This is a genomic window from Staphylococcus auricularis (genome assembly GCF_051172115.1).
GTDB classification, from domain to species: Bacteria; Bacillota; Bacilli; order Staphylococcales; family Staphylococcaceae; genus Staphylococcus; species Staphylococcus auricularis_A.
The window spans coordinates 286960-344630 of sequence record NZ_JBPIZN010000002.1 but is presented as its reverse complement, the minus strand read 5'-3'; the positions used below and the strand labels follow the sequence as shown (position 1 = coordinate 344630).

Below are 57671 nucleotides of genomic sequence, written 5' to 3'. Positions count from 1 at the left end.
CCAGCATACATTAAGAAAAAAGGTAAAAAACTCGCTAAACAAAATCTAAAAGAAGCGAATAAACTCGATAAAAGATTACAAAAATCAATCGACCAACGACATAAAGCAGAAGAAAAAGCACAACAAAAAAATAAAAAACAGCGCCTCTCAGAACTCAAAAAATATGAGAAACATCATGCGAAAAGCGAAAAAGAACAACAAGAAGATTAATTAACTCATGACACGCGTAATTATTGACGGAGATGCTTGTCCGGTAACTCAATCTGTGATTGAATTAACCAAAGGGACAGGCATTTTTACTGTGATTGTCCGGAGTTATAGTCACTATTCTTCTGCTGAACAACCTGAACATGTAACCACGATCTATGTCGATCAAGGCCCAGATGCTGTCGATTATAAGATTGTTCAACTCTGTCAGTCTTCTGATATAGTGATCACCCAAGACTATGGTCTTGCAAGCCTATTAATCAATCGAGCAACGGCTGTGTTACACCATTCAGGTAAAATATATAACACATCAAATATCGATGAACTGTTAAACCAACGTTATCTAGGGGCTAAACATCGACGTAGCGGTGGTCGTACGAAAGGGCCACGCCCCTTCACAGAACAAGATCGAAAGCTTTTTGAAGAAAGATTTTCTGAAATCATTAAACCATATCGCACAATGTAGGAGGAAATAAAGAGATGAAACGAATTGCAGTATATTGCGGTGCAAGTAAAGGGAAAGATCCAGTTTATATGGAAACAGCTTATCAATTAGGTAAATATATGGCTGAACACGGTTATGAACTCGTCTTTGGCGCAGGTTCCGTTGGTATTATGGGATCCATCCAAGATGGTGTGCTAGATGCAGGTGGCCATACGATTGGCGTCATGCCGAAAATGTTAGATGAACGTGAAATCACAAGTGAAAAAGTGAGTGAACTCATTCTTGTTGATTCTATGCATGAACGTAAAAATAAAATGGCAGAACTTGCTGATGCGTTTATTATGGCGCCAGGCGGTGCAGGTTCACTTGAAGAATTTTTCGAAATGTATAGTTGGTCACAAATTGGTATCCATCAAAAACCGATGGCTGTTTACAATATCAACGGTTTTTATGAACCAATGCAAAAAATGCTCGACTATATGATTGAAGAAGGCTTCATCGATGAAAAATATCAACATCTCGCACCACTATGTGATACTAAAGAAGAGATCATTGAAGCGATAGAACATTATAAACCAGCTGGCATCCGAACTTACGACTGATTTCCTACATCAAAGTTAAAATTAAAGCGGGTTTACTCACTTATTGTGAATAAATCCGCTTTTTTGTGTCTTTATTGTGCGCTAATCCTGACGCAGCCTCTCAACTCATTTTATATCGCTTTGTAATATCTGACTTGTCGTTTTAATGGATGATATTTGCTCAATTCAGGTAGCTCAAATTGTTCATCTAACGTCATACCAATATTTGTCATGACCTTTCTAGAAGGTAAGTTTTTCTCAGCTGTCATCGCATAAACTTCCTGAATTCCGTGACGGGCTGCATAATCTAAAACAGCCGTCGCGCCTTCAGTAGCAAGGCCTTGATTCCACACATGTGGCATGAGACGCCATCCAATTTCATAAAATGGTAAGTCATCAAATGGATAGTTGCTTTCAACTGGAGTGTAATTTAAACCGATAAACCCAATCCATTCTTCACTGTCCTTTAACATGGTCGCAAACAAGCCGATGCCTTCGCGTTCAATATTTTGTTGCATGTGCTGCATATCTAATTCGCTCTTGCGATAACTGAGTAATGAGGGAAAATAACGGCGCACTTCTCGATTGGCATTCATCTGCTGAAACGGCAGTAAATCTGTCCCCTGCCAATCTCTCAAAATCAAACGAGACGTTTCAATGTAATTTGTCATATATCCTCCATATGTCACTATCTCATGAGTTCCATCCTTATAGACACGTCATCCACTCGCTATGATGGATGCGCACTAAGCTTTAGAAATATAACTCATCAATTCAATATGTACAGGCACTTGTTTAAGTTGTTCGCGCTCCGTTTTAAGCGCTGTGAATGTCGCATCGATGTAATCTTGTTGATGATCTAAGCGATATGTCACTACAAATGTGTCTGTATCAGATTCAAAATTAGGTAAGTGTGCAATGACACGTTTAATTTCACCTGTCGTATCTGCTACACGTCGACCTGTAATATTTTCGATTTCTTTACCTAACTCTGGTAAAGTCATATCGCGTCCCTCTAATAATCTAAACGCTTGTTCATGCATCTATATCACCTCAGTATAAGTTACTTATTTCATACATTATACATTGTATTTTAAAATTGGCCATCTATAAGCCCCTATTAAATCGCGTATGTGGTTCCATACCCATATCTATTTCAGTTAAAACGAAGACGTTTAATCCGTAGATTCATTTTCAGATACTTCACCTTCGCTATCTTCTTCTGGGGCATCCGTATCTTTATTTTCATCATCTTCGTCATCTTTTACAGAGCCATTATTGATGTCTGATTCTAAATCTTCAGCTTCTTTTTTGAGTTTTTCTTCTTTTTTCTCAAGTTCTTTTTTCTCTTCTTTAAGTTGTTTATTTTGTTCTTCGAGCTGTTTAACATCCTTTTCGAGCGATGCTTTTTCATCACTTTTACCACAAGCAGTGAGTACTAACGTGGAAGCTAATAAAAGTGTCATCCATTTTTTCATAGTGTGCTCCTTTGTCACTGAATCTTTATAGGCCTTATTTTATCATTCTTTATCGTTCGGTTCACTCCCTGAGGTTAAAGATTTTCGCATCACGTACTGATCAATATCATAACCCAAATGCTGATTAAGTCGCACCATCTCTATGTTATGCGCTTTTACAGTACTCGTTATTTCTATGGCGCCTTGTTTCTTAGCCCATTGCTCTAATTGTTGCTTTAACTGCGTCCCGATATGTTGATGCCTATACTCTGGTTCGACGTAGAGGAATTCAATGCATACGGTTTGGTTTTGATCATCATAATGGCCCCATATGACACCTCTCAATTGATCATGAACAATGTCCGCTTCAATATAATCATTTTCATAAAATAATCTCCTATAAATCATTTCCACACGTAATCCAATTGAAAATGACGTCACTTCAGGGACGAACCCTTGTTCATAGTGCTGCGTTTCATGTAACTGCGCGAGGGTCATGATCCATTCATTGTCTTCCGCTTTGATACGTGTCATTTCGATTCCTCCCCTAACGTTGATTTATCAATCATTCTTCGTCATAATGACACTACACGATATCTTATAAAAGGGCTGAATGACTCAATGAAATCTACACAAAAACTCACACGTGAAAATAATGTTAAAGCACTGAGGCTGAACAACACAGATAGAGAGATATTTGAAAACTACATGAACTATGTCCGTGCAGACGTACGGGTTAACCCGCATGATTCTGAAAAAATGTTAAACCGTGTACTCAAACAATTATTATCAGCTGAGGATGAAGGTTTAATGGCACTAGATTTCTTTGATCACGATCCTAAAGCCCATGCCATAAAGGAATTAAAGGCGTTACCAAATGAAACGATACGCAATATTTTTAAATATATCATGAATCATATTTTATTAATACTTGGAATCTTTGCCTTTTTAAAAGGATTTATCGGATTCTTTGTCGGTTTTAACCGTATCTATTTATATACGTTCCCGATCTCACTCATCCTAGGCATTATACTGATTTTCTTATTTATTTGGCTTATTTTTAAAACAATACAGCTCCAATGCTTTAGTCGACCGAGATGGGTGTGGCTATTTACTTACGCTTCAGTCATCATCTTGCTCATCTTATTTTTCTATACATTGTTTATTCCACAGTCCTTTTTAGCTGTGGGTCCAGCCATTTATATAGATAATTGGGTATTCATCATTCTATCGTTTATACTCATTCCTGTCGCATTAATTCTCGATCATTACAATAATAATAAAGAAAATTCAACTTCGCTATTATAGTGCAAGCACAAAAATAGGTGGAGGTTCTTAGGATAAGGACCTCCACCTTTTTAATTGGATAAAAGTGATTATTGTACAACGTGATCATGTTTTTCGACACGCATCGTAATGAGTAAGAAAATCAATCCGATAAATGTTAATACGGGTGCAACGAGACTGAGTGAGCTAACTGGAAGTAAATCGATAACTACACCGCCTACGTAAGCACCTAAAGCATTACCTAAGTTAAAGGCAGATTGATTCAAGGTACTCGCTAACGTAGGTGCATCTTGTGAGACCAAGGTACTTTTGAATTGAAGTGATGGACTCATACTGAATCCGATGAGACCAAATAAGAATACACCTGCGACCATAACTACGCTATTCATTTGGATAAAGTATAGTGCGACGAAGTATAGAATAAATAACACAAAGATAATACGTAAAGCTCTGTTAACGTCCCAGTCTGCGAGTTTACCACCGACCACATTACCTAAAGTGACCCCTATACCAAAGATGATGAGTATATAGGAAATGAGATTTTCAGGTACACCAGAGACATCTGTTAATACTTCAGAAATATAAGAGAAGTAAGCAAACACACTACTGAATCCGAAAAGCGTAATCGCTAACGTAAGCCATAATCGTTTGTCTTTTAATACTTTTAATTCGTTAATGACTGAACTTTGGACTTGTTCTTTTTGTGAAGGTACCAATATGATAATACCAATCAAAGCGATAGTACCAATCACCGCAATCACTGCGAACGTCATTTTCCAACCTAAACCTTGGCCGATTAATGTACCAAAAGGAACGCCTAAGATATTACTCATGCTTAACCCCATGAACATTAATGCCATCGCACTCGCACGTTTCGATGGACTGACCATGCTCGCGGCTAAGATGGAACCTATGCCGAAGAATGAACCATGTGCTAATGAAGTGATAATACGACTTGTCATTAAATAACCATAACTTGGACTAAATGTAGCTGCCAAGTTACCCACAATAAATATCGCCATAAGCAGAATTAACAAGTGTTTACGATTCCATTTAATCGTTAACATGACCAAAATGGGTCCACCAATTGCTACACCAAGTGCATAACCGGTAATTAATTGCCCTGCCTGACTAACCGTTACATCTAAATCTCGCGCTACGTTAGGTAATAATCCCATAATTACAAACTCTGTCATACCAATTGCGAATGCACCAATGGCAAGCATCCAAATTGCTACTGGATATTTCATCTTAAGCCCTCCTTACGTTTTAAAAAATAACACGAGGGAGATTATACAAAATTATTCCCCAGATAAACAACATCTTGCTTATAATTTTTTATATTAAATTTTTGTTTCGTTCAATATTAATTATTGTAAATTTTGTAAAACTTCTTTGTAGTTGCTCAGCATTTGGATTTTTCTACATAAAAAATGTGTCTGTATTACCGCTTAAGCAATACAAACACATATGGGTCTAGTTCACTAGTAAAGCATCTACGAAGAACCATACTATCATCACGATGAGGAGCACCGCTTTTGCGATAGAACTGGTTAGAAAAGCAACAACTGAACCAAAACTTGCTTTTAATGCCTTAGTGATATCTGGTTCATTAATGAGTTCTACGACAAACACCAAGATAAAGGGCACGATGATAATGCCGAATGGTGGGAAGACAAAACAACCGATAATGACACCGATCAATGCCGCATACTCACTTAATTTTGATCCGCCGAATTTGCTGACAAAGTACTTGTTCGTCACAAAATCTGCGACAAACATAAGCACTGTCAAAATGGCCATTGATACGTAGAAGATCCACGATAGATGGCCATTATGAAAGCCGAATTGATAGATTAAAAAACCAATCCAAATCATGAGAACAGATGGAATCACTGGTTTAATCAACCCGACAAATGCGAGGACAAACGCCACGATAATAAGTAACCATAATAGTACTGACATATTTAAAACCTACTCCGTATCTTGTTTCGTGAATTTTTGAGATTTGGTGATGTATATGATTCCTATTCCGATAAAGAGTGATAAAGCAGAAATAAAGAATACATTGCCTAATCCCACCATATCACTCATGTAACCTCCGAGTAAATTACCACCGAGTTGTCCTAACACCATGGCATTCGCAAATAATGTTGAGGCATAACCTGGGAAATCTGGTAAAATATCTTGGAAGTAACTAATACCTAAACCAAGTAATATAGCTAGGAAAAATGCGAGAAAGACTTGGCCGACTAACATCATTGCGACGCTGTTAAAGACGCCGATACTAAAGTAAAATAAACCGCCTGAAATGCCACCTAAGATCAGCAAGTAGCGAGTGCCAATCCGCACTGATAATGCACCAAGCAGAACCATGAAAGGCACCTCTAACCCGGCGCATAAACTCGCTAAATAACCGACATATTTTTCATCTTCTCCTAAATGATTTGTTACGAATAACGGCATATTTAACGTGTACATCCATTGTCCAATATGTAATAAAATAAATGCGATAAACGGTAACAGTAATGTTTTATCCTTCAACATATTCGGTGCTTTCGCTTCGACCTGTACTTGATCTGAAGTAACTTCTCCAGGAGATGTTTTCGGTTCTTTGAAAAAGATGACTTGCATGATTAACGTGATTAAAATAATCGTTACCGTACCACCGAACAGTCCTGCATATCCTTGCCACTCTCTCAGTAAATTACCGATTAATGGACCGAATAAAAAACCAAATGAGAACATAGATCGCAGTACAGCATTTGCAAATTGTGCGCGATCACTCGAAGCAGATTGATTAATTGATTCTCTTGCAGAAGCATACATCTGAGGCATTGCAGGTGCAAACAAACCTTGGAATAATGCATACATGATAATAAACAGCCAGACGTTATGTACATAAAAATAAATAGAAAAACTCACTGCTCCCATGAAAAGTGCTGTCCCAATGAGTAATTTTCTATTGATCCGCTTCGTATCTGAAAAACGAGCAATAATCGAATTGACTGTGAATTGACTGATCGCAGCAAGTGCAAGCAACCATCCAAATTGTGCCGTCGTCATTCCTAGGTCGTTCGTAGCAAAAAGGACTAAGAACGGGACAGTAGTTGCAACCCCTATTCCCAAGAACATCATGTTGAGGAGGAATAGCTTATAGTTTTTAATCTTGAACAATGAGGTAATCATAACGGTGTTCCCTTCTTCTATAGAATGTGCAAGTGATTATTCTGCGTCATTTTGATGCACAAAGTCCATCAATAGTTTGATGAATGAATCGACTTGAGGCAATTGTTGCATGCTTGCGTCATAACTTAAATACGTTGAACGAATAAGCGGCTCCTCATTGATATTCACCCGTTGAAACGCAAAACGGTCACGATCGATATGTTTCATCATGATTTCAGGTAACACAGTCACACCGACCCCATTTAATAACATTTCTTTACACGTTGCCACTTGATCGACTGTAATCATCGCATAGTATTCTTGGTTTAACTGTTGATTGTACCAATTTTTAATTTGATTGATGTATATCGGATCCGCTTGAAACTCGATAAAGGGCTGTTTCGTTATCGCTTCACTTCGATCATTTGGATAAATAAAATAATGTTCATCATTAAATAAATGCGTATTCGTCAAATTCATCATTTTATTGCCTCGAATGATCATCAGGTGATAATCTTGATGGTTCGCTTTGATTTGTTCACTCGAACCCACTTGTACTTGAACTTCTACATTTGGAAATTGTTGCGTGTATAAGTGAAGCACTTCAGGTAGTAGCGTTTGACCGATGAGCGATGAACAACCAATCGAAATTGTACCGTTGACTTCCCCCATATGTGCTTGCATCTTATCCCTAAAAACACGTTCACGATTCAACATATCTTTGGCATGTTCGATAATCATACTACCTTCTGTTGTCGTAATTAATTGCTTTTTCGTACGAATGAAAATATCGACACCAAATGCACTTTCAATCGCTTTTAGACGTTGGGTCACTGCAGGTTGAGAAATATATAGGATTTCTGCCGCCTTTCTTAATGTCTTTGTTTCATCTAACGTTGTTAATAAGCGATAATCTTCAATTTTCATAATGTTCCCCCTGTGCATGTTATGAACTAATTGGAAGCCAAACCTAAAATACCATACTGCCTCGTGATGATATTATTTGATGCCTAAGAGACATCCGTATTAACGGTGATTCATTTGTTTAAAATCTTTGAATGTTTTATTTTGGGTAGCGCGTGTTTTCGTCGTCGTTGCTTGCGCTTTACCGTTTTGTGATTTGACCTTTTCAGCGAAAGGTTTATGGTTCCCTTTAGTTGGTTTCGGATTTTTTCGATGTGGTTGCATTTTCGTACGTTTTTGGTGCTTTGCTTTGATCTTGTGATAGCAGTACATGATTTTATCTTGCATTTGTTTAAAATCTTCATCGATCCGTATCATTAATTGGTGTGCGATGACATAAGCCTCGTGATATTGTTTACGTGTAATCTGCCCTTCTTCTAACACGTGTAATAAATCATCTTCATCGACCAATTCATATTCCCCTGTGGGTAAAACTAAGACATCTAAGCATAAATCAAGCGTGCGTGCGTTCCCTTTTTGCGTGATATTCTTGATATTAATATCAAAATAATATTCCAATGGATTCCCCTGATCGTCCAACATCACGGTGATACTGTACCGTTTATTTTCAGGTAGGATTTGTAGCCATTGGTAGTGGTCATCTGCCACGACAATCTTTTGTCCTACGACTGTTACTTCTAAAGGCTCTTTGACTTTATTCATAGTTACTAGACCTATGATGCCTTTAAATTTATTATTGTTCACTTTCACTTCTGTATATTCTCTATCATTGATACGACGCCAGTGACGTTTATCAATATATTTTACTTTCACTGCCATCAACTCCTTGTTATTAATTATATAGAACTGCTATCTTAATGTCATCTAATCTTTAATAACTCGTTTTTTATATTTAATCATAACCATATTTTACGATTTAGCTTCAAATATATTTATTTGTGGCATCGCATTGATTTTACAGAAGCTAGAAAATGAACTTCATCTTATTTAAAATAGATATTCAAATGTCTGTATCCCTTTCAGCATTCATTATTTCCCACAAACGATACCCTAAAAAACAAAAACAGCGATTCTTATTTTTTTGTAATAAAAACCGCTGTTTATATAAAGATAAAGTTCAAGACAGTGAACTTTACACCGTTTTAAAATGAGTAAATCCAAGATGCTTGCGACGGCACTCCTCAATTTAAGATTGTGATGCGTCTATCTCAGCTTCCGTTAAAGCATATTGAAGCGCTTGTGCTGTTAAATGAGGAAAGTCATGCTGCAATGTTTCTCGTGCAATCATTTCAAACGTTTCAAACTGAAATACTGGCTGACACATACAACCTACGAGCGCATAATGCTCAGGTTGTTCCACAGATGAAGCAAAGATAGTGCCTTTTCGTACAACATATTGCAAGACATCACCCGCTTCGACATTGGGACCCAACGTTACCGTCTCATAATGACCTTCTGGGTCGATTAAATGTAGGGTCAACGTTTGACCGGCATGGAAGTACCATATTTCATCCGCATCGATGCGATGATAATGTGAAATATTGTCGTGCGTTAACAAGAAATAAATGCTTGAATAGCTTTCCCGCTTCAACGTTTCATCATAAGCGCCTCGAATCGTCTCTTTAAAATATCCGCCTTCAGGGTGTGGCATGAGTTCCAATGTATCGATGAGTTGCTGTATAGAATCTTGTGCCATTATTTCAACTCAACATTGTGGAAGACGTTTTGCACATCTTCTAAATCTTCAAGTACGTCGACTAATTTTTCAAATGTTTCTTGATCTTCAGGAGACAGTTCCACTTCTGTTTGTGGTAACATTTCAAACTCTGCTACTTTGAACTCGTCAACGCCAGCAGATTTCAACGCATCTTGGACTTGTGCGAATTGATCCGGTTCTGCATATACCACAACAAGATCATTTTCTTCAAACACGTCGCGCACATCTACTTCTTGTTCCATAAGTGATTCTAGAATGTCATCCACGTCATGACCCTCAAAGGCAAAGACACCAGTGTGGTCAAACATATAAGAAACTGAACCAGATACACCCATGTTACCGCCATTTTTACCAAATGCAGCTCTGACTTCTGATGCAGTACGATTCACATTATTGGCTAGAGCATCAACGATGATCATAGAGCCATTGGGTCCAAACCCTTCGTAGCGTAATTGATCATAGTTTTCTTCGTCGCCACCTTTTGCTTTTTCAATGGCACGGTCGATAATATGTTTCGGTACTGAATATGTTTTCGCTCTTTCTAATGTTAAGCGTAATGTTTGGTTAGCTTCTGGATCAGGTTCACCTGATTGTGCTGCCACATAAATTTCTTTACCAAAGCGCGCATAAATACGACTCGTATTTTTATCCTTTTGCGCTTTTTTCTCTTTTATATTATTCCATTTACGTCCCATGGTTTCATCTCACTTTCTCAAAATCATGTCATAGATAAGTCTATTATACAATAAAAGCGTTGATATACCTAGATGTAAGCTAGAGAGACCGCGATAATCCCATCAAATGATTAAACATTTCGCAGTATATCTCCATTTCGTTGCATCATAACAAAAGGAGATAGAACAACACAATCTTCGTGTCTATTCTATCTCCTCTATTTTTATGGTTCTATTGAAATCAATAAAAAAGAAATAAATTCATTCATTATTTTCTAACGCGATCAGCTAATCTTAATACATCTCTGACGATATTTAGTAAGTTGATGAATAGATTAAAACCGAGTTCACGAGCATTAAAGTTGCCGCGTTTCATACGGTTAAAGTCAAAGATCGTATACATTAGGAATAATAGTAAACCAACAATCGTTGTAATAGTATGGTAAACCGTATTGTTAATGAAGATACCAACAATACCAGCGATAATGAGTGATACGAGGATGACAAATAAGTATCTTCCCATACCAGATGCGTCGTTGATTAAGAAATAACCGATTAAGCCGAATACGATAAATGCACTGATTGCGAGAATGACGTTTTTATAGAAGACTTCTGCGCCTAAATTTTGCAAGTAAATCGTAAATGTTGCAAATGATAACAGCCCAATCGCAAGCGTATAGATGTGAGACATTACAATACCATATTTACGCCCGTGTTTAATAAATAAGTTAGCTAAGACAAGAACCAGTAACACGAGAGATAATGGTTTTCTCCATTCCATTGGTAAGAATTGTCCGAAATAACAACCTACACCAAAGATAAGCCAATAATAAATAAAGAATAGCCAAACTTTACCGTAGGATTTGCTTTCAGATTTCTCTTTTTTCTCTTTCTTTTCCTGTTTCGATGCTGTATCAGCCATGCGATAGGCCCCCTTTTTCTTATTGTAGTACTGTTTACATTCTCACAAATTCAACTACCCTAATCAAGCAATTCAATATATAATCAATTATTACAGGATTGCGTACTTTTTATAAAAGCTATTTTTATGTGATTTTTAATGAATACCGTCGTTGACCTATTTTTAAGACTTTAATTTAAAAAAACAATTATTACTAAATATTACATCTTCATAACAAACCCCCACAGCTGCTTCATTTTTTGTTACGATATGAATTGTCTTATTATCCGAATAAATTTAAATACAAAAAGAATATAAGTCATTACAGACTTAGTTGAATTAAAGGAGGAGTATCGTTGAAAAAGTTAGCTTTTACCCTTACTGCTGCATCAGGGGCTGCAGCGTTCTTAGCTAGTCATGACGCTGAAGCTTCGACTCAGCATACAGTTCAATCCGGTGAATCACTTTGGAGTATTGCACAACAACACAATACTTCAGTAGATGCCATCAAAAAGAACAATAATTTAACTGACAACATGGTGTTCCCAGGTCAAGTTCTTACAATCGGTGGCAGCTCAAACAGCTCTAGCTCTAGTTCAAACCAAAGTTCTAAATCTACACAAGGTACAAGCCAATCATCAGGTAGTACCCATACTGTAAAATCAGGTGAATCATTAAACATGATTGCTAACCAATACGGTGTGTCTGTAGATGCGTTAATGCGTGCAAATAATTTAAATGGTTATTTAATTCATCCAGATCAAACATTAACAATCCCTAATGGATCAACTACATCTGGTGGAGGGAGTGGCAGCAGTGCTACTCAAAATAACACATCACACTCAACGAACTCTCCAGTGTTCAACCATCAAAACTTATATGACTGGGGTCAATGTACTTGGCACGTATTTAATCGTCGTGCCGAAACTGGACAAGGTATCAGCACTTACTGGTGGAACGCTGATCACTGGGCAAGCAATGCAGCTGCAGATGGTTATTTAGTAGATAACAGACCTGAAGCTGGTGCGATCTTACAAACATACGCAGGTGCTGTAGGACACGTTGCTTATGTTGAACAAGTCAACCCAGATGGTAGTCTTTTAATTTCTGAAATGAACTATAATACACCACCAGGCGTTGTAGATTACCGTACAATTCCAGCATCAGAAGTTTCAAGCTATAATTACATTCATTAATTTTAATCATACATTTATTTTACCCTTCGACATTGAACCATCATGGTTGGATATCGAAGGGCTTTTTTTAGGCCTGAAAATATGAACTTATGATATAACGAAAAAGGCATTGGTAAAACCGATTTGGTTAAACCAATGCCTTATTTTATATCATTATGAGAAAATGTTGCCACCTACACGCCACGTGTGATGTCGCAATAATGTTAAAGAAAAATATCAAATACGAAAAAGACCAAGGCTGCGAGTATGGCAGAAATCGGTAACGTAATCACCCATGTAATGACCATACGTTTCGCTGTATTCCATTTCACGCCTTTAATCCGATTTGAAGCACCCACACCTAAGATAGATGACGATACAACATGTGTCGTAGATAATGGGAAGTGTAATGAAGATGCGACAAAGATCGTTAAGGCAGAAGATAAGTCAGCTGCTGCCCCATTTGCTGGGCGGATCTTCATGATGTTACCGCCAACGGTTTTAATGATCTTCCAACCCCCTACTGCAGTACCTAGACCCATGGCTGTCGCACAGGCCACTTTAACCCAGAACTGGGGTTCCACACTACCGCCATTTTGTAATCCTGCGACGATTAACGCTAATGTAATAATCCCCATTGATTTTTGCGCGTCATTCGTTCCGTGAGAAAATGACTGCAATGACGCAGTAAAGATTTGAAAGTATCTAAAGTTGCGGTTGGTTTTTGTTAAGTTTGCATTTTTGAATACGATTTTCACAACGCTGTAAATACAAAATCCGACGCAAAATGCAATTAAAGGAGACAATAACAGCACGATGATGATTTTTGAAAAACCTTGATAGTGTAACACATTAAAGGAATGCTGAGACGCAATCGCTGCCCCTGCTATCGCACCAATTAACGCGTGGGAGGAGGAACTTGGTATCCCGTACACCCATGTGATTAAATTCCATGCAATTGCTGCGATGATAGCAGCAAGCACAACGACTAATCCATTTTGTAGTTTGAATGGGTCAACGATATCGCTTGTTATCGTTCCAGCAACCCCTGTGAACGTCAATGCCCCGATAAAGTTCATAATTGCAGCTAGGAAAATAGCAACCTTTGGCGTCAATGCTCTCGTCGATACGGCTGTTGCTACCGCATTGGCAGTATCATGGAAGCCATTGATGAAGTCAAAAATCAAACTGAAAATAACAATCGCAATCGTAATGACAAGTATATAATCCATTGTGAAGTCTCCTTAGCTATTTTTCATGATAATAGTTTCAAAATTATTTGCTACAGCTTGACACTTATCGGATATTTCTTCCATACTTTCATAGATTTCTTTAATTTTGATTAACGTGACTGGATCTGTTTCACTGTTGAAAATATGTTTAATAGACTGTCTTAGAATGCCATCACAGTTGGTTTCGAATTCTTTAATGTTAATAGAATGAATGCGCATGTGAGATAATTTTTTCTCAACGAGTAATCCCACTGCGAGTTTCATTTCAGCGACGGCTTTTTGAATGTTATCTACGAATTTAGCCATGTAATCGTCTGTATATTCAATTGAATACATTTCAAACATTGCTGATGTTTCTTCCATCGCATCTAACACATCATCAATCGCATTACACAATGATAAGATATCTTCACGTTCGATTGGTGTAATAAACGTTTGGTTCAAGTCAGATATCACTTGATGCATGAGTTCATCACCGTGTGATTCATAAGTTTTAATGTTATCTGAGTAAGCTTTAAGATCTAGGTGGGTATTAAAATCCATCTTGCCAAACTCTATTGCTGCACGATCTAGATTATAGACCATCTCTTCTAGTTGAATCATAAACTTATCTTTTTTCTTATTAAACATTTAATAATCCTCCGATTGGGGCCAAAACATAAATACATTTGTACCTCCATTACATTTATGTTTGCTCCGCTTCAATAAATTTATTTAATCCCTTTCGACACAAAGACTGATAAGATACGCATCCGACACAAAATAGCCCCCATGCTATTTCATCTCGATCGACCATAATGGTGGCATATTCTCATAAATCAAAAATGTCTTAACTTGAAAATAGCACAAAATTTACAAACTCACAATTAAATTTACAAATTCTTAACATTCGAAATGCCGTTTACCTTTCTTACTTTAAAATTTCCACAAATTCCCTCATTGTGTTACTCTATGTAGTGCAACTCAATCGAAAGGATTCGCATTAAGTACACCAACCATTCAAGGAGATCAATCAACTTTCCGATGAGAAACACAAAATGTTTTGTTTTTGTTAATATTTTTAAACGTTAAAAAATTTCTTCTAAATTTAAGTCTTTGATTAAATTTTATACTATAATAGTATTTAGATATCTACGAATTGAGGTGAAATGATATGTCGCATATGATTCGAGAAATCAGTATTAAAGATGTAGATGAATTTGTCTCTCTAGTAAGTAAAATATATGATGAATCTGATTATATGGTATATAACCAAGGTGAGTATGCGCCCTCAAAAACAGATGCCATCGATCACCTTGAATACTTTATTACCTCACCCGCAAACGCCATCTTCGTAGCAGAACATAATGGAGAACTTGTCGGCTATACGATTGTAACGACTGAAAGTTTAGAACGAACGAAACATGAAGCGAAAGTGACATTAGGTGTGATACGTCATTATCGCGAACGTGGATTAGGTCGCGCACTTATTAACTCCGTCGAAGCCTGGTGCACTAATCATCAAATTCGTCGTATTGAAGTATCGGTCGTCCCTGAAAATACCGCCGCTGTTGATATGTTCAAAGATGCCGGCTTCAAAATCGAAGGTGAACTACGTGATAAACTGTATATTGACGACCGCTATTATAATAAATACGTCATGGCAAAATTATTAATTTAATACCGCCCAGCTTCAAACAATGACACAAGCAATCTAAAAACGCCCATCAAAGTATTACGCACTAGTGTAAACTTTGACGGACGTATTTTTTTACACATTTTTAAAATTAATATGGATCTAGTGTAACGCCTTCATCAGAGTCTGAAGGTTGATTGAATGTTGATGATGACGTGTTACGACTGAGAAACTTCAATGTTTCTTCAATATTCCGCTTAGATTCAGGTAATTCTAAATGGAATTGATATTGATGTTTCAAATGGTGTGAGCCATCATAAAAGAATGTCGAAACTGGGATGTTTTTTGCATTTAACGCTTCATTAAATGACTTATTTTGACTGACGAATGGATCTGCATCACCAACAGATAGAAACGTCGCCGGGTAGTCCTCAGTTATATGGTTAATCGTAGACATTTGGGACAGATTTTTAAATTGTTTATCCCACGCATGCTCTCCGGTATAACTTTCCATAAATAATTGAATCCGCGGGAACTCAGTTGCTTTCACCGTCTTCATGTCATAGAACCCACCATAAAAGATTGCGGCTTTGATTGCATCTGGCTGAAACTGTTGTTCAAAGTGCATATCCTCACGCAACTGCTGATTTGTTTGCATCGCTGTATACTGACTTGCCATTTGTGCACCTGCAGAATCTCCACCAATAACAACTTGATTAAAATCAATTGGTAACTTGTGTGTATTACGTTTCATAAATCGTACAGCTGCGTCCATTTGTTGTAATTGGGTTGGATAACGATATTCCGGTGCCAATGCATAATCTATATTCACGATGATATATCCTTGTTCCGCGATTTCTGCGAGTAAAGGATTTTTATATTGCTTATCTCCTGCAATATAGCCTCCCCCGTGGAGCCAAAAGATGATTGGGAGTTTATTGTCTCGATCTAGATTCCGTGGCGTAATAATGTCAAGTCGACTATTCGGAATAGCTTCACTGTATGTAATGTCGATAAATGAATTCACTTTTTTATTGTTGATTTGTACTTTTTGTTTGGTACCTTCATTCTTATGTACTTCATCATAGTGATATTTTAAGCGTAACCCTGTCAGTAAAGCCACGGCTAAAATGACACATATCGTAATGATCAGCCATTTACGTCTCTGCTGCATATAAACCTTTCCTTTCGAAAGCATTGTATCACAATTTATTTTACGTTGATATGGTTAACGCAACACATATGTCTAGTCTATGTGACTTTAAGCTGATATTCAAAAATTTTTACAAAACAATATGCACGTGTGAGTTTCAGGTAACATAAAAAAGCCCAAAGCGTAATCTCTTACACTTTGAGCTTTCTACTTATGATGCATCTTATCTCAATATTGCTTGAACATTAAGCAATGAAGTTTTTGTTTTTACGTTTACGTAGGTAATATTTGATAAGCACGCCGATAACAACGATTAAGCCTACATAACCCATGATTGGGTATAATTTATCGACAAGTCCATCGAATCCTACGAAGCTTAGAACGTATGCCGCTAATACCATGACAATAATGAAGATATGGTATTTTTTAGAATACGGTTCTGTAAATCTTGAAGCAAATGAGTACATTAGTCCAAGAATTGTGTTGTACATAACTGCCAACATGATGACAGATAAAACAATTGCAATCCAAGGATGGATGCTATTCGCTAATGACAATGTAGGAATAGATGCGTCTTTGATTGCTGGATATTCAGATTGTAATGCAAAGTTGATAAGTGCGAGTAATACCATGTATACCACACCACCGAATAATGCACCAGCACCTGAAACAAGTTTACCAGATGCGTCACCGCCGATTGCTACGACAGTACTGAATCCAACTGCGAATGCTAAACCACCATAGTTAATACCATAGAGGATAGCTAACCAAGGACTGTCATTTTCAACTACATCGTTAACTTGGTTTAATCCAATATCGCCGTTGAGTAAATAATAAGCTGCGATAATCACAACTAAGATGATTAAGAATGGTGTAACAACACCTAATGCACGGACGATTTTTTCAAAGTCCATTAATAATGTGATATAAATGATACCTACCATGATTAATGAACCTAACCATGTTGGAATGTTAAAACTTTCTTCAAATGTTGATCCTGCTCCGGCTATCATTGTTACTGAAATACCGAATAGGAAGAAAACTAATAGATAGTCTACAACTTTACCTAAACCATTACCGAATAAATAAGTTAATGTAGACTCATGATTGGTAGCATCGAATGCTGAACCAATTTTAGCAACTTGTCGGCCAATAAATCCGAGAATTAATCCGGAAAGGATAACACCGACATAAGCCCATAGTCCATATTGTGAGAAGAATTGCATGACTTCTTGCCCGGTAGAGAATCCGGCGCCGACTACAATCCCCACATAAGCAAAACCAATTTTTATTGCTTCTTTATTAAAGCCCATGTATTTTTTTACCTCCTCATAGTCAACACATTAAAATATTATAACGTACTAACAACATAATGCAATGCTAACAAGTGTATTTTTACATAATTGCACTTAGCGAAGTTTACAAAATACATTAAAATTTAATTTTAAATAATCTCTTCCAAGTAATAAAAATAAGCTCAAAATATTACGGATTACCTTAATAGAGGTAACGAGACGTTTATGCTTTTTATAACTATACATTATATCGAATAATTAATAGGATGTTTGAGAAAATTCACACATTTTCTAAAGTGTAAAATTTCCGCATTAAAAATTTCATTTTCATCCGACTTTGGACCTATTTGTCCACTTCTTTTTACAATTTCAGCTATGATGCTTGCCGCGTGAACGTGATACATTTTAATTAAAAATGTCATTTGATAGCCATACACATTAAAATAACGCCCTAATCATTAACCGCAGTGGTTAACGTCGAGGGCGTTTCATCCTTTATGTTGTTTAAAATTTCATTTTTCTCAAAAGGAGGCGCTCATAGACACCATTAGTCCGTATTTTTGAACTGGGCTAACTCATTAAAGTCAACCACAACTTGATCAAGACGTTTAGCAGTGTCTTTCACTACATTACGTGCGACATTGTTTGATGGATCTAATTTTAAAATTTGTCGTGCGACTTCTAACGCATGTTTATCAGAAATCACTGGTTCTGGTACTGCGTGAAGTAACAACATTTGGAGTAAACTTTTAACTTCTTTACCGTCAGTTAACTGGATAGAAGACTCTGCATGATAGTAAGCTGAATCTAAAGCACCTTTAAATTCACTTAACGGATACACGAGAAGTAAGAATGCTAAATCGTGTAATTCAGCCGTTTCTTCTTCTTTCATCATATCTAATACGCATGTGTAATACATCGTACTTTCTACTTCATGTGCACTAGAAATAAATGCTTCTTCAAAATCCATAAAATCTGTTTCGGACATTAAGCGCTTTACAGACTCAAATTCGCCGTTTAAGACATGTTTTTTTATTAAATCTTTCATGGCTCTTTGTCCTCCTACTTTTCATTTCTCTTACAATCAATCTACATTCTATCATATTTTGCTATATTAATCATTTGTTAACTGAATGATTCTTAAATTTTTTGTTTCTAAAATTGTTTTATAACATCATATAACTTATTGATCGCTTATAGGGAAATGCTTGTCTAATTCATCGAGGACTTCATCAATAGTTGCTCCGAGTGATAACTTCACTGCAGCTGTAAAACTCCCTTCCACAATAGGAGCTTCTGCTTTTACAATGCGTTGTGAACCTTGATAAAGTTCAAGTGCCATATCTAAATTCATGCCTGCTGAACCGATGTCGTAAAAGCAAATCGCGTCATCAGTTAAGCCATCAATCATTCGTTGAATCGCTTCATACGATGTTCCAATCTCACCTTGATGACCACCTTGGCACGCTACTTCTACATTGGAAACCATTTGTTGTAATATTGCTTTCGTACCTTGAGCCACTTGCTCACTATGGCTCACCAATACAATACTTGTCATATTACTCATCTCCTATTAATGCGTTTAATATATAAACACTACTTTGTGCCCCTGGATCGACATGTCCTAAAGATTCCTCTTTAAAATAAGCTGCTCTACCTTTTGTGGCTTCAATATCTTTTGTATCGTCAGCAAAAGATTGAAGTGTAGAGAGAGATACAGTTTGGTTATCTGCCACCGCTTGTCGTGCACGTTCAATGACATCAAACATCGTTTTTTCATTTAATGAAACTTTACCACGTTGTGCGACAGCATCTGAAAATGCCTTTAATACCTCTTTCAAATTGTCTCTATCGATCTCATCGTTGACGACTTGAGCCATTTTCACAAAGCTAAAGCCATACAATGGTCCGGAAGCCCCACCTACTTGAGACATGAGCGTCATACCTATTGATTTAAATAACTCAGACATTGAACTGTCGTTGAGCTTTGGAGGGAGTGCTTGAAATCCTCTCAACATGTTCACACCATGGTCTCCGTCGCCGATAGCACGATCTAGTTCAGTTAAGAGAGATTCTTGATTTTCAAATACTTCAACTAATTGAATAAAGTGATCTTTCATTTCATATACATCCATGTATAACTCTCCTTATTTAAAATATTGACTCTCTGATTGTGCGGTTAATGCGGTTAACTGATCATCTGTTACAGGAGCAAGTGTGAGCGATACGCCTTGCATATCGAGTGAGGTCATATAATCTCCAACAAACCAATATTGCACCTTGATCTCGTGTTGGTCTAATAATTCAGCAGTATATTTCGTTACGATATTAAGTTCAGACAGTGGTATAGCGCCCATACCGTTGACCATTACAACGACTTCCTTAGCATCGACTTCTTTTAATACTGTATCGAGGAGACGTTTAACGACCTCGTCGACTGCTTGCATCGGTTCTTTAGAAATGCCTCTTTCCCCATGAATACCGATGCCTAATTCCATCTCGTCTTCAGCGATATCAAATCCATACTGCCCTGTTGTCGGTACGTAAGGTGCAGTGAGTGCCATACCTATCGATTTGATACCTTCATTAAATGCAGTAACTCGATCTTTGATGTCTGGTAAACTTAGACCTTGTTCAGCTAAATAACCAGCATATTTGTGCACGAGGATCGTACCTGCGACACCTCTACGTTGTTCTACATTGCTCACAGCGACATCATCTCGGACAACGACCATTTCAACGGAGATGTCTTCCATTTCCGCCATTTCTTGAGCCATTTCAAAGTTCATGACGTCCCCAGCATAGTTTTTCACAATCAGTAATACCCCGTCACCAGTATTGACGGATTTGATTGCACTTAATATTTTATCTGGAGTCGGCGAAGTAAAAATCTCACCACATACAGCCGCATCTAACATGCCTTCCGCTACATAACCAGCGTGTGCGGGTTCATGACCGCTTCCTCCTCCTGAAACGATAGCGACACCTGATTGCTTTTGTTGTGCTCTTACGACGACTGTATCTTCTATCACTGTTACTGTATCATCTTGTATATCTAATCCTGCTAACATATCTTGAATCATTTGTTCACGTGCTTTGATTAATTTTTTCATACTCCTAACCTCCTCCAATCTAAGTTGCTTATAGTATACCTCAATTATAGTACTTCATGCGAATTTCACTGTGACCGCTTTCTTAAACATACTTCTATTTAAATGGCTTCATTTTCCAACCAAATGAAAAAAGCGATTGAGACACTCTAAGAAATGGTCTCAACCGCTATATATCATTAAACTGATCTAGTTTTATACATTAAATATAAGAAGTAAGGGGCCCCGATTACAGCAACCACAATACCTGCAGGCACGCCTGAAGGTTGTAAAATCACTTTACCTACTGTATCTGCAAAAACTAACAGACAAGCACCCACTAAAATACAAATCGGTAGAAATAATTGGTGACGTGGTCCGACGATGGACTTCGCAATGTGCGGTCCCATCAATCCAATGAAGCCGATTGAACCTGCTACTGAAACAGCAGCTGATGATAATACGACGGCTGTGATTAACAACACAAAGCGCTCTATACTCACACGAACGCCGACACCTTGTGCTACAAATTCATGTGTGTTTAATAAGTTTAAGACGTTGGATTTCGCAAATAAAAATGGAACGATAATCAATACCCATGGTAAAAATACAATGACAAATGCCCACTCATCTCCCCATATATTACCTGCGAACCAAGTTGCTATAAATTCGGCCTGATCCTCATCAAACTTAGCCATCAATGTCAAGGAAGCGCCGGTTAATCCTGTTGCTAACCCGACACCAATCAACACCATGCTAGAAGGGGTGATCCCTTTACCTTGGTTATAACTTAAACCAAATATAATAAGCGATGTAACCACACCACCGATTAAGCTCACTAAAGGTAATACATAAACAAAAGTGCTCGGATCGATATGGCCAATTGTAATAAATAATGCGATGGCGAAACCACTACCCGCATTGATACCGAGAATCCCTGGTTCAGCTAACGGATTACGTGTGATACTTTGAATAATCGCACCACTCATTGCGAGGGCAGCACCTACGAGTAATGTGATGAGCATTCTCGGCATTCTGAAATCGAGTAAAATTAAATTCTCAGTGTACTCTCCTTGTCCGAGGATCGTATGTAAAATCTGTTGAAACGACAACTTGTATTCCCCTGAGGTCATACTCCAAATCACGGCTGCAATCAAGAGTACAATTAGGATTGCAATCGTTATGCGTTGTTTTGTCTTAATCTTAGGATCAATCATGCTGCGCGACCCCCTTTCTTAACAAGATATAAGAAGTAAGGGACGCCGATAAATGAAATGATTGCGCCCATAGGTGCTTCACCCAACATTCGTGCAACCGTATCTGCGACAAGGACGAGTAACGCGCCTAGTAATGCGGTCATCGGAATGACACGACTGTAGTCCGTGCCAACTATGTAACGTACAGTGTGAGGCACGATCAACCCTACAAATGCGACCTGACCTACCATCGCTACTGCGATACCCGCTAGTATCATAGACAATACGAGCGATACGCCACGAATAAGTGAAACATTTTGACCTAAGCCTTTCGCAAGCGATTCACCTAGGTTTAAAATCGTTAATTGTTTACTCATTACGAGAATACATATCAGTGCAATCAGAATAAACGGTGTGGACCAGAAAAGCTGATTCCAATTCGTACCTGACACACCACCTGCTGTCCAGAAGGTAAGATCTTGGTTAATTCTAAATGCTAAAGCTATCCCTTGGCTTAGTGCGGTTAACATCGCACTGACAGCAGCCCCGGCTAAGATGATACGCATCGGGTTAAAGCCATCACTGCGTGCACGACCCATCATGAGTACAATCGTACCACCAAGCATCGCACCTAAAAATCCTGCGAACATGAGCACAAGAAATGGCGCTGCAGGGTAAAATCCTAACGTCAGCGCCAACATGAAAAGCGCACCTGAATTTAATCCAATCAATCCTGGGTCTGCTAAACTGTTTTTCGTTACGCCTTGAATGACTGCCCCAGCTGTGGCGAGTGATACGCCGACTAACAGTGCGCCTATATCTCGAGGGATACGAATTTCACTAATAATGTTATGCTGTTGATTTGTTGAATCATAATTGAATATTGCATCAATAATTGTTGAAATATGGATATCTGCTGCGCCATAAGTAATAGAAAAAATTAATGCCACAACCAACAGTATCGCTGTTACAATCAATGTTGTTATAAAATGAAAATTTCCTTTATTGTTCGTCTGCATTTCATCGTGTCCTTATACTTTGGAATATCTTTTGCGGCATAAATCATAAGTCATTAACATCGGTTTACTGTTACGTGGATCAATGCTAATCTCAACATCTATATCAAATACTTGTTCTAAGATTTCTTTCGTCAACACTTGTTCTGTGCTGCCTTCTGCCACAATTCTACCATCTTTCATTGTAATTAAGTGATCTGAAAAACGAATGGCTTGGTTAATATCGTGTAAAACCATCACGATGGTACAGCCTTGTTCTTGATTAAGCTGAGTCACCAATTCTAAGATTTCTAATTGGTGTGCAATATCTAGGTAAGTGGTTGGTTCGTCTAAGAAGATAATATCTGTACCTTGAGCGATAGCCATCGCAATCCAAACACGTTGGCGTTGACCACCACTCAAATCATTAATGGAACGATAACGGAATTCATCTGTCCCAGTAACAGACATCGCCCAATCAATTTGTTGTTTATCTTCGGCGGTTAAGCGACCAAATCCTTTTTGGTGTGGGAAACGACCGTAAGAGACTAACTCTCCTACTGTTAAACCATCTGCGACTTCTGGTGATTGCGGTAAGATTGCAATTTTTTTCGCCACTTCTTTTGTAGATTGACGATTGATGTCTTCACCATCTAAGACTACTTCACCTTTTTTCGGTGCGAGTAAACGAGAAAGTGCTTTTAGTAATGTAGATTTCCCGCAACCGTTTGGCCCAATGATAGAAGTAATTTTACCATCAGGAATCTCTACATCTAAATTATCGACTATGATGTTGTCGCCATAACCTATTGTAACCTCTCTACCATTTAAACGAGTCATACTCATCTTTCCTCCCAAAGCAATTGAATTCTAAGCTGTGATAAAGGTAACATTCCTATTCTTCTATACCTTCTTAAGGTTATAGGTTGATCTTTGCTTATATATAAAATTTGAACTGTGTGCCAAATTACATTTTTAAAATATTCATCATTGTTCTGTTAATGGTTTCTAACAGCAACTGATAATCATTATCATAGAAAGTATTATAGCATCTTTTAATCCTATTGGCTAATCTAAAATTCAAATTTTATGGGTCTAATATGGTATAAAGTTTGAAACGATGTTTGCGCTTACATATTGATTATGCTCCGATTTTAAAACATTTGGTTATGGCGGATCGCTTGTCGTATAAGGCGTAAGCCTGGATCGATTTGATCTTCGGCGATACGAGTTGTATTGAGTTTTAAAAATTTATCTTTCTCAGGATACCCTGTTATATAATTTTTTCGATAATCATCCACCCGAATGCCAAATTGCTCAAAATCCCGATACAACCCAGTCATATTGATCCGTTTGGGTAACTTAATGACCGTGTGCAATTTATTGTTGTCGTTATACTGATAATGATAAAAATAGCGCTTTAAAGCATATTGCAGTATTTTCACTTTTTGGCGGTGTTTCGTGATAATGTTATTTTTATGTGCATCATAGAGTCCGCTTCGTATAAACGTCTGCATCATCAATTGACTTAATGTATTGGTTTGGATGTCTGCAATTTCTTTCATCTTGATAAATGATTCACCTAATTTCTCAGGTAATACAGCAAATCCTAATCTTTGCCCAGGAAACATGATTTTCGAAAAGCTTTTTAAATAAATGACGTGTTGTTGATCATCTAATTCGTAGAGAGATTTGTATGCATTATGATGTTCAAAATCACCGAGATAATCATCTTCTATTATATAAAAATGATATCTGTAAGCGAGTCGAATGAGTTTAACCTTATCCGTCTCAGTGATTGTCGTGCCGAGTGGATTGTGTAAACGCGGCATTAAATACACATAATCAGGCTGAGCGCGTTGGACGACCGCTTCAAAAACGTCAATATCAAATTCATCTAAATGTCTTCCGAATGTCGCATAATTCAAATCCAACCGTTCGATGAGATTCACCATCTGATGATATGTGGGCTGCTCAATCAATATTTTGTCATGGTTGGTCTTCATCATGAGCGCTAAGAGATGTAGCGCTTGTTGTGTGCCACTCGTAATCACAATTTGATCTGTTTTCGCGAAGATATGCTGATCAGCTAACAATGTTTGAAACGAATATTTTAACGCTGTCTGGCCTGTTACATCTCCATACGTAAATAAATCTTCTTTTTCATTGTTAAATGCAATATCTAAACAGTGGACGTAATGCGCCATGGGAAAATCAGTCCACGACGTTGACGCTGTAGAAAAATCATAAATTAACTCAGATTCACTTTGTTCAACGCGGGTGGGTATAATAAAGTAACCTGCATTCGGTTTGTTATAAACTTTGTTTGCTTGAACCAATAATTGTAACGCTTGCTTAATTGTAGACTGACTCGCATGAAACATCGTCATCAATGATCTAATCGTAGGAAGACGATCTCGATAACGCCCTTCATCTATCAATTGGGACAATTCACTCGCAATCATTTGATATTTGTGCATGGCGGGCCTCCTTTTTTCAATTTAACAGAGTGTGGATAAATAGATACACAACAATAGTAATTTGTATCGATACATTTGATTCATTTCATTCCCTCAATAGTGACTTATTCTATTATGTTATATCTATAGGAGGGTTTCGCATGAAAGATCATAAAGCACTCATTGTTGCTTTTGTATTTTCAGTTATTATCGGTTTATCCTTTATGTTTGTGAAAATATCAATCGAGTTCGAAAGCCAAATCTTAATTTTGGCGCAACGGTTTACCTTTGCCTTTATCGGTGTGCTCGTATTCTTTATCTTTAAACCATTATCTTTAAAATTAAATATTAAAGAACTTATGCTAGTCATTGTGATTTCTATTTTTTATCCTATTATTTTCTTTAGTAGCCAAATCTATGGGCTCAGTCAGTCTACAGTGACTGAAGCTGGTATTATCCAAGCTGTGGCCCCCGCAATCACGGTATTGTTAGGTATTTTATTTTTAAAAGAAGCCGTGAGAAAGGCACAATTGGTTGGCATTCTTCTCAGCATTGCTGGGGTCATATTTCTCCAACTGATGAATGTTCAAGATGTCAACGAACTGCATTTTATAGGTAACTTGTTCATTTTACTTTCAGTCTTTGCAACAGCAATTTGGCAAGTGTTATCCCGGCATGTTTCACAACAGATTGCTCCCATTAAAATAACGATTTATATCATGTTGATTGGTTTCATATTTTTTAATGTCGTTTATTTCTTCAGTGGCGGCACATTCTCAAATTACGGTCAGTCATTGACTCAAATTCCCTATCTCGCTTCATTGATTTTTCTCGGTGTGCTCTCAACATTTGGTACGTCATTACTGTCTATATACGCCGTCTCTCAATTGCCAGTCATACAAGTGACGGTATTTAATAACTTAGCTACACTCATCACAATCCTATCTGGCATATTATTATTGAATGAACCGTTCCATCTTTATCATATCGTAGGTGCTGTAATCATAATAATAGGAGTGGTATTTGTTAATATGCCTAAACAACACCACTCCTGAACTGTTCGTATTCCGTTTTAAAATAAGTTAATGTTCCTCGACTAAGAAACCATTACCATAGACATCACGTACATCATGGATCACAATAAACGCATTGTTATCGATTTTCTTAATAATGCGTTTCGCTTTTGTGATTTGTGTTTTAGTAATAACCACATAGAGGACATCTTTTTCTTCTTTTGTATAATAACCACGGCCGTTTAGCAATGTAAGTCCACGTCCAACTTGTTCATCTATCGCTTTAGCTACTGCGTCTGGACGACTAGATATAATCGTAAGCGCCTTTTTCGTATTTAAACCTTCGATTACGTATTCCATCACTTTCGTACCGATATATAATGAAATAACTGTCACGAGTGCACTTGAAATTGGAATGACAGTTATAGAAATTAACACGACGATCAAGTCAAAGAATAGCAACGCATACGGTGTACTAATATCTAAATATTTCGTCGCGATACGTGCTAAAATCGTCGTACCTGCTGTGGTGCCCCCTGCAAGTACAATGATTCCAATCCCAAGACCGACACAACTTCCGCCGAACACTGCATTCACGATGACATTACCTGTTTCAATGTGCCATCCTTCTGTTAAACTCAAAAAGACTGATATTAATACCGTGGCAACAATCGTCAAATACATACTACGTTTACTTAAAAATTTATAGCCTACCACTATTAATATCGCATTTAACACAAAGTTGGTAATCCCTGTTGAAAGTCCAAAAGCATAATAAAGTACGATCGCTAATCCTGTGACCCCGCCTTCACCGAGGTTACCAGAAATAATAAACAAATTAACCCCCGCTGAAAAAACAAACGAGCCAAGCACGACGAGGATGATATCGCGTACTAATTTTTTCATGTTCGACGTCCCCCTTTTAAATTATATTAATCAATTGAATATTAGCAAAAATTAGTAAAAACCACAATAGCGCCCATTTAACGCTGTTCTATGATAAAGACGAATGCCTAAATTTATTTTGCTAAATTTCTGAATTTTCCGTTTACGTATTGTAAGAGATTTGCTATAATAAATTTTAACTTCTTGCTGAGCATGTTAAGCAAGGAGCCATCTCCTTTGTGTTGTTTATAGTAACAAACAAATTTTTGCTCAACGTATGTAAATGTGACCTAGTCCTTCGCGTTTACATACCATTAATTCATTTCCCGTAAAGCCAAGTAATGATGAACGTGTCTCCTCACTTCATTGTCTTGGCTTTAATTTTTTGTCCAAATGAATGACATATTAAAAGACCATTAAGGTGTTAACGAACGTCCTTAATGGCCTTTTATTTTTTATGTCTATTCAGTTCTTACCAAGAAAACAATCCTACAAAGCCGGCAGTCATGAGTGATACGAGGATACCTGATAACAATAGCATTGGAACATATTTCGCAATGAAATCGGATGCTTTTTTATCAACAATACCTTTTAACGTACCTACAATCATACCGATTGTTGAGAAGTTCGCGAATGAAATTAAGAATGTTGTTAAGACAGCTTTTCTATGTGGTGAATAACTATCGATAACATCTTTGATTTCTTGCATAACTACAAATTCGTTGGTTACGATTTTTTTCGCCATTTGTTGAGCAACCATCCACGCTTCGTCCCAAGGTAAACCTAGGAGTAACGCAAATGGATACATGAATACACCAAGAATTTGGTCTAAACCAAAGCCTTTTTCGAAACCTAAACCATTAGCTACAAGACCTGTAAGTAATTGAATCACACGGTCTAGTAAATCTGATAAGGCTACGAAACTGATGAGGAATGCGATGATAATTAAGATCAATTTACCAGCACCCAGTACTGAATCTCCTAGGAATGAGAAGAACGGTTGGCGTTCTACTTCTTCATTTTCAATACTGTAGATGACGTCTTCTTTTTCTTCTAAAGTAACTGGATTTAAAATTGCAGTCACAATCAACGCATTGATGATGTTAAGCGGAATCGCCGTTAGTACGAGATCCCCTGGCACCATCGTTACATAAGCGCCGACGATTGCCCCTGATACAGAACTCATTGCCATCATCGCAACGGTAAGTACACGTGTCTCTTTCATACGTTTTAATTGTTCGTTAGAAACAGCTAATGCTTCAGTATTACCTAAGAACATCATTTCAACGCCGAAGAAAGATTCGAATTTAGGTTGGCGTGTAATTTTTGCGAGCAACCAACCAATACCACCCATTAATTTAGGGAGGATATTAAAGTACATTAAGATATCGAATAACGGTACTACGAGTAAGATTGGGAATAGCGCGCTGATCGCCATATCCATATCTTCCCTGTTTACGAAACTTGGGAATGCTGAACCTGTCCCAGCATGTGCTGAATCAATCACCCAAGAAATCCCATTTGCTAATCCTTCAACTGCATTTTTACCATAAGGGAAGTAGATGAAGAACCAAGCAAGAATCAAGTTAAGTACGACTAAAATTCCAACTGAGCTCCAGTGGATGTCTTTTCTACTTCTAGAAAATATGTAAGCAATACCTAGAAATACCAACAACCCAATGATATTAATAACTAAAAACATGTGTTTTTCCCACCATTCTTTTTTCAAAAAATTGAAGTTAATCAATAAAACAAGTAACAACGATATGTATTGCATTATGAGTTAAAGAAGTAATTAGACAATCTCTAATGATGAAAATTTATATAAATATGACTGACTACGATGATTTTTTTCTCTCTCAAACTCACTCAACTATTATAACACGACGGACATTCAAACAAAATAACAATTTTATGTTCGTATTTATGACAATTTAATTACTTTCGTATCAATAATGAACGGTTATTGTGTTATGTTAATGAAGCATACAACAATAATATAGATTAACTTTTATAACTCAAAGGAGCTCAAATATGAAAAAATTTCTAATGATTTTTGTGGGTATCTTTCTACACCCTCATTCTTCTGTTAAATTCTGTGTTTCGACAAATTGTTGATATTTTTCATGTGTAGCCATCAATCCTTGGTGTGTACCTACACCCGTCACTTCACCATGATCGATAAATATAATTTGTTCTGCCTTTTTAATAGTAGAAAGTCGGTGCGCAATGACAACTGTGGTACGTCCTTTCATTAATGTTTCAAGTGCATCTTGAATTTTACGTTCGCTTTCACTATCTAAATTGGCCGTTGCTTCATCCAATAACAAGATATTAGGATTTTTAATGAAACTACGCGCAATATCAATACGTTGACGTTGACCGCCAGATAGTTTCAAACCACGTTCTCCAACGACCGTGTCATAACCTTCATCAAACTGTTCGATGAAATCGTGACAATTGGCGAGTTTGGTATATTCAATGAGTTCATCATCAGAAACTTCACGGTTGATACCGTATAAAATATTATCTCTGATTGTACCGTTCATCATGGCATTAGATTGCATGACATAACCTATTTTATGACGCCAAGCCGCAAGCGGAATATCATAAATCGAGCGATCCGCATATGTAATCGATCCCGACTCAATCTCATACATCCGTTCGATCACATTAAATATCGTACTCTTTCCTGAACCTGAAGGACCGACGAATGCTGTCACTTTGTTCGGTAAAATTTCAAACGACACATTTTTCAAAATTGGTGTGACATCATATTTGAAGTTCACATCATCAAAACGAAGGCTCCCATCTTTGATGTCACTAGCTGGTGTTGGATTTTTAATCTCAATTGTTTCTTGGGGTTCATTCATAATTTCATAAATACGACTACTTGCCCCTACTGCACGTTTATAGTCTGTGATTAACGTAGATAATTCCACGAGAGGCACTGACAATTGAAGCACATAGAAGATCATAGCAATTAATGTCCCTGCTGTAATCGCGCCTGAAGCAATGCGAATCGCACCGAATCCAAGGATAATCGCTATCGTAAATAACATAATGAGTCCTGAAATTGGCTGAATGACTGCCGCAATTTTCGCTTGTTTTAATCCAAGTTTATAAATTTCATCTAAATTATCGTGCGCTTTTTTTAGTTCTAAGCCTTCCGTATTCGATACTTTGACTAAACGCATTTCAGTCAATACACGTCCGAGTAAACCACTAAAATTAGCTGTTTCACTTTGAGTTTGTGTAGAAATTTTCTGCATGACTTTACCGAGTGGAATCATAATTAACACGAAGACCGGTATCGTGATGAATGTGAGTAAAGTCATTTTCCAGTCCATGACAAATAGCATGATTAAAGAACCAATCAATGTAATCACAGATGGAAATAATGTCGGTAACTTTTGCGAAATGAAATTATTAATTTCTTTCGTATCATCCGTTAAACGACTCATCAGTTGACCACTTTCATTTTGGTCGAAGAATGGCATACGAAGATGAATAATATGTTGCCATAATACAGATCGAATCGCATAAATAATTTTTTCACCTATTTTACTTAAGAGATAAATACCTAGCCCACTTAAAATGGTATTCAGAATAAATACAACGGCAAAACCAACAATAAACGTGCCATTGAGATCGGAAAATGAAAAATTATCAACTAATTTCCCGGTAAATAATGGTACAAGTAGCCCAGAGAAGCTTCCTAATGAAGAAATAATAACAGCCGCTATAATTAACCCTTTGGGCCACTTAAATTTCTTAAATAAAAAGAACAAAGGATTCTGTTGTTTCATTATGTAACCTCTCTTATTAATTTTTCTCTCCTCATTTCCTTATATTAAAGATCATCCTATGTATTTAAAAATATTAGATTCATCCTTGCTATCAGAACTATGTTTCATTGATCTCTTTGTCAGCATAAAGAATTGGAGGTATGGGATAACTAACGAGATGCATCTATGTAGACACATCCTTTTTTGTCATTTTGATTATAACACCTTTTGTCGAAACAAAACTAACGTTATCTGAAATATGATCAGTATAGAAATCATTAAACAGCATTTACCTAAAATAAAACACCCCACAATATAGGCTTAAGGTTCACCTTATATCGTGGGGATATTCATTGATTTGATACCAAGCTATCTTGCATTTTCTCCATATAATTCGCGTTTGATTTGTGTAGTCGAAATACCTTCTGTACGGTTTAAGTAAATCACTTCACACTGGTCTTTGAGAAAATCAAATTCGCCTTCCCAATCGTGACCCATAACGAAGATATCAATATCATACGTCTCGACGTCTTGGGGCTTTTGATCCCAGTTCGATTCAGGTATGACTAAATCAACATAGCGAATGGATTCGAGCATCATTTTACGTTGTTCATAGTTATAATAAGATTTTTTATTTTTAATGCGATTAAATTCATCTGTAGATAATGCGACAACGAGATAATCGCCCATTTCTCTTGCTCTTCGTAGTAATTCGATATGTCCATAATGTAAAAGGTCATACGTTCCATATGTTATGACACGTTTCATCGTTCTGTTTTATCTCCTTTATCTGCGGATGTTTACAATTTCTTAACATCTTAGCACAGAACCCTCATGCCGTCTAGCAAATATACAGAGCCTCATTTCTACTTCTTAAAACGCTGCTTCAATTGGGTTTTTCCTTTATAATTTAACCGTTTGGGTAACACTTTCGCTTTAAAGATATAATATTGAGGTCGTTTAATGCCTACACCAATGAGCGTTTGTTGCCACTGTTCATAAATTGATTTTGTCCAGCCGGTACCAGCTTGTTCGACTGCTTTTACAATACGGAATAAGGCACCGCCATCATAGTCAGTATGTTGCATCGCTTCGATATATTCCGTCACATCATCAATAATCTCTTGTGACAGCGTAGGATGTACGGTTAAATAGCCTTGAATTAAGTAACTCACGATCAGTTCATCCATGCGATAACTATAATATAGGCGTAAGTCTAATAACATCAGCGCATCCATCACGCGTTTTCTTACTTTTAACGCATCTTTCATATAATCATGGAAACGGTCGACACGCTGTTCTGTCACAGAACCTAATTGTTGATTATAGCCGTAAACGACTTGTGGTAACAGTTGAATATCACTCGCTCGTTTATAGGCTTGGGTCATAAATGTATGTTCTTCACAAAACACGACATCTGTATCAAAACGTAAATCATTCAATTTTGCATCAAACAATTTAGCCCCTGGGCCAATAGATTGGAGTACTTCAGGACACTGAGCGAATGTTACTTTTTCATGTTTTTGAATGGGTTGGTGTGTCGGTATGGCTTTCCATTCTCCGTGATAATCCCGTCCGATTTGACCTACCACGATATCTACATTGGGATCTTGTTCAAATGCATCAGCTATTAAATCAATGCGACTCGTTAAAAATTCATCGTCTGCATCGATAAACATGAATGCATCTCCAGTCATGTAACTTAACCCAACATTTCGACTCGCTGCTGCCCCTTGATTGTCTTGATGGATCACTTTCATAGTAGGAAATTGTTGTTTCAATGTCTCCAATCGATCAGCCGTTTCATCTGTTGAACCGTCGTTTATACATATAATCTCTGTATCTCGTTTCGTATCGATGGAGTGCACCGTTCTATATATGGTATCGGCTGCATTGTATACAGGAATGATTATTGAAATCTTCATTATTTCACCGTAATCCTTTCTATAAACGCAAGTAGCTGCGCTAAACTATGTCTACTATTATACGTATGCCAATCGTTAAATAAAGGTTTCCATTGCTGCTGATGTTCGTTAAAATGCTTCAATCGCTCAAACAATTGCGCAGTATCGTAAGCTTTGTATTGTTCAGGAATAGCTTGATAATAGCGATTCAATCCACGTTCTCTCTCGTATTCTGCTTCATCATATACATAAAACAATACCGGCTTATTTAATAAACTCGCTTCAATCGCTAATGAACTATAATCTGTGATAATCAAATCTGCCATCGTCATGAGTTCTTGTAATGAAATCGTTGTTTGCGCTTGATCTGCAACAGAAGGATGACGTTTATTGATGATTGTAAATTCTGGTAGTATTTCGTGCAACTGTTCAGGATCAATAGATCGATTGGCTTGTTGGTGTTCTCTATATGTCGGTACGTATATAGCTAAGGGCCCTGCTATACCATACGTTGCTTTCAATTGTTGTTGTTCAGCCATAACATCCATTTCACAGTAAGGCACTAATCGCGGTAATCCTATGAGTAAAATATGATCATCATTAACTTCGAACGCTTCTCTGAAACACGTTGCCATAGGTTCCCCGCCGACGAGATAATAATCTGTCGTATCATATACGCTGCGGTATTGTTTCACCATACGCGGGTTATTTAAATCTACTTGATGATCCTTTAGCCCAAAGTATTTCAACGCACCAGCTGCATGCCAGGTTTGAATCACAGTTTGTCCTTTTTTCTTATGAAAACCACCGAGGAGTAAATAATATGTATCGATAATGATCACACTTGCTTTACTCAATACTTTCATCTGTTTAAAAACCTGCTTATTACCCGCTGGAACATAAGTAACATGGTTAAAGGGCTTTAATAATGCACGATCTTTGTTCTTTGCGATGACCGAAAGTCTATATCCACGTTGATCGAGTTCACGAATGATCGGTAATACATCTTCTGGAAAGGTCATCATAATCACAATGTGTTGCGGTTTAATACGATTCATGAAGAAAATCACATTTAATATACGAATAATTGTTAAATACGTTTGTTTAATCAACTGTCTCATTGCTTCACCACTCATCTACAAAAGTCACGCCGCTTCATTCATCCTATGACGTAGGCATCTTCTTTTGCATGAAATCACTATACATTATAGCTTGTTCATTCGATAAATTATAGAAAAACGAAGTTCCTTACGACTATTATTTTCAAAAAGAAAAAGGGTTCAAATCACGCAGCCAAACAAAAAAGACATACCTTCACCACAAAGCGACGGTATGTCCTTATCACTATTGATTAGATTGCTTATGTTACATAAAGTCGGCAAAATGATCTCGGTAACGCACATGAAGGATTGAACCGAGTACAAATAACACGACGACAATACAGATATTGTACACAAACAGTTCCCAATGTTCGATAAAGAACCACTCGTGATAAAGAATTGCAGAACGATAAGACTCTGCTAAGAAGTAGACTGGGTTCAATTGAACGATGTCTTTCACAATGCCTTCTGGTGGTAAGAATAAAATAGAAGAAACGTAAAAGACGATACGCATAAACGCCTGTAGAGCCATTTGGGTATCGCGAATGATAACCCCTAATGTCGACGTGACGAGTGCAATGGATGCCGTTAGTAAGAATGCGAATGGAACAAAAATAAGTAATTGCACCGCGTAAATCGTCGGCGGATAACCTGCGAACGCACAGATAATCATGATGACAATTAACAATGCGATATGACCGTAAAACCGACTTGTAACGATATACGTTGGAATAATTGATAACGGGAAGTTCATTTTAGCAACTTGATTGTATTTCATCGTAATCGCTTTGGCCCCTTCTAACACACCTTGGTTTACGAAGAACCACATGCTGATACCGACTAAGAGCCAATAAATAAAATCAATACCGTGGATGGGCTGATTTTGACGGAACCCTAAACCGAATACAAACCAATAAACGAGGATTTGCATAGCTGGGTTGATGACTTCCCATGCTGAGCCCAGATAGTTATTCGTGTTTTCAATTTTAATTTGGAACTGGGCTAATCTTTGAATAAGATAAAAGTTCTTTACATGTTCCTTTAGAACAGTCCAAACTGCTTTCATTTAATAAACCACACTTTCGACTGGTGTATGCGCTGTTTTTTCTATTATATCTAATTCTTCTTTGTTTCAGCAGACTCAGTCTTATATTTTTCATTTAATTCAATGTTATTTATCAATCAAACGTCATATTTTTTAGTTTTCGTTGATTTAACCGTTGTATTCGCGTCATTTCATGGTACAATGCCTATGATTATGAAGCTACGAAAACCTATTGGTCAATCGTACCCATTTACTTTACAATAGGTTAATAAATTTCACAATAGTTTTAAGGTATAATATAATAAGCTCAATTGTAAATAAGGAAGGTATCATGATGAACGTATCGGTAAACATTGAACATATAACGAAAGAATACCGTATCTATCGCAATAATAAAGAGCGACTGAAGGATGCATTCATTCCATTTCATAAAAATAAAACCTTTTACGCGATGAAAGATTTTTCTCTCACAGCATACGAAGGTGACGTCATCGGCCTTGTCGGTATTAACGGCTCTGGTAAATCCACACTCAGCAATATAATCGGCGGTTCTCTTACACCTACTGAAGGTAGCATCAAACGTAACGGTATCGTAAGTGTCATCGCCATTAACGCAGGCTTAAATGCGCAACTCTCAGGTATTGATAATATTGAATTTAAGATGTTGTGCATGGGCTTTAAGCGTAAACAAATTAAAGCACTGACACCAGAAATCGTTGAATTCAGTGAACTCGGTGAATTTATTTATCAACCGGTGAAGAAATATTCAAGTGGAATGCGAGCAAAACTTGGCTTTGCGATTAATATCACAGTGGATCCTGACATTTTAGTCATCGATGAAGCCCTTTCTGTCGGGGACCAAACGTTTACACAAAAATGCTTAGATAAAATCTATCAATACAAACAACAAGGTAAGACGATTTTCTTCGTCAGCCACAACATGAAACAAGTCCGTGATTTCTGTACGAAAATTGCATGGATTGAAGGTGGAAAGTTAAAACAATACGGTGAGCTAAATGAAGTATTACCTGAATACGAAGCTTTCCTCAAAGATTTTAAACAAAAATCTAAAGCAGAACAAAAACAATTTAGATCTAACCTTGATCAGTCACGTTTTACAGTAAAATAAAAAATAGATAACACGTTTATTTTCAATTTATTATTTTGAAAATGAATGAGCAAGTTAAGCAAAACGCTTTTCATATCATTAAAAACGGATTATGATGAAATAGAATTCTTAGTGAAACCAAAATCAGTAAGAATTAAATGGGGTGAGCACATCGCAAACTCAGACAAAGTTCAAACCTTTGCCAATCTTGTGCGTAAATACCGTAAATCTTACATCGGTAAAGGTCCAGACACAATAAAAGTGTTCTTCAAAGATAATTGGGCTATCGCTCATATGACTGGCAGTTTGAGTAAAGTGGAAAACTTTTACTTACAAAATAAAGATTTCGAAAGTATGCTGAAATACGGTAGAACAGAAGAAATCAAAGCATTGTATCAAAAAGAGTCTCCCACAGAGATGGAAGAACTCGTTGGTGCAAAATTTGTTAAATTATTTACAGATATCTCGCTCGAAGACGATGAAGTCGTTTCAGTCTTCGTTTTCGATCAAAATATAGAAGAATAACACATAGCTATATTGAAATGAACATTTCAATATAGGGATTGGTATAGAGTACCCGGTGCTTGTATGCTACTCCCTTCTGCTAAATGCTTAATCAACAGACGCTTGATTTATGCCATTTAAAGGAGGTGGTACGTACAGAACGCATCGGGTATTTTTGTATTTTCTAATCATGTCACAGCGTCCATTACGCACTAACTAAACAATAAATCATTATATGAAGGAGTGTTTTATACATGAAAATTGTAGCACTATTTCCAGAGGCTGAAGCAGGTCAAGACAACCAACTATTGAACAGCGAAAAAGCAATTGGCCTCAAACCATTTCTACAAGATAAAGGACATAAACTCGTCATCTTAAATGATGGCGAAGCAGATTTGGACAAACATTTAGCAGATATGGATGTCGTAATCAGTGCGCCATTCTATCCTGCGTACATGACGAAAGAACGTCTTGAACAAGCACCTAACCTTAAACTTGCAATTACTGCAGGTGTAGGTTCAGACCATGTAGACTTACAAGCCGCAAGTGAAAACAATGTCGGTGTCGTTGAAGTCACAGGTAGTAATACCGTCAGTGTCGCTGAACATGCGGTGATGGATTTATTAATCCTATTACGCAACTATGAAGAAGGTCACCACCAAGCTAAAGACGGTGAATGGAAACTATCACAAGTAGGTAATCATGCGCATGAACTACAAAATAAAACTATCGGCATCTTTGGTTTCGGACGTATTGGCCAACTGGTTGCTGATCGTCTCGTACCATTTAACGTTAAATTACAACACTACGATCCAATCAACCAACAAGACACTGAGCACTCTCAATTCGTAGATTTCGATACCCTTGTACAAACGAGTGATGCCATTACGATTCATTCACCACTCACACCAGAAACAGAAGATTTATTCAATGATGATGTACTCAGTAAAATGAAAGAAGGCAGCTACTTAGTCAATACTGCCAGAGGTAAAATCGTAAATAAAGATGATTTAGTCAAACACTTGGAAAGTGAACACATCCAAGGCTATGCCGGTGATGTTTGGTATCCTCAACCAGCGCCTGCAGATCACCCATGGCGTTCAATGCCACGAAATGGTATGACTGTACACTATTCAGGTATGACATTAGAAGCCCAAGAACGTATTGAAGCAGGCGTGAAAGATATCTTAACTCGCTTCTTTAACGATGAACCTTTCCAAGATAAAGACGTGATTGTTTCAGGTGGTCAGATCTCTAGCGCAAGTTATAATGCAAAATAAAACCCTTTAACCCTTAAATCCCCTTAACAGTTCAAACAGAGTCATGCGTTTAAATAATAACATCAGCCCTTTAATGTATCTGTGAAACTACTATGATACATTAAAGGGCATTTTTATTGTGTGGTGAATCTAACGTATAAAAAAGCCCTACATGAGCCATCAATCTCATGTAGGGGCTTTGGCGCGTAAACGGGGGAGGATTAACAACCGTCTATACGCTTGCTGATTATTTAAGCTTGAATACCACCATATCGTACGTATTATAAATGCCATCATAAGTGACTCATATGGTTTTTACTCTAACTATACGAACAATTGTAGTCATACGAGGTCAGCTTATGTAGACGTGGTTCGCCTATCAATTGAAAGCTTCTATGGTTATTTTGGAGGTGTACGTACGATATGGGACTACTCAAGACAATATCTCTATCAAATATTCTCTTGATTCATCCACCTTGGTTTTAGGTCGTACTGATATCAGTTTGATGTAAGCTATATGTACATCAAAGCATCTATCTCTTTAACAATGTTGTAGAGCGTGCCTCATTGAGATATCGCTAAACTCATAGTGGACACCCTCTCACATCGTTCTTTAACATGTTCTTATCGAACTAAGATTATTTTTCCATACTTTTATGCACGATATCGATGTTGTGTTTCATCATGTCGTAGTATGAGTCACCATCGCTACCTTCTTTACCGATAGAGTCTGTATAAACTTTACCGATGATATCTCTGTCTGTTTCTTCACTTAAACTTTCCATACTTCTTGAATCGACACTTGTTTCAACTAATAGGTGTTTCACATCATTGTCTTCTACGAATTTAGTTGCTTGTTTCATTTGTTCTGGTGTACCTTCTTTTTCAGTGTTGATTTCCCAAATGTAACCAGCGTTAATATCAAAGTTTTGTGCGAAGTATTTGAATGCACCTTCACTTGTGATCATGTTACGGTCATCTTCGTCAATATCATCGAATTTATCTTTACTGTCTTTATCTAATTGTTTCAATTTATCGATGTATTTGTCACCGTCTTTTTTATAATCATCTTTGTTGTCTTTGTCTTGTTTTTCTAATGTATCTTGAATGGCTTCAACGTATTTCACACCGTTACTTAAGCTTAACCAAGCGTGAGGGTCACGGTTAGAATCTTTCTTCTCTTCACCATTTAAATAAATAGGATCCACTTTATCAGAAACAGCGACAACTTCATCATCGTCTAATGATTTATCAGCTTGTTCTAACGCTTTGTTGAACCAACCGTTACCTGTTTCAAGGTTGAAACCATTGTAGAAAACGACATCTGCATCAGTGATTTGTTGAATATCTTTTGGTTTCACTTCGTATTCGTGTGGATCTTGTCCAATCGGTACGATACTGTGTATTTCAACTTTATCTCCGGCTACATTTTTCACCATATCATAAAGAATTGAGTTCGTTGTTACGACGTTAAGCTTTTCACCTTTATTACCTTCATCGTTGCCTTCACTGCTTCCTCCACCTTGACCACAAGCTGCAAGAAAAACGAGTAAAGCCATCAATAAGACTGCAATTTTTTTCATATTATCTATCCCTTCTGAACTTTAAATTTTAATTTTTGAGCTGCAAACACAATGACATAAATGAAGAATGCGCAGAGTACAATTGTCGCACCACTTGGTATGTTGTAGATGTAACTGAAGAAGAGTCCGACAATCGAACTAACGACACCGATTAGGCTGGCTACAATCATCATCGTATGTAATTTTTTACAGATTAAGAATGCAGTTGAAGCTGGTGTTACGAGTAAAGCGACAACTAAGATAATACCTACTGTTTGAATACTTGCGACTGTAACAAGTGATAAGAGTAACATAATAAAGTAATGGATTAAGCCTGTATTCAAGCCACTCATTCTACTAAATGTTGGATCAAAGGTAGATATTTTCAATGGTCTGTAAAAAATAATGATGAGCGCAATAACAATCGCGCTGACAATCACTGTAGACATCAATGTACTGTTTGTAACAGCGAGTAAGTTACCAAATAGAATGTGCTGTAAATCTGTCGCACTATTCACTAAGCTGATGATGATAACCCCAGCTGCTAAGAATGCGGTAAAGCTAATCCCTATCGCTGCGTCTGATTTTGTCTTACTGTTATTGGAGATAAAACCGATAAACAAACTCGCTAGCATACCAGAGATGAGCGCGCCGATAAACATAGGAATACCAAATACAAAGGAGAGCGCTACCCCGGGTAACACAGCGTGACTCATCGCATCTCCCATCAGAGATAAGCCGCGTAGAATGATTAAACTCCCAACAGTTCCGCAAGCGATACCTACAACAATAGAGGTAATTAAAGCACGGTTTAAGAATTGATAGTCAAATAAATGTTGCAAAAAATCCATGTTATTCACACACTTTCTATATTACTTTCTGAGTCATTCGGATTCGTTAAAAACGTTTTATTCAATTTATCTGATTCAACCGCTTCCTGACTATCACCGAAATAACGGATTGTTTTATTGAGTAAAATAATTCTGTCAAAGTACTCTGATGCTTTAGATAAATCGTGATGCACGATTAACATTAATTTATTTTGTGCTTTAAGTGCTTGTAATTGTTGAATGATGAGTTGTTCACTTTGGAAGTCGATGCCGACAAAGGGTTCGTCCAAGAAGTAAACGTCGCTTTCTGACATTAGCGCTCTCGCTATTAAGACACGTTGTAATTGTCCCCCACTCAACTCAGAAATCTGATTGTGACGTAGCGACGTAAGTTTTAATGTGTCGAGTAGTTCTGTTAACTTCTGTTTGGTATTTGATTTTACGAACTTGAACCAACCAATACCTTTGTAAGCGCCTGAGATGATGACATCTTCTACACTAATCGGAAAATCTAAGTCGATTTGTGCTTTTTGAGGTATGTAAGTAATCGATTTAAGTTGGCTCGTTGTATCTTTACCGTCTAGCTTCATTTCACCAGTTGCATGAAACTCCCCAATAATTGATTTAAGCAATGATGATTTCCCAGCACCATTCGGTCCCATTATGCCGATGATTTCGCCCTCAACGGGTATTTCTAAATTAATATCTGATAGTACCTGTTTGTGACCTAATGTTAAATTTAGGTCTTTCACTGTTAACATTTGTTTATTCTCCTTAATATATTTTTAGGTATGCCTAACAAGTTTTATAATATACCTCTAACTTTTAGCTTGTCAAGTTATTTCGTGATACAATAAGGTGAATGTTAAGTGAGGTGATTCAATGTTAAACGAAGAAAAAGAAGACTATCTTAAAGCTATCCTTACACATGATGGGGATAGTCGGTTTGTAACCAACAAAACATTATCCAATTACTTAAATATTAGACCACCTTCTGTCAGTGAAATGGTGAACCGTCTCGAACAAACGGGTTACGTTAAAACGAAACCTTACAAAGGGGTCAAACTAACAGAACAAGGTTTATCTTATACACTTGATATCATCAAACGTCACCGTTTAATCGAACTCTTCTTAATTAGAGTTTTAGAATATAGTTGGGAAGAAGTACATCAAGAGGCTGAAATCTTAGAACATCGCGTATCTCAATTATTTGCTGATCGGTTGGATAAATTTTTAGATTATCCAGAGACGTGTCCGCACGGCGGTATCATTCCTCGTAACAATGAATATAAAGAGATTTATACGACGAATTTACTTGCGTATGAGGAAGGAGACCATGTCACAATCAAACGTGTGAGAGATCGTACGGAACTGTTAATCTATTTATCAAGTAAACATATCTCTATTGGGGATACGGTTGAAATCGTAAATAAAGATGATACAAATAAAGTGATTATGGTTAAAAAAGGAGAACATTTAATCATTTTGAGCTATGATAATGCGAGTCATATCTTCGCTGAAAATAATGAAGCACAATAAAACAGGCTACGATAAGGAAACCATTACATGCTGTAGTGAGCTCTAACCTCATTGGCTCATTCACAACATTTTTCCATTATCGTAACCTGTTTTTTTTATAAATAATGCGTCGTGATATAATACAGTGAAAAAAGATTCACGACAATCCAAAAGAAAGTAAAGACAAATGTCGGGATGCGTGTGAGTTCATTTAACGTTGTGCCATCCCAACTCACCTGGCCGCGAGCCAACGTCAATTTAATGATCGTCCACGTAGATTGGATAACTTCGCCAAGCAGTGTCCCTAGGAAAAAATGATAGGCGATTGCAATCACCACAATGAGAGAAATATTTTGTGGTTGTTGTAATAACAGATATAAACTACCTATCAATCCGAGTACGACGAGAATCGGTATCGCTTTACGAGATGTGAGATAAAGAAAATAACTAAAGATGATGAGATAACATACGATAAATATACTCGGATATTGACTGTTAATTAATAAGAAACCGAGTCCTAACATAATTGGTGGCATCACATAGCCACCTAACGTGGTGATCACATGACCAAATGTGCCGCGTGATTGCGTGACGGCGTATCCTTGTTGAGACGTCGCAATCCGTTCAGAAGGTCTGACAACAATGACGAGATCTCTTGCTTTTCCGCCGCCTATTTTATTAAACAGAATGTGTCCCATTTCATGGGTTAAGACCGGGATGTAATTTAAAATAATATCAAAATATCGCACGAAGGATTTATTTCGATAATAATGAATTAGAATGTAGGCAAGCGCAATCAAGATGACATATTCAATATGTAGCTCGAATGTTGCGCCTAACCATGTATGTAACGTCTGCATAACAATACCTCAATTGTGATAAATTTTTCGAAATAGGCTCATGATTGTAATCAGTTGGAGCGGAATGTTTATCTAGAGCTTTAACGATGTCTTAACCTTTATTATAAATGAATCGATTCAAGTAAACATTTGGACTTTAGACGTATTTAAATCTGATTCCACACATGGCATGATAGAGTGAAATCAATCAATCACGATATGGAATAAACCATCGTACACGACATCTGTCAACAAGGAGAAAGCACATGACTGAACACAAATACAACAGAGTAAATGTCTTATCTGTCTATTTCGATAATGTTTCTATGGCAGATATGACGAACGACATCAATCAATTTTTTAATCAATCAAACGATGATAATCTCTTTATCGTCACAGCGAATCCCGAAATTGTTGATTATGCCACAGTGCATCCGGACTATTTGAGATTAATCAATCGAGCGAATTATGTCATACCAGACGGCACAGGGATTGTGCTCGCCAGTAAAATATTACGTACACCGCTTCAAACCCGCGTTCCGGGTATTGAATTGATGGAAGCGTGCCTCTCGCTTGCTAATAAACGACATCAACGCGTCTACTTGTTAGGTGCCAAACAAGCCGTTGTTCAAGAAGCGCAAAGCCGCTTGTCACGCCGCTTTCCAAATGTCACCTTCGCCTCACATCATGGTTATATTGACGTTGAAGATGAACAAATCGCCCAAAGCATTCACCAATTTAATCCAGACTATCTTTTTGTTGGGATGGGCTATCCTAAACAAGAACAGTGGATTGAACGTTATCAACATCATTTTTCGCAAACCGTGTGTATCGGCATCGGTGGCGCAATTGAAGTCTTTAGTGGAGTTAAAAAGCGTGCACCTAAACTCTTTCAACGTTTAAATATCGAATGGGTCTACCGCGTGCTCATTGACTGGAAACGACTGAATCGACTACAAAGTATCCCAAGATTTTTAGTGAAAGTAATGAAACAAAAATTCCGTCGCAAATAACAACGACGCAACTAGAGCATAATCTCACTCAAAAATGAACACTATACCGCTTTACAAAATATGACTGCACTCGTCTGTCTTATGACACGAACAAGTGCAGTCATTTGTTGTTCTAACTGATGATTATACTGTGACTCATGCCGCTGAAGCGACATGCCATGTTTTCCTTATACCTTTGATAAGATTAAGTGACACGATCAACGACAACCATTTCATCATAGTTGATGGCTTCTCTGATTTTCAACGCTGTCGTTTCGGTAATCTCGCCTTCTTCAAGCAACTCAGCAAGAATTCGACGTTGTTCTTTTAACGCATTTAACTTAATCTTCGTTAACTGATCTTGATACGCTTGGTTTAAAAAGTTAGTAGGCGTTAGGTTATCGATACGCATTAAGTAACTATCACAAATCATACCTACCTCTAACTTGTTGTCCTCTGTTGTTTCGTCGCTCAATCTACGCACCACATGATAATGCACGATACGCATCATCTTAGCGATTTCGTTTAAGTTATCGACTATCGCAAGCGGCGCGATGCAGCATTGGTTTTAATTCTCCGCCGCAAACGAAGTTTCAATACAAATGTGCTTAACTCTACCTTCACCCTTTGGATGAGTGAGGCTTGTTTAAACACTTGTGTACGTTCTGCGTATCTCATATAGTTATCCAGCATATTGCTCGTGATGTCGCCTTCTCTCACAAGCATATTGAGCGTCTTGCTTTCTTCATCAAATGCAATCTTTTGGAGTCTTTCGAGTTCGTTCGAATTTTCGTCCTCATTTTCTACTGATTTTAAAAATGCAAGTTTATCGAGATATTCTTTAATCACATTCCCATAGCGATAGCTCGAATGTTCAGTTGCTTTCTTATGTAACATTTCGATGACTTGTTCTAAAATATAAATTCTCGCTTCTTTAAAGTTAAGTCCTTTTACTTTCGGTTCTGCCATCGCAGGTGTCACCAGTGGCAACATAACTTGAGCGACAACTAAGCTAATGATGACGATACATGACGCGATGAAGAGTAAATCATCACGATAAATAAACTCCTGTTGATTTCCCAAAATATAAGGTAACGTCAACGCAATCGCAATCGAAATCGAAATCGTACCGTGCACCCCACACAACGACATGATTAACGCGTACATACTTCGCTTAGGCGGTTGTTCGGTCGACGGTTCAGATTCATCTTTAAACATCATTAACTTTTGAAACGGACTGATCGGTAAGTAGAAATACGGATAGAGCACATAGACCCATAAAAAGCGAAAGAGATAGAGTGCAATGGCTACTAATACCGTCACAACGATGAGAAAGAGTAAATTGTGCGGTTCATTCGTAATAATACGACCCACAACTTCTGGAACTAAAAAGCCTAATATGGAAAAGACGAAGCCATTTAATGCATAGCTTAAAATATTCCACGTGTGGTTATAGCTCATTTGTAAACGCGTCCGTGCTTGAGCGATACGATCTCGTTCGAAACCGTGAACCAGTCCAGCCACTACAGCCGCAATGATACCTGACGCATGAAACATTTCAGCGACGAGGTAAGTAACGAAGGGAGTGAGTAACTAAATAAAGGTAAACATATTGATGTTTTCAATACCGCGACGAGTCAGCGTAACTCTGAATCTAACGAGGAGTACACCAATCGCTAAACCGACGAGGAACCCACCAATAGATGAAATGAGGAATTGACCAATCGCATCCCATAATGAGAATACACCAGTCACTAACGTTGCTACAGCAATTTTGAATGAGATGATACCTGCAGCATCATTGAGTAATGATTCCCCTTCTAAAATAGTCATCGCACCTTTAGGTAACACTTTCCCTTTCGTTATCGCTTGAACAGCCACTGCATCGGTTGGACAGAGGATTGCTGCTAAGGCAAAGGCTGCTGCGAGCGGTAACTCAGGCCAAATCCAGTGTACAAAGAGACCGACGACAATCACGGTCGTTACGACGAGCCCCATCGCCATCATGAGGACGGGCCGTATGTATCGTCCTAGGTGTACCCGGGAGACATGGACCCCTTCAACGAATAGGAGTGGCGCGATGAGTACCACCATGAAGAGTTCACTATCAAAGTGGAATTCTACGGGGATTGGTGTCACATACAACAATCCACCTAGAATAATTTGAATAAATGCTAAGGGTACTTTAGGTAAGAATACATGGATCAACGAACTGATAATCACCAGAATGAGAAATATAAGTAATGTTTCAAAAACGTGCATGCTTCCACCTGCTTCTTCCCTCTCTAATTAACACCGCATCACTTTATATAAAACGATACAAACCACTGTCATAACAAGCAAAATATCACAATTTTCAACTCACTCGTTACAAAAATGATTTAATCATTTTAAAATTGATGTTTTATTAATTTTACCTTATTTTACACAATATTAACAACTTCCGTGACTGACATGAGGCAAGTTTGATTCAACATAAATACATACAACCATTTCATTTTTCACACCTAACTCTAAACCTCATTTTCAACCTAAAAAAGAAAGCACTGCGACGTCTTCACGCTTTAAACTGCGCTAATGACATCACAATGCTTTCTATAAATAAATGTTATTCAATGATTATTCTAGTCTTGATCAGTTTGACTTGTACTGTTGCTGTATTGTTGACGTAGTGATTCTCTTTCTAGTGCACGTCGTTTCAGTTGCTCGAAGGAATTCGTATCGGAATTACTTCTCAAGGTATTCACTTGTTGGGTTGTATCTGATTTACGATACATGTAAGCCCCCGTGCGATAAGCCGCACGTGAAATCAAGTGTCCACCTACTGGAGAAGTTAAGTTGATGAAAACCAATGCCAAAATCATACGTACACTAAAGTAACCTTGATATGAAATGAAGAACACGATAACACCTACTAATGTCAGTAGTAAGGATAACGTAGAACTTTTCGTTGCAGCGTGGCTTCGTAAAAAGACGTCATGGAATTTCACGAGTCCGATTGAACTAATCAACGCAATGATACTTCCGAGGAAGATCATAAAGGACGCTATCAAATTAACGATTTCGTTTACTGTTCCCATTAAAGACGTGCCCCCCTTCTATGAATCGCGAAATAGATACCGTACTTACGAAGGAAATAATCGCGATTAACAGGATGGAATCCAAGAAAGAGACGGTTTTAAAGATAATACTTAACGTTCCTACCAGTGACATCAAGATAGCACTTGTCGCATCGAAAGTTACGACACGGTCTGCAGTGGTAGGTCCTTTGATCAACCGATATAACGTGATGAACAAAGCAATACAAAAGATAATCGCTGCTGCAGTGATAAAGAAATTCGTGAGTGCTTCCATTAATGTGTCACCTCCAGAATGAGATTTTCGTATTGCTTAATACTACTCAACAATTTCTCTTTCTCCTCGTCGGAAATATCGATCGCATGGAGGAAGAATTTTTTATTTTCTTTAAAAATACGAATTACCGTTGATCCAGGCGTGATGATGATTAAGATCGTGAGGAATGCGATTTCCCAATCACTTTCTAAATCTGTTTCGTAAGTCACTAACCCTGGATTCATATCATTCGTTTTAAATAAAATATAAGTAATGATCGAAATACTAGATGTAGCGAGCTGATACAAATAAACAGCTAAGAACTTAATCGCAACCCATATTTTTTTTATGTAGAATTCTTGTCCGAAGAAACGATGTAGAATATAGATTACGAGTAAACCGATGAGATAACCCGCACAAAATGTCGTCAATTTGAACGAATCTTCATCTTGAAAGAGGACCCATAAGAAAGCAATAACAATATTTAATACGACTTGTCTCACTGTCTATCATCCTCCTTAACTAAGTGCGGGTTGACGGTTTGTTCATAAACACCATCATCCAAGTTTAAGTGTGTCGCTTCAGAAGTCACTTTGAAGACTGCAGGTGCGAAAATACCGAGTAACACGACAGCGCCTGCAATGACGCCAATGACACCTTTACGATATCTTGGAATGCGATTGTATTTAATTTCTTTACCATTTTCTTCATCACCAGAGTACATGACAAAGAAGATTCTAAAGAGTGAATACATCGCAATTAAGCTTGTGATGATAAGTAATGCTAAACCGATGTAATTGCTATTTTCGATTGCGCCGTTGAAAATATATAATTTTCCTGGGAAACCACTAAATGGCGGTACACCACCGATTGCGAGAATCATGATAAAGAAACAAACACCGAAGAACGGTTCCTTTCTCGCTAGACCATAGAGCGAGCAGTACTGACGATAACCTGTCATGTACACCAGCGCACCGATGATAAAGAACAACAGTGTCTTGACGATGATGTCATTGACGAGGTAGAAGATCGCACCGTTAACCCCTTCAAATGTGTGTGAACCGAGCCCGAGAATGATATAACCGATGGATAACACAACTTGATAAGCTGCGATTTTCTTAATATCTCTGTAGGCAAGGACACCAAAGGCACCAATAATCATCGTTAAACAAGCTAGGAACACGAGTAATGGGTGTGTAATTTCAGCATAGCTATCAAAGATTAATGTAAAGAATCGGATAAGTGCATATGCCCCTACTTTTGTCATCAATGCTGCGAAGAGTGCAGCAAGTTCTGTGTTTAATACCGCATATGCTTTCGGTAACCACATGAACACAACCAATGCTGCTTTAGAAGCAAATGCAACTAAGAACACCATTGAAATGATGAGTACAGTACGATTATCGTTTAACTCACTGATACGTTGTGCCACATGTGAGAAGTTTAAAGTACCAGTTAATTTATAAAGTAAACCGATACCGAGTAGTAGCAACCAAGAACCCAGTATGTTTAATACGACGTAAATGATGGCAGCTCTCAATTGTTCAACTGATTGTCCTAACGTAACCAATACGAATGATGCAAGGAGCATAACCTCGAACATAACGTAAAGGTTAAATAAGTCTGCTGTTAGGAATGAACCAATCACTCCGACTGTTAGGAATAAGATAAAGCTTGGTAAGTAGTAACGAATGGCACGTTTTTCAGCACGGCCAAACCCATAAGCGATAATCATTGTGACAACGAAGCTTGATGTTGTAACAAGTAAGAGACTTAATGGGTCACCGACGAATTGAATCCCAAACGGTGCGCGCCATCCCGCAAAGTCTAATACGAGCGGTTTATGATTCATGACGTAAATTAATAAACACAACGCTAGGATGGTTGTAACAGCCATGACCCCGCCAGATAAGATACGTGATAAGAGATTCCGTTTACGAATAAATACAAGTAATAGTGCACCGACCATCGGGAGCAACATGAGTAAGATTAAGAGATTATTCATCGTTGTCATCCGCTCCTCTCAGTACATCGATTTCATCCTCTTTCGTTACGCGATAAGTTCTATAAACTAACACGAGTAGAAAGGCTGTCATCGCAAATCCGATAACGATCGCTGTTAACACTAAAGCTTGGAGTAACGGGTCCACAAAGTATTGTTTTCCCGAAGCAATCAACGGCTCCGACATATGCTGACCATAATGACCCATGCTCATAATGATGAGGTTCCCTGCATGAGTGTAAATGGAAATCCCGATGACGATTCTGATGAGATTGATTGATAGTATCATGTACGTTCCAATAAATACTAAGAAACCAATCACCAATAACAAGATCATATTCATGAGCGACCACCACTGATTGACAACATGACGGTTACAACGACGCCGACGACTGTGAGTAAGACACCAGATTCAAAGAGCGTCACGGTTGTCACGTGTAAATCACCTAGTAACGGCAAATCTATATGTGCATCTGTTTGGTAAAGGAACGGTTTACCGAAGAACATCGGAACGACAGCCGTTGCGACAGTAATCAATGAGCCGATGATCATTAAAATTCTAAAATCAACAGGTAATGAGAGGAGAACCTGTTTCACATCGAAGGCCAAGAACATGAGTAGAAATGCCGAACTGAAGATGAGTCCTCCAATAAAGCCACCACCTGGATTGTTATGTCCTGCAAAGAACACGTAGAAACCAAATGTTAATAAGATAAAGACGACAATTTTCGTTACCGTTTTTAAGACAACATCATTCTCTTTCATCTTGACCCCTCCGATCTTTAAAGTTAAGTAACGTATAAATACCTAATCCTGCAATAATCAATACTAAGGTTTCAAACATTGTATCAAATCCACGGAAGTCACCTAAGATGGCGTTGACGATGTTTTTACCACCCGCAAGTTCGTCTGCTTTATGATAGAACGTTGAAATAGTACCGATTGAATCACTTTGTTGTGTCACAAAGATAAGGAAGACAACGGTTAATGCCATGATGAGTGAGACGATAATCTTGATTGTTTCACGTCGTTTGTTCACATTGCTACGCGGTACGTTTGGTAAGCGTGAGAAGCTGACAATAAATAACATCGTCGTAATCGTTTCAACCACAAGTTGCGTAAGCACTAAGTCTGGTGCTTTCATCACGATGAAGAAGATGATCACCGCATAACCTATAATACCGTTCAAGATAACCATTGTGAGACGTTGACGGATAAAGATCAATGCGATACCTAGAATGAATACGATGATCGTAATGATTACTTCTAACGGACCAAACTCACCGACGTGAATTTGATGTAAGTGTGGCATGCCTGCTCGAATCGCACCATATACAACGAGCGCCATGAAAATTAATAGCGTCACGATAATGTAATGGTTTAAGCGGTTGTTCATTAAACCACGAACTGCATAACCAGAATTATGTTCAAACAAACGGTAAATGCTAGCATAACCGGATGTAAGAGAACCACGTTGGAATTTGTCTGCGATGCGTTTCCAGTCGATAGAAAGGACAGCGATAAATCCAACGACGATGACGATGACACTTAAGATTAATGGTAAGTTGACACCGTGCCATTGTGAAATGTGTGGCGCATATTGATCGACGGCTGAACCGATTGTCATACCACGTAACGCTGGCAGAATGACCGCATCTCCAAATACATTTGGTATGAAGAAGATGACCGGTATGAGCACTGCTAAAATTGCAGAAGGTAAGACGAATAATTTCGGTTCGTGTACATGATCGTTCGGGATATCAGCTTTGTTATAGTCACCCCAGAACGTTTCTTTCACTAAATGCACACCGTAGATCAATGTAAAGATACTTGCGATCACACCAATCGTAGCAATAATCACAGTTAAAATCGTACCAAACTGTGGTAAATCCGTTGCATTAACTAAACCATCAAAGAACATTTCTTTACTCAAGAAACCGTTCAAGAATGGAATACCTGCCATTGAGAGTGCGCCGAGTAACATCACGATATGTGTGATAGGTAATACTTTTCTCAAACCTGATAAGTTACGAATATCACGTGTACCTGTTTCATGGTCCACGATACCGGCACCCATGAAGAGTGCACATTTATAAATCGCATGGTTGAAGAGATGGAATAATGCTGTGAATAAGATGAATGCATAGGCACTTGCGAGTCCATCTGATGTGTGTTGTGCAAATCCACCGCCGAGACCAACCATAGACATAATCATACCGAGCTGACTGATTGTAGAATATGCAAGAATACCTTTTAAGTCATATTGACGGATGGCATTCACAGCACCGAACATCATGGTGATAAGACCTGCGAAAGTCACAACATATATGTAGAAATCACTGAGACCTAATACCGGTGTGAATCTAAGTAGTAAGTATATCCCTGCTTTTACCATAGTTGCAGAGTGTAGATAAGCACTGACCGGCGTTGGTGCCGCCATCGCTTTTGGTAACCATACATGGAATGGAAATTGCGGTGATTTAGTAAATGCACCAAGTAATAACATGATGATAATTGGTATGAATAATGGATCATGTGCGAGCTCAGATTTTTGAGCTAAAATTTCTGTAATCGTATTTGTTCCAGTCACACTGTAAATCATCATGAAGCCGGCTAACATAGCCAAACCACCTAATACAGTAATGACGAACGATAACATGGCACCATATTGACTATCATTTTTACTATACCAATAAGAAATAAGTAAGAAGGAAGAAACACTTGTTAATTCCCAAAAGACGTACATTAAAATCGTATTGTTTGAGGTTACAACCCCTAGCATACTTAACATGAAGAGCAATAGATAAGCGTAGAAACGAGGCAAATTATCTTCATCTGCTGATAGATATTGTGTTGCGTAGAAAAATACGGCAACACCAATAACTGAAATGAGTAAGCCGAATAGTAAACTCAACCCGTCTAGCCTGAAGTCGATATTGACATCTAATGCTGCGACCCAAGGGATTTTAATCGTAGTGAAATGACCCTGGAGTACTTTTGGAATTTGCACTAAGAAGTATACAGAAGCAATGACTGGAGCAATGAGTGCAAGCCAACCAGCGTAACGTGCTAACTTAGTATGACTCAGTGTGAGTAACACGAGACATATGATAGCGATAATCGCTATAAATAGGTAAATCAAGCTCATTCATTCACGCCTCCTTTGTTATAGGTTTAAAGCAATCGTCGTTAGACTTGCTTTTTCGATATACCAATAAATTTCATTGTTTCTATTGTCGTTTGATGGCCCAAATATTTTTGGATAATAGATATTGATATACCCGATTGATATGCGTGATAAGCAAACGTTTTACGTAAGGTCGTTAAACCGATATGTAACATGCCGATATCAGCTGCGGCAGCACGTATAATACGATATGCTTGTTGTCTAGATAGACAATGATGTGTCCGATTGGATTGGAACAATAAATCGCAATCATTTAACTGTTCATGTGAGATGTATTGCGAAAGTTCTTCACGTAAATCTTCCGGAAACATAATGTGAATATTAGCCGCGTGGGGCTCTACCCAATATAATTTGATCTCTCCAGAATCATTTTTTAAATCTTTGACCGTTAAATGTAATAATTCAGACAACTTTACGTCTGTATGTATGGCGAATTTAAAAAATGAATAATCACGTTGGTATCTCGCGCGTAACACCTCGTACATCGCCTTAATTTCATTCATGTCTCGAATGGGATTGACTTGATTCATATAATCACCCCTATCATATATGTTCCATAAACAATAATAAACTACATTTAAGTAACATGAAAGTGTTACATATTATTTCAATTATATTTAACCCCTTTCATCATCGCTTTCGATATATAAAGTAAAAGGAGGTCATTACAATGAACCAAGCAGAACAACTCGCATTGACTTTAATTCAGACCAAAGTGAACGAGGAGGGCAAAGCCGTAACGTCTCGTAGACGTTTTACCCAACTCAACCCCAATGTAAGCCAAAATTCAATGAAAGCTTTCAAACAAATCATTGAACTTCTAGTCGATGAAAAATTTGAGTCGATTCAAGTCACACGTACAACTGAACTTAACTAAGGAGGGATTTAACATGAATCAAACATTAGAACTCATTTTCACTGATCACACCAATAAACAGATCAAATTCAGTTTACCAAACATCATCACTGTACCAAGCGAAACCGTCATTCGAGATAACATGAAGGCACTATTAGATTTGGATATCTTACGTCCCACAAGCGGTACACCAAGCCGTGTGCATAGTGCCCAGCTCATCAGTAAAACGACACAAACGATTTTCACGAACCAACCTACCCATGCGTAGGACATGAGCTTTAAACCAAAATAAAAGGTAGCGTGTTCAAGCGTTGTGAGGGAGTCTATCTTCCTCACAGTGTTTGACTCGCTACCTTTTTATATGTTTGTACTGATGTGACTCTAATATAGCGTATTGTTTGAAATGGCGTTCAGTAAATTAGTCTTGCTTCATCTGTTTTGCTTTCGGTATTAATAGTTGAAGTAAAATAAATGCAAGTAACGCAATACCGACATTGAGATAGAAGCCAAATGTTGCACCTAGGTATGCATCAGAAATTGATTTTCCGATCGCATAAAGACTGCCGGAAAGTGCGACACCAAATGCGTTACCGAGTGAAGAAGACATTTTATAAATACCTGAAGCCATACCGACTTCTTCATCTGGAGCGTTTTCAAGTGCCGTATCCATTGACGGCGTCGCATAAAATCCGAGACCTAAACCATATAAGAAATAACCGATCACACAACTGACGACATAAGCGACAGGTGGTAAAAAGACGAAAGAAATACATAAGATGCCGAACATATTCAAGATACTTCCAATGACCATTGGCTTTTTCGCACCTAAATGTTGGAGTATCTTCTCCCCGACTCTAATCGTAACGATAACCGTAATGAGATATGTAATCGTTAACGCGCCTGATTGAAATTCATTGAAGCCTAATGCTTCTTCAGCGAATGAATTACCAACAATGAGTGTCCCTGCGACCGCATTCATTAAGAAATTGGAAACCGTCGCACCGGTATAGCCTTTATTTGCCAGTAATTTAAAATCAATCAACGGATGCTGCTTTTTCACTTCCACTAATATGAAAAGGAGTCCCGCAATGATAAACGTGCCGAACGCGCCAAGAATAGTAAAGGATAACAAACCGTACTGAGATGATTGCGTAATGACAAAATTCAAACTAAAGATCATGATGATAAAAATCACAGTGCCGACAAAATCAATTTTTTGATGTTGATCTTGCGTAGCTTTCGATTCGGGCGTTCCTTTTATAAGTATCATGGAAAGGATAGACAACACAATAGAGATGACAAAGATCCATTTCCACCCTACTGTTGATGAAACGAGTCCTCCTAAAAATGATGCGACGCCGGCACCACCCCATGATCCAATAGACCAATAACTGAGTGCCATCTGCCGCTTTTCTTCATCGAAAAAGGCCTTAATTAAAGAAAGTGTAGACGGCATAATGACAGCTGCAGAGAGCCCTTGAATCACACGTCCAATGATTAATAAGAAGACCCCCGGGGCGATGACGACAAATAATGAACCAATAATATTGAGGGCAAGCCCGATATAAACCATTTTGACATAGCCGTATTTGTCTGAAAAATTACCTGCTACAACGACGAACATACCTGCGAAGAGCGCCGTGATACTGATCGCAATGTTAATTGTACTGCCACTACTATCAAAATCCTGTTGAATCTTTGGTGCTGCATTTAATAATGAATTACTGAACAACCAAAACGTTAAAACACTGAGCACGATTCCTATCAGCAGTGTGCTCCCATTTTTGACATTTCTTTTGTTTCTCATTTCATTTCACTCCGAATTTTAAATGTTATATAATATCACACTTACATATGCTATTCCTTTTATAAATATTATTTCAAGGTAAAAGATATAAAAATTATTTATTGTTTAAAATAGTTTGCTTTAGCAACTTTAAGTGATAAAATATATCAGTATTATTTTTAAAAAAGGAGCATCTGATATGTCGGAAAACACTATGACAAAATCGAAAAGAAATATAATAGTCGCTGTCATGCTTGTCAGTGCCTTTGTCGCAATGTTAAACCAGACTATATTGAACACTGCTCTGCCCGTCATCACTGAAGAAATGAACATCACTGAAACGACGGCTCAGTGGTTAATCACAGGCTTTATGCTCGTTAACGGAATTATGATTCCACTTACAGCATTCTTCATGGAAAGATATACGACCCGTGCGCTATACATCTTTTCTATGGCTACATTTGTGCTCGGTTCAATTGTCTCTGCACTCGCACCTAACTTCGCCATCTTAATGACTGCACGTGTCATTCAAGCGGTCGGTGCCGGTGTGTTATTACCTTTAATGCAATTTACTGTATTCACCCTCTTCCCCGTTGAAAAACGTGGTTTCGCGATGGGACTTACAGGTATCGTTGCACAATCAGCTCCGGCTATTGGGCCTACCGTTACCGGTCTTCTCATCGATCACTTTAGTTGGAGAATGCCATTCCTCATCGTAGCAGCGGTTGCACTGCTCGCATTTGTGATTGGTGCACTCTTCGTTCAAAATAAAGGCGAAACAAAAGCTATCAGTCTCGATAAAATTTCAGTTGTTTATTCAACATTTGGTTTCGGACTCGTCCTTTATGCATTTAGTAGTGTAGGTCAACTTGGCCTTAAATCTCCTTTAGTATATATTACATTCATCGTAGGGGTTATCATCATTGCGATCTTCGTCTCACGTCAACTCAAATTGGATACCCCATTACTTAAAATGGATATCTTTAAAAACAAAACATTTACACTTTCTTCAATCGGTACAACATTCGTATTCATCGGTATTGTTGGACCAGCTTTACTCATCCCAATCTATATACAAGATGGCTTAGGTTTATCTGCGTTGCTATCGGGTATAGTTATCCTACCTGGTGCAATTGTCAATGCATTTATTTCTGTCTATACGGGTAAAATCTATGACAGATTCGGTGCCAAAGTGTTAATCATTCCAGGATTTACACTTTTAACCATCATGACAATACTACATTCTTTCTTAACTGTAGACACACCTTATTGGTACGTTGTTGTGATTTATGCGATTCGCATGTTCTCTGTCGGACTCATCATGATGCCATTAAATACAGCAGGACTTAACGCATTACACAACGATGAACTTTCTCATGGTACTGCAATCATGAATTCATTGAGAATTATCGCCGGTGCTATGGGTACAGCTATTAGTATTACGGTTATGTCTGTATTCTCAAGAATGTTTGTAGAGCACGGAAATCCAAGCGGCACAAAAGAAGAAGTCATGCAACAAGCAACCGTTCGCGGTGTCGATGCAGCCTTCATCTTTACAACCATCTTAATCGTTGTTGGATTTATCCTTTCTGCATTCATTAAAGAGAAAAAACAATCTAACCATAATGTTCAATAGTAAGAACGCAAGTGAAATAATTTCTTAAAATAATTTCTTAAGAAGAAAGGTAGATGACTATGAGTACATTTTCTAAGGAAGAGAAAGTTGAAATCCTATCTGACATCGTTGGTATAAAAACGATTAACGATAACGAGATTGAAGTTGCAGAGTATTTACAAGACCTATTTAAAAAACATGATATCGACACTGAAATCGATAAAATTAACGACAAACGTGCAAACTTAATCGCCACAATCGGTGAAGGTGAACCTGTCGTTGCTATTTCTGGTCACATGGACGTCGTTGATCCTGGTGATGAAGATGATTGGGAACACCCACCATTTGAATTAACCGAAAAAGACGGTTATCTCTATGGCCGCGGTTCTGCTGATATGAAATCAGGTTTAGCCGCACTTGCCATCGCAATGATTGAAATCAAAGAAAGTGATGCACTCGAAAAAGGTACTATTAAATTCTTAGCAACTGCTGGAGAAGAAATGGAACAAACAGGTTCTCAACAACTTTACGAAAATGGTTATATGGATGATGTAGACGCGCTCATCATCGCTGAACCATCAGAAACATCTCTTGTTTACGCACATAAAGGTTCTATGGACTTCCGAATTACTTCAAAAGGTCTGGCATCTCATAGTTCAATGCCTATCCTTGGTAAAAACGCAATCAAACCTTTAATCGACTTCATTCAAGCAATCGATAAAGAATATCAAGAAGCATCTAAAGATATTCAATTCGAAAAAATGGACTTCTCAAAACTGCTTGACTTAGCTAAAGAAAAAGGCCGTGACGACATCGATGACGATGTGATTGAAAGTGTCGTTTCAGGCTTAGTTCTTAATAACACAGTCATTAAAGGTGGTAACCAAGTTAACTCAATCCCTGAAGTTGCAGAAGCTGAATTTAACGTACGTACCGTACCTGAGTTTGGCAATGACAAAGTAAAAGAACTATTCC

At 37.8% G+C, this 57671-nt stretch carries 60 protein-coding genes and 1 pseudogene (2 of these 61 only partly in view); 16 read left to right on the top strand and 45 right to left on the bottom strand.

The genetic code is table 11. From position 1 onward, the window contains the following. The 3 genes in view from ACSBRB_RS05820 to ACSBRB_RS05810 are tightly spaced (at most 14 nt apart) and all read left to right on the top strand, a layout consistent with a single transcriptional unit that may run on beyond the window. Positions 1-210, top strand: the final stretch of a protein-coding gene (locus ACSBRB_RS05820) for a hypothetical protein (RefSeq protein ID WP_435031995.1). Its footprint begins 240 nt before the window's first position; the window shows 210 of its 450 coding nt (coding positions 241-450); the start codon falls outside the window, past its left edge; its stop codon occupies positions 208-210. A 7-nt stretch (positions 211-217) separates the two neighbouring features. Beyond that, positions 218-673 carry a YaiI/YqxD family protein gene (locus ACSBRB_RS05815; protein WP_435031994.1) on the top strand — a complete coding sequence of 152 codons (456 nt, stop codon included), beginning with the start codon at positions 218-220 and terminating at the stop codon, positions 671-673. A 14-nt stretch (positions 674-687) separates the two neighbouring features. Beyond that, positions 688-1254 carry an LOG family protein gene (locus ACSBRB_RS05810; protein ID WP_059108094.1) on the top strand — a complete coding sequence of 189 codons (567 nt, stop codon included), beginning with the start codon at positions 688-690 and terminating at the stop codon, positions 1252-1254. 110 nt (positions 1255-1364) lie between these two features. On the opposite strand, the gene ACSBRB_RS05805 is transcribed toward ACSBRB_RS05810, so the two are convergent. The 4 genes from ACSBRB_RS05805 to ACSBRB_RS05790 all read right to left on the bottom strand — a co-directional run bounded on the left by ACSBRB_RS05805 (position 1365) and on the right by ACSBRB_RS05790 (position 3224). Beyond that, positions 1365-1904 (bottom strand): GNAT family N-acetyltransferase, encoded by a 540-nt coding sequence (locus ACSBRB_RS05805; RefSeq protein WP_435031993.1) that lies wholly within the window; start codon positions 1902-1904, stop codon positions 1365-1367. 75 nt (positions 1905-1979) lie between these two features. Then, complete coding sequence (locus ACSBRB_RS05800) at positions 1980-2276, bottom strand: hypothetical protein (RefSeq protein ID WP_435031992.1); 297 nt, start codon at positions 2274-2276, stop codon at positions 1980-1982. A 132-nt stretch (positions 2277-2408) separates the two neighbouring features. Next, a complete protein-coding gene (locus ACSBRB_RS05795) occupies positions 2409-2711 on the bottom strand; it encodes an SA0632 family lipoprotein (protein ID WP_435031991.1) in 303 nt (100 codons plus the stop codon). 42 nt (positions 2712-2753) lie between these two features. After that, positions 2754-3224, bottom strand: coding sequence for a GNAT family N-acetyltransferase (locus ACSBRB_RS05790; protein ID WP_435031989.1), 471 nt, complete (start codon positions 3222-3224; stop codon positions 2754-2756). Between the two features lie 87 nt (positions 3225-3311). Here ACSBRB_RS05790 and ACSBRB_RS05785 point away from each other — a divergent pair, with 87 nt between their 5' ends. Next, the gene (locus ACSBRB_RS05785; protein WP_435031988.1) at positions 3312-3998 is read left to right on the top strand and encodes a DUF1129 family protein; all 687 of its coding nucleotides are present in this window, start codon (positions 3312-3314) and stop codon (positions 3996-3998) included. A gap of 68 nt (positions 3999-4066) precedes the next feature. Here the strand turns inward: ACSBRB_RS05785 and ACSBRB_RS05780 are convergent, their stop codons facing one another. The 8 genes from ACSBRB_RS05780 to ACSBRB_RS05745 form a co-directional block, all read right to left on the bottom strand. Beyond that, positions 4067-5227, bottom strand: a complete 1161-nt coding sequence (locus ACSBRB_RS05780) for an MFS transporter (protein WP_435031987.1) — start codon at positions 5225-5227, stop codon at positions 4067-4069. A 226-nt stretch (positions 5228-5453) separates the two neighbouring features. Next, positions 5454-5942, bottom strand: a complete 489-nt coding sequence (locus tag ACSBRB_RS05775; protein ID WP_435031986.1) for a DUF456 domain-containing protein — start codon at positions 5940-5942, stop codon at positions 5454-5456. A gap of 9 nt (positions 5943-5951) precedes the next feature. Further along, positions 5952-7166, bottom strand: a complete 1215-nt coding sequence (locus ACSBRB_RS05770) for a sugar efflux transporter (protein WP_435031985.1) — start codon at positions 7164-7166, stop codon at positions 5952-5954. 36 nt (positions 7167-7202) lie between these two features. Further along, positions 7203-8072: a LysR family transcriptional regulator gene (locus ACSBRB_RS05765; RefSeq protein WP_435031984.1), complete on the bottom strand. Its 870-nt coding sequence runs from the start codon at positions 8070-8072 to the stop codon at positions 7203-7205. 99 nt (positions 8073-8171) lie between these two features. After that, the gene (locus ACSBRB_RS05760) at positions 8172-8882 is read right to left on the bottom strand and encodes a ribonuclease FAU-1 family protein (protein ID WP_435031983.1); all 711 of its coding nucleotides are present in this window, start codon (positions 8880-8882) and stop codon (positions 8172-8174) included. A gap of 373 nt (positions 8883-9255) precedes the next feature. Next, on the bottom strand, positions 9256-9765 hold the full coding sequence (locus ACSBRB_RS05755; RefSeq protein ID WP_435031982.1) for a cupin domain-containing protein: 510 nt from the start codon (positions 9763-9765) through the stop codon (positions 9256-9258). Continuing rightward, positions 9765-10481, bottom strand: a complete 717-nt coding sequence (locus tag ACSBRB_RS05750) for a YebC/PmpR family DNA-binding transcriptional regulator (RefSeq protein WP_435031981.1) — start codon at positions 10479-10481, stop codon at positions 9765-9767. The genes ACSBRB_RS05755 and ACSBRB_RS05750 overlap by 1 nt, the downstream gene beginning before the upstream one ends. 247 nt (positions 10482-10728) lie before the next feature. Then, positions 10729-11382, bottom strand: coding sequence for a Bax inhibitor-1/YccA family protein (locus ACSBRB_RS05745; protein WP_435031980.1), 654 nt, complete (start codon positions 11380-11382; stop codon positions 10729-10731). Between the two features lie 335 nt (positions 11383-11717). Here ACSBRB_RS05745 and ACSBRB_RS05740 point away from each other — a divergent pair, with 335 nt between their 5' ends. Next, positions 11718-12557 (top strand): LysM peptidoglycan-binding domain-containing protein, encoded by an 840-nt coding sequence (locus tag ACSBRB_RS05740; RefSeq protein ID WP_435031979.1) that lies wholly within the window; start codon positions 11718-11720, stop codon positions 12555-12557. Positions 12558-12760: 203 nt separating this feature from the next. On the opposite strand, the gene ACSBRB_RS05735 is transcribed toward ACSBRB_RS05740, so the two are convergent. After that, positions 12761-13768: an inorganic phosphate transporter gene (locus tag ACSBRB_RS05735; protein WP_107392902.1), complete on the bottom strand. Its 1008-nt coding sequence runs from the start codon at positions 13766-13768 to the stop codon at positions 12761-12763. Between the two features lie 12 nt (positions 13769-13780). Beyond that, the gene (locus tag ACSBRB_RS05730) at positions 13781-14398 is read right to left on the bottom strand and encodes a DUF47 domain-containing protein (protein ID WP_435031978.1); all 618 of its coding nucleotides are present in this window, start codon (positions 14396-14398) and stop codon (positions 13781-13783) included. Between the two features lie 523 nt (positions 14399-14921). Between ACSBRB_RS05730 and ACSBRB_RS05725 the strand changes: the two genes are divergently transcribed. Continuing rightward, entirely contained in the window at positions 14922-15428 is a 507-nt protein-coding gene (locus tag ACSBRB_RS05725; protein ID WP_435031977.1) for a GNAT family N-acetyltransferase, read from the top strand. Between the two features lie 106 nt (positions 15429-15534). Here the strand turns inward: ACSBRB_RS05725 and ACSBRB_RS05720 are convergent, their stop codons facing one another. The 10 genes from ACSBRB_RS05720 to ACSBRB_RS05675 all read right to left on the bottom strand — a co-directional run bounded on the left by ACSBRB_RS05720 (position 15535) and on the right by ACSBRB_RS05675 (position 25591). Then, positions 15535-16557, bottom strand: coding sequence for an alpha/beta hydrolase (locus ACSBRB_RS05720; protein WP_435031976.1), 1023 nt, complete (start codon positions 16555-16557; stop codon positions 15535-15537). A gap of 224 nt (positions 16558-16781) precedes the next feature. Further along, positions 16782-17849, bottom strand: coding sequence for a YkvI family membrane protein (locus ACSBRB_RS05715; protein WP_435031975.1), 1068 nt, complete (start codon positions 17847-17849; stop codon positions 16782-16784). A gap of 529 nt (positions 17850-18378) precedes the next feature. Then, positions 18379-18879, bottom strand: coding sequence for a hypothetical protein (locus ACSBRB_RS05710; RefSeq protein WP_435031974.1), 501 nt, complete (start codon positions 18877-18879; stop codon positions 18379-18381). A gap of 135 nt (positions 18880-19014) precedes the next feature. Further along, positions 19015-19389, bottom strand: a complete 375-nt coding sequence (dhaM, locus tag ACSBRB_RS05705; RefSeq protein WP_435031973.1) for a dihydroxyacetone kinase phosphoryl donor subunit DhaM — start codon at positions 19387-19389, stop codon at positions 19015-19017. A gap of 1 nt (position 19390) precedes the next feature. Then, positions 19391-19966 (bottom strand): dihydroxyacetone kinase subunit DhaL, encoded by a 576-nt coding sequence (gene dhaL, locus ACSBRB_RS05700; RefSeq protein ID WP_435031972.1) that lies wholly within the window; start codon positions 19964-19966, stop codon positions 19391-19393. A 12-nt stretch (positions 19967-19978) separates the two neighbouring features. Then, entirely contained in the window at positions 19979-20944 is a 966-nt protein-coding gene (gene dhaK / locus ACSBRB_RS05695) for a dihydroxyacetone kinase subunit DhaK (protein WP_435031971.1), read from the bottom strand. A 176-nt stretch (positions 20945-21120) separates the two neighbouring features. Continuing rightward, complete coding sequence (locus ACSBRB_RS05690) at positions 21121-22137, bottom strand: FecCD family ABC transporter permease (protein ID WP_435031970.1); 1017 nt, start codon at positions 22135-22137, stop codon at positions 21121-21123. Then, positions 22134-23135 carry a FecCD family ABC transporter permease gene (locus ACSBRB_RS05685; RefSeq protein WP_435031969.1) on the bottom strand — a complete coding sequence of 334 codons (1002 nt, stop codon included), beginning with the start codon at positions 23133-23135 and terminating at the stop codon, positions 22134-22136. The genes ACSBRB_RS05690 and ACSBRB_RS05685 overlap by 4 nt, the downstream gene beginning before the upstream one ends. A gap of 12 nt (positions 23136-23147) precedes the next feature. Further along, complete coding sequence (locus ACSBRB_RS05680) at positions 23148-23951, bottom strand: ABC transporter ATP-binding protein (RefSeq protein WP_435031968.1); 804 nt, start codon at positions 23949-23951, stop codon at positions 23148-23150. Between the two features lie 314 nt (positions 23952-24265). After that, positions 24266-25591 carry an aminotransferase-like domain-containing protein gene (locus ACSBRB_RS05675; protein ID WP_435031967.1) on the bottom strand — a complete coding sequence of 442 codons (1326 nt, stop codon included), beginning with the start codon at positions 25589-25591 and terminating at the stop codon, positions 24266-24268. A gap of 140 nt (positions 25592-25731) precedes the next feature. Here ACSBRB_RS05675 and ACSBRB_RS05670 point away from each other — a divergent pair, with 140 nt between their 5' ends. Next, complete coding sequence (locus ACSBRB_RS05670; protein ID WP_435031966.1) at positions 25732-26625, top strand: DMT family transporter; 894 nt, start codon at positions 25732-25734, stop codon at positions 26623-26625. 27 nt (positions 26626-26652) lie between these two features. Here ACSBRB_RS05670 and ACSBRB_RS05665 read toward each other — a convergent pair whose 3' ends face one another. The 7 genes from ACSBRB_RS05665 to ACSBRB_RS05635 form a co-directional block, all read right to left on the bottom strand. After that, a complete protein-coding gene (locus ACSBRB_RS05665; RefSeq protein WP_107392915.1) occupies positions 26653-27489 on the bottom strand; it encodes a YitT family protein in 837 nt (278 codons plus the stop codon). 451 nt (positions 27490-27940) lie between these two features. Next, positions 27941-29170 (bottom strand): NupC/NupG family nucleoside CNT transporter, encoded by a 1230-nt coding sequence (locus ACSBRB_RS05660; protein ID WP_435031964.1) that lies wholly within the window; start codon positions 29168-29170, stop codon positions 27941-27943. 376 nt (positions 29171-29546) lie between these two features. Further along, positions 29547-31277, bottom strand: a complete 1731-nt coding sequence (locus ACSBRB_RS05655) for an ABC transporter ATP-binding protein (protein WP_435031963.1) — start codon at positions 31275-31277, stop codon at positions 29547-29549. 348 nt (positions 31278-31625) lie between these two features. Beyond that, a complete protein-coding gene (tagD, locus tag ACSBRB_RS05650; protein ID WP_059108063.1) occupies positions 31626-32024 on the bottom strand; it encodes a glycerol-3-phosphate cytidylyltransferase in 399 nt (132 codons plus the stop codon). A gap of 98 nt (positions 32025-32122) precedes the next feature. Next, on the bottom strand, positions 32123-33181 hold the full coding sequence (locus tag ACSBRB_RS05645) for a glycosyltransferase family 2 protein (protein ID WP_435031962.1): 1059 nt from the start codon (positions 33179-33181) through the stop codon (positions 32123-32125). After that, positions 33181-34281 (bottom strand): teichoic acid glycerol-phosphate primase TarB, encoded by a 1101-nt coding sequence (gene tarB / locus ACSBRB_RS05640; RefSeq protein ID WP_435031961.1) that lies wholly within the window; start codon positions 34279-34281, stop codon positions 33181-33183. Before tarB ends, ACSBRB_RS05645 begins: the two co-directional genes overlap by 1 nt. Positions 34282-34525: 244 nt before the next feature. Beyond that, the gene (locus tag ACSBRB_RS05635; protein WP_435031960.1) at positions 34526-35326 is read right to left on the bottom strand and encodes an ABC transporter permease; all 801 of its coding nucleotides are present in this window, start codon (positions 35324-35326) and stop codon (positions 34526-34528) included. Between the two features lie 313 nt (positions 35327-35639). On the opposite strand from ACSBRB_RS05635, the gene tagH reads away from it, so the two are divergent. From tagH to ACSBRB_RS05620, 3 genes are all read left to right on the top strand, one after another. Next, on the top strand, positions 35640-36434 hold the full coding sequence (gene tagH / locus ACSBRB_RS05630; protein ID WP_435032100.1) for a teichoic acids export ABC transporter ATP-binding subunit TagH: 795 nt from the start codon (positions 35640-35642) through the stop codon (positions 36432-36434). 150 nt (positions 36435-36584) lie between these two features. Further along, positions 36585-36938, top strand: a complete 354-nt coding sequence (locus ACSBRB_RS05625) for a Na-translocating system protein MpsC family protein (protein ID WP_435032099.1) — start codon at positions 36585-36587, stop codon at positions 36936-36938. Positions 36939-37171: 233 nt separating this feature from the next. Beyond that, positions 37172-38197 (top strand): NAD-dependent formate dehydrogenase, encoded by a 1026-nt coding sequence (locus ACSBRB_RS05620; RefSeq protein WP_435031959.1) that lies wholly within the window; start codon positions 37172-37174, stop codon positions 38195-38197. 617 nt (positions 38198-38814) lie between these two features. Here the strand turns inward: ACSBRB_RS05620 and mntC are convergent. From mntC to ACSBRB_RS05605, 3 genes are read right to left on the bottom strand one after another with little or no spacing between them, the layout of a single operon-like run. Beyond that, positions 38815-39759, bottom strand: coding sequence for a manganese ABC transporter substrate-binding lipoprotein MntC (gene mntC, locus ACSBRB_RS05615; RefSeq protein ID WP_435031958.1), 945 nt, complete (start codon positions 39757-39759; stop codon positions 38815-38817). Positions 39760-39764: 5 nt separating this feature from the next. Next, positions 39765-40589: a metal ABC transporter permease gene (locus ACSBRB_RS05610; RefSeq protein ID WP_435031957.1), complete on the bottom strand. Its 825-nt coding sequence runs from the start codon at positions 40587-40589 to the stop codon at positions 39765-39767. 5 nt (positions 40590-40594) lie between these two features. Then, positions 40595-41329 (bottom strand): metal ABC transporter ATP-binding protein, encoded by a 735-nt coding sequence (locus ACSBRB_RS05605; protein WP_435031956.1) that lies wholly within the window; start codon positions 41327-41329, stop codon positions 40595-40597. A 121-nt stretch (positions 41330-41450) separates the two neighbouring features. On the opposite strand from ACSBRB_RS05605, the gene ACSBRB_RS05600 reads away from it, so the two are divergent. After that, entirely contained in the window at positions 41451-42107 is a 657-nt protein-coding gene (locus ACSBRB_RS05600; protein WP_435031955.1) for a metal-dependent transcriptional regulator, read from the top strand. A 95-nt stretch (positions 42108-42202) separates the two neighbouring features. On the opposite strand, the gene ACSBRB_RS05595 is transcribed toward ACSBRB_RS05600, so the two are convergent. Further along, positions 42203-42946, bottom strand: a complete 744-nt coding sequence (locus tag ACSBRB_RS05595; protein ID WP_435031954.1) for a M50 family metallopeptidase — start codon at positions 42944-42946, stop codon at positions 42203-42205. A gap of 245 nt (positions 42947-43191) precedes the next feature. On the opposite strand from ACSBRB_RS05595, the gene tarA reads away from it, so the two are divergent. Further along, entirely contained in the window at positions 43192-43938 is a 747-nt protein-coding gene (gene tarA, locus ACSBRB_RS05590) for an N-acetylglucosaminyldiphosphoundecaprenol N-acetyl-beta-D-mannosaminyltransferase TarA (protein WP_435031953.1), read from the top strand. Positions 43939-44122: 184 nt separating this feature from the next. Here the strand turns inward: tarA and ACSBRB_RS05585 are convergent. From ACSBRB_RS05585 to ACSBRB_RS05545, 9 genes and pseudogenes are all read right to left on the bottom strand, one after another. After that, positions 44123-46179, bottom strand: a pseudogene (locus ACSBRB_RS05585) (cation:proton antiporter). A gap of 362 nt (positions 46180-46541) precedes the next feature. Further along, entirely contained in the window at positions 46542-46997 is a 456-nt protein-coding gene (locus tag ACSBRB_RS05580; RefSeq protein WP_435031952.1) for a Na+/H+ antiporter subunit G, read from the bottom strand. Further along, a complete protein-coding gene (mnhF2, locus tag ACSBRB_RS05575) occupies positions 46972-47271 on the bottom strand; it encodes a Na+/H+ antiporter Mnh2 subunit F (RefSeq protein ID WP_435031951.1) in 300 nt (99 codons plus the stop codon). The genes ACSBRB_RS05580 and mnhF2 overlap by 26 nt, the downstream gene beginning before the upstream one ends. Then, positions 47271-47753, bottom strand: coding sequence for a Na+/H+ antiporter Mnh2 subunit E (gene mnhE2 / locus ACSBRB_RS05570; protein WP_435031950.1), 483 nt, complete (start codon positions 47751-47753; stop codon positions 47271-47273). Before mnhE2 ends, mnhF2 begins: the two co-directional genes overlap by 1 nt. Continuing rightward, positions 47750-49255, bottom strand: coding sequence for a Na+/H+ antiporter Mnh2 subunit D (gene mnhD2 / locus ACSBRB_RS05565; RefSeq protein WP_435031949.1), 1506 nt, complete (start codon positions 49253-49255; stop codon positions 47750-47752). The genes mnhE2 and mnhD2 overlap by 4 nt, the downstream gene beginning before the upstream one ends. Beyond that, the gene (mnhC2, locus tag ACSBRB_RS05560; protein ID WP_059108046.1) at positions 49248-49595 is read right to left on the bottom strand and encodes a Na+/H+ antiporter Mnh2 subunit C; all 348 of its coding nucleotides are present in this window, start codon (positions 49593-49595) and stop codon (positions 49248-49250) included. The genes mnhD2 and mnhC2 overlap by 8 nt, the downstream gene beginning before the upstream one ends. Next, positions 49592-50017: a Na+/H+ antiporter Mnh2 subunit B gene (gene mnhB2, locus ACSBRB_RS05555; RefSeq protein ID WP_059108045.1), complete on the bottom strand. Its 426-nt coding sequence runs from the start codon at positions 50015-50017 to the stop codon at positions 49592-49594. Before mnhB2 ends, mnhC2 begins: the two co-directional genes overlap by 4 nt. Beyond that, positions 50004-52400: a DUF4040 family protein gene (locus tag ACSBRB_RS05550; RefSeq protein ID WP_435031948.1), complete on the bottom strand. Its 2397-nt coding sequence runs from the start codon at positions 52398-52400 to the stop codon at positions 50004-50006. Before ACSBRB_RS05550 ends, mnhB2 begins: the two co-directional genes overlap by 14 nt. A gap of 41 nt (positions 52401-52441) precedes the next feature. After that, positions 52442-52969 carry a tyrosine-type recombinase/integrase gene (locus tag ACSBRB_RS05545; RefSeq protein ID WP_435031947.1) on the bottom strand — a complete coding sequence of 176 codons (528 nt, stop codon included), beginning with the start codon at positions 52967-52969 and terminating at the stop codon, positions 52442-52444. Between the two features lie 140 nt (positions 52970-53109). Here ACSBRB_RS05545 and ACSBRB_RS05540 point away from each other — a divergent pair, with 140 nt between their 5' ends. Together ACSBRB_RS05540 and ACSBRB_RS05535 are read left to right on the top strand one after the other, a co-directional pair. Continuing rightward, a complete protein-coding gene (locus ACSBRB_RS05540; RefSeq protein ID WP_059108042.1) occupies positions 53110-53316 on the top strand; it encodes a DUF1659 domain-containing protein in 207 nt (68 codons plus the stop codon). Between the two features lie 13 nt (positions 53317-53329). After that, entirely contained in the window at positions 53330-53563 is a 234-nt protein-coding gene (locus ACSBRB_RS05535) for a DUF2922 domain-containing protein (RefSeq protein ID WP_435031946.1), read from the top strand. A gap of 150 nt (positions 53564-53713) precedes the next feature. Here the strand turns inward: ACSBRB_RS05535 and ACSBRB_RS05530 are convergent, their stop codons facing one another. Next, positions 53714-55102 (bottom strand): MFS transporter, encoded by a 1389-nt coding sequence (locus ACSBRB_RS05530; RefSeq protein ID WP_435031945.1) that lies wholly within the window; start codon positions 55100-55102, stop codon positions 53714-53716. 178 nt (positions 55103-55280) lie between these two features. On the opposite strand from ACSBRB_RS05530, the gene ACSBRB_RS05525 reads away from it, so the two are divergent. Then, the gene (locus ACSBRB_RS05525) at positions 55281-56717 is read left to right on the top strand and encodes an MDR family MFS transporter (RefSeq protein ID WP_435031944.1); all 1437 of its coding nucleotides are present in this window, start codon (positions 55281-55283) and stop codon (positions 56715-56717) included. 59 nt (positions 56718-56776) lie between these two features. Then, positions 56777-57671: the 5' portion of an ArgE/DapE family deacylase gene (locus ACSBRB_RS05520; protein ID WP_435032098.1), read on the top strand. The gene runs 338 nt beyond the window's last position; 895 of the gene's 1233 nt are visible here — the first part of the coding sequence; it begins with the start codon at positions 56777-56779; the stop codon falls past the right edge of the window.

Bases quoted from the DNA above. Each gene is read 5' to 3' on its own strand.
- ACSBRB_RS05805 (WP_435031993.1), bottom strand. From the start codon at position 1,904: ATGACAAATTACATTGAAACGTCTCGTTTGATTTTGAGAGATTGGCAG.
- ACSBRB_RS05690 (WP_435031970.1), bottom strand. From the start codon at position 22,137: ATGATTGATCCTAAGATTAAGACAAAACAACGCATAACGATTGCAATC.
- mnhD2 (WP_435031949.1), bottom strand. From the start codon at position 49,255: ATGAATAATCTCTTAATCTTACTCATGTTGCTCCCGATGGTCGGTGCA.
- ACSBRB_RS05810 (WP_059108094.1), top strand. From the start codon at position 688: ATGAAACGAATTGCAGTATATTGCGGTGCAAGTAAAGGGAAAGATCCA.
- ACSBRB_RS05540 (WP_059108042.1), top strand. From the start codon at position 53,110: ATGAACCAAGCAGAACAACTCGCATTGACTTTAATTCAGACCAAAGTG.
- ACSBRB_RS05635 (WP_435031960.1), bottom strand. From the start codon at position 35,326: ATGAAAGCAGTTTGGACTGTTCTAAAGGAACATGTAAAGAACTTTTAT.
- ACSBRB_RS05730 (WP_435031978.1), bottom strand. From the start codon at position 14,398: ATGTTTAATAAGAAAAAAGATAAGTTTATGATTCAACTAGAAGAGATG.
- ACSBRB_RS05745 (WP_435031980.1), bottom strand. From the start codon at position 11,382: ATGGCTGATACAGCATCGAAACAGGAAAAGAAAGAGAAAAAAGAGAAA.
- ACSBRB_RS05815 (WP_435031994.1), top strand. From the start codon at position 218: ATGACACGCGTAATTATTGACGGAGATGCTTGTCCGGTAACTCAATCT.
- ACSBRB_RS05780 (WP_435031987.1), bottom strand. From the start codon at position 5,227: ATGAAATATCCAGTAGCAATTTGGATGCTTGCCATTGGTGCATTCGCA.
- ACSBRB_RS05600 (WP_435031955.1), top strand. From the start codon at position 41,451: ATGTTAAACGAAGAAAAAGAAGACTATCTTAAAGCTATCCTTACACAT.
- ACSBRB_RS05800 (WP_435031992.1), bottom strand. From the start codon at position 2,276: ATGCATGAACAAGCGTTTAGATTATTAGAGGGACGCGATATGACTTTA.
- ACSBRB_RS05680 (WP_435031968.1), bottom strand. From the start codon at position 23,951: ATGACTCGTTTAAATGGTAGAGAGGTTACAATAGGTTATGGCGACAAC.
- ACSBRB_RS05530 (WP_435031945.1), bottom strand. From the start codon at position 55,102: ATGAGAAACAAAAGAAATGTCAAAAATGGGAGCACACTGCTGATAGGA.
- ACSBRB_RS05605 (WP_435031956.1), bottom strand. From the start codon at position 41,329: ATGTTAACAGTGAAAGACCTAAATTTAACATTAGGTCACAAACAGGTA.
- ACSBRB_RS05775 (WP_435031986.1), bottom strand. From the start codon at position 5,942: ATGTCAGTACTATTATGGTTACTTATTATCGTGGCGTTTGTCCTCGCA.
- ACSBRB_RS05595 (WP_435031954.1), bottom strand. From the start codon at position 42,946: ATGCAGACGTTACATACATGGTTAGGCGCAACATTCGAGCTACATATT.
- ACSBRB_RS05655 (WP_435031963.1), bottom strand. From the start codon at position 31,277: ATGAAACAACAGAATCCTTTGTTCTTTTTATTTAAGAAATTTAAGTGG.
- mntC (WP_435031958.1), bottom strand. From the start codon at position 39,759: ATGAAAAAAATTGCAGTCTTATTGATGGCTTTACTCGTTTTTCTTGCA.
- tagH (WP_435032100.1), top strand. From the start codon at position 35,640: ATGAACGTATCGGTAAACATTGAACATATAACGAAAGAATACCGTATC.
- ACSBRB_RS05535 (WP_435031946.1), top strand. From the start codon at position 53,330: ATGAATCAAACATTAGAACTCATTTTCACTGATCACACCAATAAACAG.
- ACSBRB_RS05710 (WP_435031974.1), bottom strand. From the start codon at position 18,879: ATGAAAGATTTAATAAAAAAACATGTCTTAAACGGCGAATTTGAGTCT.
- ACSBRB_RS05660 (WP_435031964.1), bottom strand. From the start codon at position 29,170: ATGTTTTTAGTTATTAATATCATTGGGTTGTTGGTATTTCTAGGTATT.
- ACSBRB_RS05735 (WP_107392902.1), bottom strand. From the start codon at position 13,768: ATGGATTATATACTTGTCATTACGATTGCGATTGTTATTTTCAGTTTG.
- tagD (WP_059108063.1), bottom strand. From the start codon at position 32,024: ATGAAACGTGTCATAACATATGGAACGTATGACCTTTTACATTATGGA.
- ACSBRB_RS05670 (WP_435031966.1), top strand. From the start codon at position 25,732: ATGAAAGATCATAAAGCACTCATTGTTGCTTTTGTATTTTCAGTTATT.
- ACSBRB_RS05580 (WP_435031952.1), bottom strand. From the start codon at position 46,997: ATGGGAACAGTAAACGAAATCGTTAATTTGATAGCGTCCTTTATGATC.
- ACSBRB_RS05765 (WP_435031984.1), bottom strand. From the start codon at position 8,072: ATGAAAATTGAAGATTATCGCTTATTAACAACGTTAGATGAAACAAAG.
- ACSBRB_RS05720 (WP_435031976.1), bottom strand. From the start codon at position 16,557: ATGCAGCAGAGACGTAAATGGCTGATCATTACGATATGTGTCATTTTA.
- ACSBRB_RS05610 (WP_435031957.1), bottom strand. From the start codon at position 40,589: ATGGATTTTTTGCAACATTTATTTGACTATCAATTCTTAAACCGTGCT.
- mnhB2 (WP_059108045.1), bottom strand. From the start codon at position 50,017: ATGAAAGAGAATGATGTTGTCTTAAAAACGGTAACGAAAATTGTCGTC.
- ACSBRB_RS05675 (WP_435031967.1), bottom strand. From the start codon at position 25,591: ATGCACAAATATCAAATGATTGCGAGTGAATTGTCCCAATTGATAGAT.
- ACSBRB_RS05685 (WP_435031969.1), bottom strand. From the start codon at position 23,135: ATGCAGACGAACAATAAAGGAAATTTTCATTTTATAACAACATTGATT.
- ACSBRB_RS05550 (WP_435031948.1), bottom strand. From the start codon at position 52,400: ATGAGCTTGATTTACCTATTTATAGCGATTATCGCTATCATATGTCTC.
- dhaM (WP_435031973.1), bottom strand. From the start codon at position 19,389: ATGACAAGTATTGTATTGGTGAGCCATAGTGAGCAAGTGGCTCAAGGT.
- ACSBRB_RS05795 (WP_435031991.1), bottom strand. From the start codon at position 2,711: ATGAAAAAATGGATGACACTTTTATTAGCTTCCACGTTAGTACTCACT.
- ACSBRB_RS05715 (WP_435031975.1), bottom strand. From the start codon at position 17,849: ATGGGCTTTAATAAAGAAGCAATAAAAATTGGTTTTGCTTATGTGGGG.
- ACSBRB_RS05750 (WP_435031981.1), bottom strand. From the start codon at position 10,481: ATGGGACGTAAATGGAATAATATAAAAGAGAAAAAAGCGCAAAAGGAT.
- ACSBRB_RS05645 (WP_435031962.1), bottom strand. From the start codon at position 33,181: ATGAAGATTTCAATAATCATTCCTGTATACAATGCAGCCGATACCATA.
- ACSBRB_RS05665 (WP_107392915.1), bottom strand. From the start codon at position 27,489: ATGAAAAAATTAGTACGCGATATCATCCTCGTCGTGCTTGGCTCGTTT.
- dhaL (WP_435031972.1), bottom strand. From the start codon at position 19,966: ATGGATGTATATGAAATGAAAGATCACTTTATTCAATTAGTTGAAGTA.
- ACSBRB_RS05790 (WP_435031989.1), bottom strand. From the start codon at position 3,224: ATGACACGTATCAAAGCGGAAGACAATGAATGGATCATGACCCTCGCG.
- ACSBRB_RS05545 (WP_435031947.1), bottom strand. From the start codon at position 52,969: ATGAATCAAGTCAATCCCATTCGAGACATGAATGAAATTAAGGCGATG.
- dhaK (WP_435031971.1), bottom strand. From the start codon at position 20,944: ATGAAAAAATTAATCAAAGCACGTGAACAAATGATTCAAGATATGTTA.
- tarA (WP_435031953.1), top strand. From the start codon at position 43,192: ATGACTGAACACAAATACAACAGAGTAAATGTCTTATCTGTCTATTTC.
- mnhC2 (WP_059108046.1), bottom strand. From the start codon at position 49,595: ATGAATATGATCTTGTTATTGGTGATTGGTTTCTTAGTATTTATTGGA.
- tarB (WP_435031961.1), bottom strand. From the start codon at position 34,281: ATGAGACAGTTGATTAAACAAACGTATTTAACAATTATTCGTATATTA.
- ACSBRB_RS05620 (WP_435031959.1), top strand. From the start codon at position 37,172: ATGAAAATTGTAGCACTATTTCCAGAGGCTGAAGCAGGTCAAGACAAC.
- ACSBRB_RS05785 (WP_435031988.1), top strand. From the start codon at position 3,312: ATGAAATCTACACAAAAACTCACACGTGAAAATAATGTTAAAGCACTG.
- ACSBRB_RS05770 (WP_435031985.1), bottom strand. From the start codon at position 7,166: ATGATTACCTCATTGTTCAAGATTAAAAACTATAAGCTATTCCTCCTC.
- ACSBRB_RS05725 (WP_435031977.1), top strand. From the start codon at position 14,922: ATGTCGCATATGATTCGAGAAATCAGTATTAAAGATGTAGATGAATTT.
- ACSBRB_RS05525 (WP_435031944.1), top strand. From the start codon at position 55,281: ATGTCGGAAAACACTATGACAAAATCGAAAAGAAATATAATAGTCGCT.
- mnhF2 (WP_435031951.1), bottom strand. From the start codon at position 47,271: ATGGAAGCACTCACGAATTTCTTTATCACTGCAGCAGCGATTATCTTT.
- ACSBRB_RS05755 (WP_435031982.1), bottom strand. From the start codon at position 9,765: ATGGCACAAGATTCTATACAGCAACTCATCGATACATTGGAACTCATG.